Source organism: Leclercia sp. UBA5076 (genome assembly GCF_002416465.1).
Taxonomy (GTDB): domain Bacteria; phylum Pseudomonadota; class Gammaproteobacteria; order Enterobacterales; family Enterobacteriaceae; genus Enterobacter.
The window spans coordinates 114,565-170,551 of record NZ_DIAO01000020.1; the positions used below are offsets into that span (position 1 = coordinate 114,565).

The following is a 55,987-nucleotide window of genomic DNA, read 5'->3' on the forward strand; positions in this document are numbered from 1 at the left end:
TAAAGCCGCACGCGTTCCATGCCGCAGCTGGGGGATTTGGCACAGACGATAAAGCCAGCAAGATCGCCGATTTTTGGCAGATAACCCGCCGCAAAATCGGCCATCTTCTGCGTAACGTCTTCGTGAGGCGCTTTGCTGAACCGCATCTGCGTCTCACCGCTGTCGGTCAGGACCAGGCGCAGCGCCGGACGAGGCGTCGGCAGACCAATAGCCATTTCCGGACAGACGGGCCTGAAGTTGACCCACTGGGCCAGCTCATCCATGACAAAGCCCATACGCTTATGACCGCCGTCGAAGCGAACGGCGGAACCGGTTAAACATCCGCTAATACCCAGTACAGGTTTCGTTGTCATGGTGTGTACCTCCAGAGCCTATATCTAAAAGTTACACAACTTGACTATTTTGTCCAAGTATTGGCGAAAATATTTTTTAATGTGTATAAATATCAACGATTTTTAGCTGCCCTTATAGGTCGAGTAACCGTACTGGCTGAGCAGCAGAGGGATGTGCAGCTTCTCGTTGGTGCGGGTCACGGTAAACAGCACCGGGATCTCGGGGAAGAATGACTGCAGCTTATTCGCCTGGAAGTACTCTGCGGTTTTAAACGTCACTTTATAGACGCCAGGTTGCATGTCCTGATCGTCTGGATAGAGCGACTTGATGCGGCCATCCTGGTCGGTTTTGCCGCTGGCAACAGGGGTCCATTTGTCCTGCTGCTGTTTTTCCAGCGTGACGCTGACGCCCGGCGGCGGCGTACCGGTTTGCTGGTCAAGAATATGCACGCTCAGCGTACCGACAGGGGCGCTAAAGGCGACAGGAGCAAAGGCCATAGAGGCCAGGATCAGCAGAGGGGCACTTTTTTTCATTGGGTTTTCCTGTGGAGTAGTAAGTCACAGGAAAACGTTAGCATTTGCCGCGCGGGAAAATATTCAACTTTTCGTGACAATTCCCGCAGGAGAAAATCATCGGAGGATAATCACCTCAAGGGAAACCTGCTGCTGCCACTGCTCAACCTGCCTTTTGCGCGCGGCATTGAGCTTACCGCTGGTGACCAACAGCCACTTGCGGTCCGGGAAGATCTCCGGTGCCAGTGCGGCAGGGGGAATGGGCAGGAGGGTGATTCGATGGCCCTGGCCGGTGCGCGCCAGAGCTTCAAGCCAGATTTCACACGGGTCGTTCAGGTGCCAGCCGCTGAGCAGAAGGTTGTCGCCCGGCGCTTTCTTATCGCCCTCAAGGCAAAACGAGGTATAGGCGATGATAATGCCGTCGAGGATCTCGCGCAGGGTCATGGCGGCGGGAACGTTCGCCGAGACCTGGCTGCGCAGGGGGCGTAACACCTTCGCGACCAGCTCTGGCCGGGGGTATTCGCGGCCGGCATCGTAAATCATCTGGCGCAGGGATTCGATTTTGCCCGCCTGCAGACGGTCCAGCATGTTCTGTTGCAGCGTTTGCCAGTTATTGGTACGGCTCGGAGCAGGGCGCTCCAGCAGCGGCTTCACCTGGCCAATCGGGACGCCTTTTTTCACCCAGTCGAGGATTTTCAGCGCCTGTTGGACATCCTCCTCGCTGTACTGGCGATGGCCGCCCTCCGTGCGCTGCGGCTTGAGTAAACCGTAGCGGCGCTGCCACGCCCGCAGGGTGGTGGCGGTGATCCCGCTGAGTCTGGCGAATTCGCCGATGGAGTAGGCCATGTCTGCGTCCGAAGGAAAGGATTAATCTCAATATACTACGAATATTTGCCTGCGGGATGAAGCACCAGAGCGGTGCACTACACTTTACATCCAGACGCGCAAATGAAAGGAGCTCTCATGAAACTATGGCCTGTTGTGACCGGTGTCGCCATTGCGCTGACCCTGGTTGCCTGTAAATCCCCTACGCCGCCGAAAGGCGTGCAGCCGATAACCAACTTTGACGCCAGCCGCTATCTCGGCAAGTGGTACGAAGTTGCCCGCCTGGAAAACCGCTTCGAACGTGGTCTGGAGCAGGTTACCGCCACCTACGGCAAGCGCAGCGACGGGCAGATCAGCGTTATCAACCGCGGATACGATCCGGTGAAACGCAAGTGGAACGAGAGCGAGGGGAGAGCCTCTTTCACCGGCGCGCCTACTACCGCCGCGCTGAAGGTCTCTTTCTTCGGCCCGTTCTACGGCGGGTATAACGTCATCAAGCTGGACGATAATTACCAGTACGCGCTGGTCAGCGGCCCGAACCGCGACTACCTGTGGCTGCTGTCGCGCACCCCGACCATTCCCGATGCGGTGAAAGAGGATTACCTCAATACCGCACGCAGCCTGGGCTTCCGGGTCGATCAGCTGGTATGGGTGAAGCAGTAAATATCGTGCTTACCGGGGCGGTAAAAGCGGACCCGCTGATGCCGCCCTCTCCTGTGGGGAGAGGGATAAAAAGGGCTGGCTCGCCAGGAATTGACTAAATGTGAAACGCCACGCGCTTTCCGGTCGGGAGTTCAACATCCAGGCTTAGTTTACCGCCCATCGCCTCGATATAGCGTTTTAGCGTGGTGATTTTTAGTTCATTGCCACGCTGCTCAAGTTGGGTGATAGCGGGCTGGCTGATGCCCATCACTTCCGCAACGTGTTTTTGCGATAGTTTCAGTTCCTCGCGCATCATTTGCAGGCCCGTTTCCAGAATCATTTCGTCGGCCATTTCTTTGATGCGTTTTTGGCTTTCAGGGGAACGCGAAGCGATCGCTTCATTCAAGGTTTTCAATTTCTTGTCTCCATTGCTGCCAGGTGAGCCGAAAATTCATCATCTGCAATACGAATGAGTCGTTCATAGAATTTTTTGTCATGACTTTTATCGCCTGCGCAAAGCACAATAGCCTGACGCACGTGATCGAAAGCAAAAAATGCACGAATCGGACGGCCATAATATTGAATACGTAATTCTTTCATATTGTTATGTCGCGAGCCTCTGACTGTATCGGCATAGGGACGTGGAAGGCGGGGTCCATAGGTTTGCAGGTTTATGAGAGCTGCAAATACCTTTTCCTGAACGCCTTGTTCTTGATCTTCCAGCCACGCTTCAAACACTTCTCCTAAGATTACCGTCCACATGATGTCATCCTTGATAAGTTGTAGCTTATACCAGGGAATGTATAAGCTACAACTTATAAATGCACGTGCTGTTGCTTGATGTAGATTCGTTTTTCGACCATGCTCGCATCATGAAAATCGAATCCGCATTCCCCTCACAATTTGACCGTCTTGTCGCGATCTGGGAGTCTTCCGTTCGCGCCACTCACCACTTTTTGCAGGAGAGCGATATTGCGGCATTACGCCCGTTATTGCTCAACGCCTATTTACCGAATTTAAACGTCGTCATTGCCCGGGATGAAAACGGCGTTATTCATGGCTTTTTGGGCGTGGATGAGAACCGCATTGAAATGCTGTTTGTGGATGATGGGGGCCGGGGAAAAGGCGTCGGCACGCTGCTGCTGAGGCACGCCATTGAACACTTTGGCGCCAATGAAGTGGATGTGAATGAGCAGAACCCGCAGGGCGTAGGGTTTTATCGCCACAGAGGGTTTGAGCAGGTTGGCCGATCGGAGCGGGACGGGCAAGGGAATGCGTTTCCGTTGTTGCATATGCGGTACAAGGGTTAATCGTCGCACAATCTACTCCCTCGCCCCTTTGGGGAGAGGGTTGGGGTGAGGGGAAATCCGCCCTCTCCCTTTCCAGAAAAAGATTAGTTACTCGTAATCTGCCCAACGATTACGCCACGCACTTTCTCGCCATTGAAGTAATAAGAGAGGGTATTGCTTTGAGTGAATTCGCCCTGAGCGGGTGTCTCGTGATACAAAAGCAAGGCCTCCTTTTGTATTAACTCATGAGTACCGAGCGACTGAGCGATATCCTGACGAGTAGTATCAAGCAATGATATTGTTGCTATGGAAACGCGAATTGACTCTGGCGATGCCACGCACTCTTTATGATTGCCATCTTTAGCCATCGCGATAGCAGTGAGTAATCCCCTCCCCATTTCATTGCCGGAAATAAACCAATAATTTATGCCTTCTTGTGAATGCAGGCAGATCCAGCTAGCGGAGTCGTCTTTGTGAACAGCGGTATTCACAATATCCGTCAGGTAAGACGTTTCCATAGAGATTGCTTTGTTGCCGATAGTGACAACAGGGAAAAGCGGAAGCGCTGATTCAATTTGCGGTAAGGAGGTATCCTCCTGATAATATTGCGTTGCAAAGCCAGTCATTTGCTCTGCGTAAACGTAGTGGCTGGTCGAAAGCAGGGCAAGGAATAGAATCGTTAAGCGTTTCATTTGACTATTAGCTCCCTATCTTCACTTTTCCAGATGCTCCTTCTGGCACTTAAGGGCGCAATAATACATCCTTCAGATGAGTCTTCCGGATGCTGACTACTTTTCCCATGAATTTTAAACGCATCTCTGCCACACATATCATTTGTTGAATAAGGCGTCAGACTGAGCGTGTATTTCCCTGTATGGGCGGAATTATAAGGGGTTCCAATAGTGTACTTCCCTCGTGGCAGAGGTCCGCTGTTCTTAACGCACTCCTGGGTTGGATCGTTCTTATAGCCACTTGCCCCTGCGTAATCAGCATCAAACTGGTAAACTCCATCGAGATAGAACTTGTGTTCTTTCACATCATACCCCCACGACATATCTCCTCCTTAACCTCTATCTTTCCATGTGTCCGAGTGAATAATGTTTCCATCAAGGTAATGCCACGTGATTTTTTCATATGTCAGGTCGATATATTCCTGATGTGTATTGCGCGCATTTTGAGGATTTTTTATATCAAACATAACAGGCTCGATTTGAACGACCTTTGCGTTCTCTAAAGTTGTCTTGAAGTACGCCTCCTCAAGCCCGTTATAATTTATTCTGTAGAAGATAAACTCTGCTTTCTTTAGCGTTTGACCCGTGCTGAGAGCCTTGTATAACCAAGGGGATGATGAATCAATCTCTTTCATGAATGCATAAGAACTATATATGCGCTTGGATGTTATTTTTCCAGAAAGTTTATCGATGGGTTGTTCGGCTGAATGCATTAATTCAATAACCTCAATTGAACCCTCGCGATTTTTAATGTCAACAGAGCCTTTAATAGATCGGCCAGAATCATCTTCAAGCCACAAGTAAACGGGTATGGCCATTTTCACCTCCTTATGTAGATTCAAAATAAAATACATTCAGTTAAAGGATTAGAATGTGATATGTACCTGAAAAGGGACGTTTAAATATTTTGATTTATAGAGGTGATAAAGAAATTTTATTATTTATATTTATGGGGATTATCTTTCGGATGTCAGGCAGTATTGTTAAATAACGCCGGGTGGCGGCTTCGCCTTACCCGGCCTACAAAACCAAAACGGTAGGCCCGGTAAGCGTAGCGCCACCGGGCATCAAGCCGATCCGCGTATTCATTCTGATTTGTTTCGTCCTCAGTATACCGGGGCGCTAAAGGGCGGCTTGCCAGCCTTTGTTTATAGAGATCCCAACTTTTGCTCGGGGTGAAGTTTAGGGTGGAGTTGTGAGGGAGTTACAGGAGTGGGCAGTTGTTCGGTTTTATCGAATAACTGAATATCTGCCGAACCTGTAAGCCATGTTTACAGGTTGCGGAATGACTACTTGAAACTAACTGCTTAGGATACAGCCAGCGCGCTTTCAATGCCTTTCAGCTTATGCTGCGCCTGCTTTAATTCGTCCAGCAGCTTTTTCTCATGCGGGTTGTGCGCCATTACGACCATGCAGCCATTCATGACTTTTACCGTGACTTTATCCCCGGTATCAAACCCCGCCGCACGCAGCCATTTGCCGGAAAGGATCAGGTTTGGCGTACTGCGATCGCGACCTTGCGGGCGATATCCCACAATTAATGTACGCTCAGTTCCGGTTGCGGTGGTGTCTGGGGTAGAATGCGAATCAGCCATAATCAACTCCTTGATAGTTGGTGAGGTTAGCTCTCGTCGGGTATTGCGAGTACCGGGCGAGGGCGTTTCGACTCAGGTTATCCTGTGATAAGGTACGTACCTGAATGGTTAGATTCTGCTCTTGTAGGTACGTACATGTCAACAGCTAAACGCGATCCAAATCAGTCAAAATCCGGTAAAGCACCGACTTTTCAGATTCGAATTACGCCGGAGTTGAAGGCGCAGTTTGAGGCTGCAGCTAAGGCTGAGGGGATGAGTTTGGGGAATTGGCTGAAGTCTTTAGGAAGAAAAGAAATTGAAAGAAAGTTTCATGAACTGAAAAAATAAGGATAATGTCTTATATAAATTCAATTTTTATAGCTCTATCTCCTTTCTTTGTTTTAGCAACTTCGAACGCAACTTTTAAACCAACTGCAAGACTAACAGTGTGCGGGTTATCAACAATGTCTGAATAACTAAAAATTAAATCTCTTCCTTTTTGTCTCCTTATAAAACCGAATCCTTTCATATTGTCGCAAGCATTTATATATCCACTTTCCATATCATTCACTCTCCACTTTGCAATCTTTAAATATGGTATGCAAAACACTTCTGTGTTTATCAGCAAGTTTTTTATTGCTCCTACTTACTATATCTAATTTATGAATGATTTTTCTATATCTTTCCACCTTGGCGAAAGTTATTTCTTCTTTTTTTGTTTTAGATAAAATATCAGCAAGGTAAATTACTTTCTTAATTTTGAAATCATCATAAATTGGCAATATTTTAGTTAGTTGCTCACGTAATTGATTGGCTTGGGTATGACCAATTCTTTGCATTTGAGCAACTTTTCCAGATACTTTGTTCCACAAAGCATGATATTCATTTGAAGTACGTTCGTATTCAGCTTGTTTAGAGCATATAAAAACTAAATACCTAATATGCCTGCGTTGAGGCTTTCTAAGTTTAGGGTTTTTATGTTTAGTCCAAAGACCTGTCACTTCAAAAGAAGAGCGTAGATCGGTGTGGCTTTCTACTTTTGTTTTTTCATCATTTATCTTTAAGCGATGTTTTTCAACCATTGCCCTCATTTGATTAATAATAAAAGTTTTCTCTTTTTTATCCAGTTCCTTATCAGAGGAAATAGTAATGTCATCTAGTAAACGAGTGTAGTGATAGCCTTTGTTTTTTAATTGATTTACATAATTATATTCTGTATTGAAAAAAACAAGGTTCGCTATATAACTAGAGCAACAAGAGCCTTGTGGTACATGGCCATCAAGAGTTACTAATTCGGTAAGTACTTTAGAAACATCCTCTGGAAAGCGCATCATATATTTAAATATTTCAAGAACATTTTTTTTGCTAATGCTTGGATAAAAGTTCTCAATATCTAAAGAGATAAGATGTTTTTTATTGGTATGAACCTTTGCGTTTGATAGGTAATCTTTACCTTTTAATCCGCCATGAAGATAATCTGGAAATGAAACGTTTTCAAAGATCTCTTGGTTGATTCTTTTTTGCAGCTTCTTTAAACCCTTTTTCGGCTCCGAAAGAGATCTTTCTTTTTTGTTTCTTCCAGTAACTTTCGTGAAAGTTTTATAAGAATTATGGATGTTGTCCACAATGACTGCAAGTCTTTCAGGTGTAACGTTGAGCGTAAGCGATAATTTTTCAACTGATGCAATAGGTGATTTTTTATAATATGGCTTATTCATCAATGTTATTATTTAAGTTTGAGTTAAAAGTCAATTATCCGATAAAGAAGCTTGCAAACATCCAAACGACCTTACAGATAATCAAGTAGGGATACACTTTCATACAAAAGTTTTTCACCACTTCCATCAAGCCAATCTCTTTTTTCTTACTCTTTCTGTCTCCAGAAAATGAGTAATAGCTCTTAGTCACGTTGATATTCAAGTTGATTGAAATCATTTTTTCTTCTCCATGGTTAGATAAATTTTGCCTGACCAGTGAAAGAAGACAAGGAACACATCTATTGGCTAATGGGACTTTTAACTCGCTTTGCCTGACAAGTGTCGCCATATTTAAGGGTTATTTTTCGCGTTTTCGGTGCGAATCATTACCCCTCATGGGGATGCCGGTCATGATCTCTTGCGAGATCGCCTGTTAGGGCTTCGATTTCCTTGTACTGTTTGTGACTTTTTAAAGAGCAGAGCCGGGCGAAGTTCGCCCGCTTCGGAAAAGAAGTATAATGTTTAGAATCGGCTTGTCACTAATTGTTTCTTGATTTGATTCACAAAAAATAGCTTTTATTGATATAAGCTAATCTTTTGCCTGCCAAGACTATTATTTGAGTCGTATAGGTGTGAAAGAGATAAAAATATTCATGGTGCATTTTGGCGGAAGATCACAGGAGTCGAACCTGCCCAGGACCGCTGGCGGCCCCAACTGGATTTGAAGTCCAGCCACCTCACCGGAGATGACGATCTTCCGCGCCTCGATTGCTACATGGAGGCGGGGCGCATTATAGCTACTTTCAATCATTTACCCCATCATTTCCCTCACTTATTTCACCCCTTTTTTGACCTGCGTTATGCCCCCAGCGTAAACCCTAAGAAAATCCTCAGCTTACATTTTCCGCCCCCGCACTTTTACCGCGATCACAAAAAACAAGAAACGTAAAAAAGTAACCAGAAAACGCAATACCTGCCCGTGGGTGAATGGTTTACAAAAAATGTAACCGGTCTCAGCGCCCTACGCGTGAAGGAAAAACAATGAAAAGCGAAGTCTTATCCGTCAAAGAGAAAATTGGTTACGGCATGGGTGACGCCGCAAGTCACATCATTTTCGACAACGTTATGCTCTACATGATGTTTTTCTATACCGATATCTTCGGTATCCCCGCCGGGTTTGTCGGCACCATGTTCCTGCTGGCGCGTGCGCTGGATGCTGTCTCCGACCCCTGCATGGGGCTGATAGCCGACCGCACCCGCAGCCGTTGGGGTAAGTTCCGCCCGTGGATACTATTCGGGGCGATCCCGTTTGGCCTGGTCTGCGTGCTGGCCTACACCACACCGGACCTCAGCCTGAACGGCAAAATGATCTACGCTGCTGTCACTTACACCCTGCTGACCGTGCTCTATACCGTGGTCAACATCCCGTACTGCGCCCTGGGTGGGGTGATCACCAACGACCCGACGCAGCGTATCTCCCTCCAGTCCTGGCGCTTTGTGCTGGCGACGGCGGGCGGCATGCTCTCCACGGTACTGATGATGCCGCTGGTGAATATGATTGGTGGCGAGAATAAAGCGCTCGGCTTCCAGGGCGGTATCGCGGTGCTGTCGGTGGTAGCGTTCCTGATGCTGGCGTTCTGCTTCTTCACCACCAAAGAGCGCATCCAGGTGCCACCGAGCACCACCTCCATGCGCGAAGATCTGCGCGACATCTGGAAGAACGACCAGTGGCGCATCGTCGGGCTGCTTACCATCCTCAACATTCTGGCGGTCTGCGTGCGCGGCGGGGCGATGATGTATTACGTCACCTGGATCATGGGCTCGCCAGAACTGTTCGTCGCCTTCCTTACCACCTACTGCGTCGGCAATCTCATTGGCTCCGCGCTGGCGAAACCGCTCACCGACTGGAAATGCAAAGTCAGCGTCTTCTGGTGGACCAATGCCCTGCTGGCGGTGGCGAGCGTGGCGATGTTCTTCGTGCCGATGCAGGCCAGCATCACTATGTTCGGCTTTATCTTCGTGATTGGCGTGCTGCACCAGTTGGTGACGCCGATCCAGTGGGTAATGATGTCCGACACCGTCGATTACGGCGAGTGGACCAACGGCAAACGCCTCACCGGCATCAGCTTTGCGGGCACGCTGTTCGTGCTCAAGCTGGGCCTCGCGCTGGGCGGGGCGTTAATCGGCTGGATGCTGGCTGGCGGCGGCTACGATGCCGCAGCAAAAACCCAGAACAGCGCCACCATCAGCATCATCATCGCCCTGTTTACCCTGGTACCCGCCGCTTGCTACCTGCTGAGCGCGGTGATTGCCAAACGCTACTACAGCCTGAAGACGCCATTCCTGGTCAAAATCATGAACGATCTGGCGCAGGGCGCGCGACGTAACGAGCAGGAATTTAACACCCTGCCGGTCAGCAAAGAATTGCAGAACTAAGAGGACGAAAGCATGAAAATCAGTGATGGAAACTGGCTAATTCAACCGGGTCTGAACGTGACCTATCCGGTTCAGGTATTCGATGTGGAGCAGCAGGGCAACGACCTGGTGGTCTATGTGGCGCCACGCGACGTGCGCGAGCGCACCTGGCAGCTCGACACCCTGATGTTCACCGTGCGCCTGTTTGCGCCGCAGGAGGGGATTGTCGGGGTGCGTATCGAGCACTTCCAGGGGGCGCTGAATAACGGCCCACACTATCCGCTCAACGTGCTGAAAGACGTTAATATGCAGATTGAAAACGACGCGGAGTTTGCTGAGCTGAAAAGCGGCAACATCAGCGTGCGCGTCACCAAAGGCGAGTTCTGGTCGCTGGATTTCTTCCGCAACGGACAACGCATCACCGGCAGCCAGTTGAAAAATAACGGCTACGTGCAGGACGGCAATACCGATCGCAACTACATGTTTGAGCGTCTGGATCTGGGCGTGGGTGAAACCGTCTATGGCCTGGGCGAGCGCTTTACCGCCCTGGTGCGCAACGGCCAGACGGTCGAAACCTGGAACCGCGACGGCGGCACCAGCACCGAGCAGTCATACAAGAATATCCCGTTCTACCTCACCAACCGCGGCTACGGCGTGCTGGTGAACCACCCGGAAAACGTCTCCTTTGAAATCGGCTCCGAGAAGGTGTCGAAGGTGCAGTTCAGCGTCGAGGGTGAATATCTGGAGTACTTCGTCATCGACGGCCCGACGCCGAAAGAGGTGCTCAATCGCTATACGCAGTTCACCGGGCGTCCGGCGCTGCCGCCAGCGTGGTCGTTCGGGCTGTGGCTCACCACCTCGTTCACCACCAACTACGACGAAGCGACGGTGAACAGCTTTATCGACGGCATGGCGGAGCGCGACCTGCCCCTGCACGTCTTCCACTTCGACTGCTTCTGGATGAAGGCCTTCCAGTGGTGCGACTTTGAGTGGGACCCGGTTACCTTCCCGGACCCGGAAGGGATGATCCGCCGCCTGAAGGAGAAAGGGCTCAAGGTCTGCGTGTGGATCAACCCCTACATCGGGCAGAAATCACCCGTATTTAAAGAGCTGAAAGAGAAGGGCTATCTGCTGAAACGTCCGGATGGCTCCCTGTGGCAGTGGGATAAATGGCAACCGGGGTTGGCGATCTACGACTTCACCAATCCGGAGGCTTGTGCCTGGTACGCCGACAAGCTGAAAGGCCTGGTGGATATCGGCGTCGACTGCTTTAAAACCGACTTTGGCGAGCGCATTCCGACCGACGTGCAGTGGTTCGACGGTTCCGATCCGCAGAAAATGCACAACCATTACGCCTACATCTATAACGAACTGGTGTGGAACGTGCTGAAAGAGACGGTGGGCGAGGAAGAGGCGGTGCTGTTTGCTCGCTCGGCCTCGGTGGGGGCGCAACAGTTCCCGGTTCACTGGGGCGGCGACTGCTACGCCAACTATGAATCGATGGCCGAAAGCCTGCGCGGCGGGCTGTCGATCGGGCTCTCCGGATTCGGGTTCTGGAGCCACGATATCGGCGGGTTCGAAAACACCGCCCCGGCGCACGTCTACAAACGCTGGTGCGCGTTCGGGCTGCTCTCCAGCCACAGCCGCCTGCATGGCAGCAAATCCTACCGGGTGCCGTGGGCGTATGATGACGAGTCCTGTGATGTGGTGCGCCACTTTACCCAGCTGAAATGCCGGATGATGCCGTACCTCTATCGCCAGGCGGCGCTGGCCCGCGAGTTCGGCACGCCAATGCTGCGGGCGATGATGCTCGAGTTCCCGGACGATCCGGCCTGCGACTATCTCGACCGCCAGTATATGCTGGGCGATGCGGTGATGGTGGCGCCGGTATTCAGCGAGGCGGGCGACGTGCAGTTTTACCTGCCGGAAGGGCGCTGGACGCACCTGTGGCATAACGACGAATTGCAGGGCAGCCGCTGGCACAAACAGCAGCACGATTTCAAGAGCCTGCCGGTCTACGTGCGCGACAACACCCTGCTGGCGCTGGGTAACAACGACCAGAAACCGGACTACGCCTGGAACGAAGGCACCGCCTTCCAGCTGTTTAACCTGGCCGATGGCGCCACGGCGGTAAGCGAAGTTCCTGCGGCGAACGGTGCCGTGGCCTTTACCCTGACCGCGACGCGCAGCGGCGATGCCGTCACCCTGAAAGGGAGCGGCGAGGCGCGGAACTGGACGGTCTGCCTGCGCAATGTGCCGCAGATTAGCGGCGTGAAAGGCGCATCTCACATCGGTAGCGAGTGGGGCGTGGTGGTGAAAGCCGAAGGGGATGAGGTGGTGGTTCACCTCTGAGTTGTCTGGAAAAGCCCGGCGGCGCGTTGCTTGCCGGGCCTACGGATCGCGCAGGCTGTGGGTTGTGTAGGCCGGGTAAGGCGAAGCCGCCACCCGGCAATGCAGTGCGGTCTGATGCCCGGCGGCGCGTTGCTTGCCGGGCCTACGGATCGCGCAGGCTGTAGGTTGTGTAGGCCGGGTAAGGCGAAGCCGCCATCCGGCAATGCAGCGTGGTCTGATGCCCGGTGGCGCTGCGCTTACCAAGCCTACGGATCGTGCAGGCTGTGGGTTTTGTAGGCCGGGTAAGGCGAAGCCGCCACCCGGCAATGCAGTGCGGTCTGATGCCCGGCGGCGCTGCGCTTACCGGGCCCACATTATGGTGCGGGTGGTGGTGCCACCGTATTTACCGCCCCGCCCGTCATCGTCTGGGTCACCTGTTGCTTATCCATATTTACCGCATTCAGCCTGCCGTTGACCGTCGGTTTCAGCGGGGAATCTTTCTGCACATTGCCGCTGGCGGTGAGCTGAAGATTGCCGTCGCCGGACACCGGCAGCGCTGGCCAGCCCCACTGCTGGATGATGTTCAACGGCACGCCGCGCCCGGTCAGATTGACGGTGGTCTGGCGCACCGGGGTCTGCGATACGCTGGCCTTCGCTTCCAGGATCCCTTTCTCGGTAAAGGCGCTCAGTTCATTGATGGCAATCGTCGAGGCGTTGGCGGTAAGCGACAGCGACGGACGGCGCACGTCCACGCGATTAAAGGTGGCGGCCGCGCCGTTCAGGGTGGCGGTGCCTGACCAGACCCCCCACTCGCGATCTTTCGCCAGTTGCAGGTTGGTGCCATAGCCATCGAGAGCGGTGATCTGCCACGGGAAGGTGGAGTCGACATCGATCACCAGGTTGCGGCTCAGGCCAAATTTGCGCAGCGTGACGCTGTTCAGCCACTCCGGCAGGGTCGTCATCCACTGTGTTTTCCAGTTTTCCGGCAGGGTGTATTCCAGCCCGGCGACGGCGACATCATCCAGCACCAGGGCTTTACCGCTGCGCAACCAGTTGCCGGAGGTGCGTACCATCCCGCCTTCCCAGCGTGAGGTAAACTGGCGCAGGGCGATCCCCTGCGGGGAGAATTCAGCGTTCAGGATGGGATCGAACAGATGCAGTGAACCGTAGATAAACTCACTGGCGTTCATCGACAGGCGGCCATCCTCGCTTTGCCAGTCGCCCTGGCTCAGGGTCAGGTTGCGCAGGTTTAAATCGAGATCGGTCACCGCCCAGTCCGGCCCCTGCAGACGGGCGTCGGTCACGTCGAGGCGGCCAATCTGCAACGATGGCAGGGTAGTAATCGGGGCAAAAAAGTCGGACAGGGATTTATCGCTCTGCAGGCGGATCTCATTCAGGCGCATGTTGTCCACCTTCCAGCCGCCGTTGGCGTCGCGACGCGCGGTGCCGGTGAGCGAGCCCCGGGCCATATCTGCGCCGATGGTGGTCAGCACCACCTCTTTACCGTTCAGTTCACCTTCAATCAGCACGTTGCTGGCCGGGACGCCGTTCAGCGTCAGCGACCCGGCGCTGATCTGGATCTGCGCTTTTTTCCCCAGCACGTTGCCCGCTTCGGGGTCCCAGGGGCGCACGCCGCCGGTCACCTTCTGGGCGCTGAGATCCCATTCAGTGTTCGGGCTGTTAAACGCCATGTTGTTCAGCAGCAGGCGATCGGCCTGGAAGGGGAGCGGGGCAGTCTGGGGCGAGAGGTTCAGCGTGCCGTCAAACAGGGTGATGGTATCCATGTGCAGCGGATCGGTGAGCTGACGGCTGCTCACGCCGATATCCACCATTTTGGCGACCAGCGTCGCGGGTTGGCCGTCGCGCCCGAATGTGACGTTTTTCAGCACCAGGTGCGTGGGCGACGAGAAACGGTGATCCATCAGGTCGAAATTGAGTTCGTAATCGGTGTTTACCGTGATCCAGCTGCTGACGTGCGCTGCGCCCCAGCGCGTTTGTACAAGGATATAGAGCGCGAGGATCGCAATAAGCAGAACGGCCAGAATACCGACGAGAAGCTTTCCAATAAATTTCATGGTCTTCCATCACGTAAAACGAACATAAAGGAGTTATGCACGATTTATACGCAATGCTCAAGGCGGGAATGGTGTAATTACGTGTCACGGCAGCAGTTGCCTGCTGCCGTAAAGGGAGATCAGTTCTTTTCTGGCGGGAAAATCAGGTTCAGGACGATAGCGGTGATCCCACCGGCGGCGATGCCGGAAGAGAGCAGATTCTTCACCCAGTCCGGGGCAAACTGCAGGATCAGCGGCTGCTGAGAAACACCCAGACCCACCGCCAGCGACAGGGCGATGATCATGATAGCGCGGCGGTTCAGCGGCTCGCGGGAGACGATACGCACCCCCGATGCCGCGATGGTGCCAAACATCACCAGCGTTGCGCCGCCCAGGACCGGCTCAGGAATGTGCTGCACAAAGCCGCTCACCGCAGGGAACAGGCCCAGTAAAACCAGCATCAGCGCCACGACAAAGCCCACGTAGCGGCTGGCAACGCCGGTCAGCTGGATCACGCCGTTGTTCTGGCCGAAGCAGGAGTTCGGGAAGGTGTTGAACACGGCGGAGACAAACGAGTTCAGACCGTTTGCCAGCACGCCGCCTTTCAGGCGCTTCATATACAGCGGGCCAGAGACCGGCTGCTCAGAGACGTCAGAGGTCGCGGTAATGTCGCCTATGGTTTCCAGCGAGGTGATCATAAACACCAGCATCAGCGGCAGCAGCAGGCTCCAGTCAATGCCCAGGCCGTAGTAGAGCGGCGTCGGCACCATGATCAGCGGGCTGTCGGTCGGCGCAACAGACTGCGGCAGCATGCCCATCGCCCAGGCGGCCAGGTAGCCTGCCGCCATGGCGATCACCAGCGAGGCGACGCGCAGGTACGGGTTACGCTGACGGTTAAGCAGAATAATGATCGCCAGCACGATGCCCGCCAGCAGCAGGTTTTTCGGGGCGCCGAAGGTGTGGTCGTTCATCGCCGCGTAGCCGCCGCCGATGGAGGTCAGACCCACCTGAATCAGCGACAGGCCGATAATCATCACCACTACGCCGGAGACCAGCGGGGTAATAATGCGGCGCGCCAGGTGCAGAACGCGGGAGATCACCATCTCGGTGCAGCTTGCCAGCATCAGGGTGCCGAACAGCGCCGCCATCATGGTAGGCACATCCGCGCCGCCGGTTTTCAGCGCTGTACCGCCCATGATCAGCGGGGCAACAAAGTTAAAGCTGGTACCCTGAATCGACAGCAGACCGGAGCCCACCGGCCCCCAGGCTTTAATCTGAATGATGGAGGCCACGCCCGAGGCAAACAGTGACATGCTGATAATGTGCTGGGTGTCCTGCGCCGGTAAACCGAGAGCCTGGCAGATCAGCAGAGCGGGGGTAATAACGGCAACAAACATCGCCAGCAGATGCTGACAGGCGGCAAACAAGGTCTGCGCCAGCGGCGGACGGTCTTCAAGACGGTAAATCAGTTCACTGTTTTGCGTCTGCGCAATCGGTTGCGCATCCTGCTGTTCAATGGCGTTAACGGACATCTGCTGCAAACCCCTGGAGGAAAAGCGGGCATTTTAGCCGAGTGGATGAGAAAAGCAAACGATTGCTAACAAAAAACGTTGATAAATTCACCCGTCCAGGACGGCTTTTTCTGTCCTGATGCGGCAAAGTTCATTACACTCCTGCTCCCGATTGCGCTTATAACACGCAAACGTTACAGGAAAACGCGCATGTTGATGGAGCACGTGCCTTAAAAGGAGCCCACTATGATTCATCTCGATACGTTGTCGACCCTCGTTGCGGCAACTCTCGTTTTACTGCTTGGCCGTAAACTGGTTCACAGCGTTCCCTTCCTCAGAAAATACACCATCCCGGAGCCCGTTGCGGGCGGATTGCTGGCCGCCATCGCGCTGCTGGTGCTGAAAAAAAGCATGGGCTGGGAAATCAACTTTGATATGACCTTAAAAGACCCGCTGATGCTGGCCTTTTTCGCCACTATCGGCCTGAACGCCAACCTCTCCAGCCTGCGGGCAGGCGGGAAGGTGCTTGGGGTGTTCTTAATTGTGGTGGTCGGTCTGCTGGTGATGCAGAACGCCATCGGCATCGGCATGGCGTCGCTGCTGGGGCTGGACCCACTGATGGGCCTGCTGGCCGGTTCGATTACCCTGTCGGGCGGTCACGGTACCGGCGCGGCCTGGAGCAAGCTGTTTGTTGAACGCTATGGCTTCCAGAATGCCACCGAAGTGGCAATGGCCTGCGCCACCTTCGGGCTGGTGTTGGGCGGCCTGATCGGCGGACCGGTCGCGCGCTTTCTGGTGAAGCGCTCCACCAACCCGAATGGCTGCCCGGACGATGAGTTGACGCCATCGGCATTTGAAAAGCCGGACGTCGGACGCATGATCACCTCCCTGGTGCTGATTGAAACCATCGCCCTGATCGCCATCTGCCTGACGGTGGGCAAGGTGATTGCGCAATTGCTGGCTGGCACCGTGCTGGAGCTGCCGGTCTTTGTCTGCGTATTGTTTGTGGGGGTGATCCTCAGCAACGGCCTGGCCCTGATGGGCTTTTATCGCGTCTTTGAGCGGGCGGTGTCGGTGTTGGGCAACGTCTGCCTGTCGCTGTTCCTGGCGATGGCGCTGATGAGCCTGAAGCTGTGGGAGCTGGCCTCGCTTGCGCTGCCAATGCTGGCGATCCTGATCGTGCAGGCCCTGTTTATGGCGCTGTACGCCATGTTCGTTACCTGGCGGATGATGGGTAAAAACTACGATGCGGCGGTGCTGGCGGCCGGCCATTGCGGCTTTGGTCTGGGGGCCACGCCGACGGCGATCGCCAACATGCAGGCCATTACCGAGCGTTTCGGTCCGTCGCATATGGCGTTTCTGGTGGTGCCGATGGTGGGGGCGTTCTTTATTGATATCGTCAACGCGATCGTGATTAAGCTCTATCTGATGCTGCCTATCTTCGGCTGATCAGGCGTTCGAGTAACGCCCGGTCTCTGGCATCCAGCGATCGATTAACGCTGCCGCCTGTTCGGGGTAGCGTTCATGAATATGGCGTGCCAGACGCTGAACTTCGGGGATCATGCCCTGATCGCGCATCAAATCTGCTACTTTAAACTCGGCGTTACCGGTCTGACGGGTGCCGAGCAACTCTCCCGGCCCACGGATCTCCAGATCCTGTTGCGCAATCACAAAGCCGTCATTGCTGTCGCGTAACACCTGCAAACGTTTTTGCGCTGTTTTCGACAGCGGGGCTTTATAGAGCAATACGCAGTGCGAGGCCACCGCGCCACGTCCGACGCGGCCACGCAGCTGGTGCAGCTGCGCCAGACCCAGACGTTCCGGGTTTTCGATGATCATCAGGCTGGCGTTAGGCACGTCCACCCCCACTTCAATCACCGTGGTGGCAATCAGCAGATGCAGTTCGCCCTGCTTGAAGGCCTGCATCACCGCCTGTTTTTCCGCAGGTTTCATCCGGCCATGCACCAGCCCGACGTTCAGCTCCGGCAGGGCCAGCTTTAACTCTTCCCACGTGGCTTCTGCCGCCTGCGCTTCCAGCAGATCGGACTCTTCAATCAGGGTACAGACCCAGTAGGCCTGACGCCCTTCCTGCAGGCAGGCGTTGCGCACCCGATCGATGATGTCGCTGCGGCGCGTATCCGGGATGGCGACGGTGGTCACCGGCGTGCGGCCCGGGGGCAGCTCGTCGATAACGGAGGTATCGAGATCGGCATAGGCGGTCATCGCCAGGGTGCGGGGAATGGGCGTGGCGGTCATGATCAGCTGGTGCGGATGATAACCCTGCTGGAGACCTTTCTCCCACAGCGCCAGACGCTGATGCACACCAAAACGGTGCTGCTCGTCGATAATCACCAGCGCCAGACCGTGGAACTGCACCTGTTCCTGGAAGATGGCATGGGTGCCGACAATCATCTGCACCTGACCGCTGGCAATCGCCTCCTGCTGTGCCTGTCGCGCTTTACCTTTTTGTTTACCGGCAAGCCAGCCCACCTCCACGCCGAGCGGTGCAAACCAGGCGCGGAAATTGTTGGCGTGCTGTTCGGCCAGCAGTTCGGTAGGCGCCATCAGGGCGACCTGTCTGCCGTGGGCAATGGCGCGTAATGCGGCCAGGGCGGCCACCAGCGTTTTGCCCGAGCCTACGTCGCCCTGCACCAGGCGCATCATCGGTACGTCCAGCGCCATATCATGCTCGATCTCGGCGGTGACGCGGGCCTGCGCCCCGGTGGGTTTAAACGGCAGCGAGGCCAGAAGCCTCTCTTTTAAATCGTTACGGGCCGGGAGCGGCAGGGCGTGAAAACGCTGTGCCCCGGCGCGCAGCGCCAGCATGCTCAGGTTGTGCGCCAGTAGCTCTTCGAGAATAAGACGTCGCTGCGCCGGGTGTTGCCCGCTCTCTAAATCGCTCAACAGCAGTGAGGGCGGCGGGCGATGGAGAGTACGCAACGCATCCGGCAGGCTCATCATCCCCTGCGCCAGCTCCGGCGGCAGAAGTTCGGCAATGGCACAGGTGTCCAGCAGCTCCAGCGCCTGATCGGTCAGCTTGCGCAGCGTCGCCTGCTTAACGCCTTCGGTGGTCGGATAGACCGGCGTCAGCGTCTCCTGCATCTCCGGCGTGCTGAGATCGCCCTGCACGCGGTACTCCGGGTGGATCATCTCCGCGCCATATTTCCCGCGTTTGGCTTCGCCATAGGCCAGCACCCGTCGTCCAGTGGCGAGGCTGTTTTTCATTGCCGCATTGAAGTTAAAAAAGCGCATCGTCAGGATGCCGGAGCCGTCGCTGATCTGGCAGGTCATCATCCGGCGACCGCCGAAGGTGATGTTGCAGTTCAGGACTTCGCCTTCAACGGTGGCGTAAATGCCAGGCAGGAGTTCACCAATCTGGTAAAGCTGAGTGCGGTCTTCGTAACGCAGGGGGAGGTGCAGGAGGAGATCCTGCACGGTATGCAGGCCAATTTTCGCCAGTTTGCTGCTCTGGGCTGCGCCAACACCCGTCAGGGAATTGAGCGGCACAGCATCCAGCAGACGGCCCTGCATAATTTACTTCGCCGCCTGCATCGTCGCCCACCACGTCGCATCGGCTTCAATCTCGCCCTGCAGATTCACGTGGGGGTACGGTAATTTTTTCTGCTTCGCCACTCTGGCCAGCACCGGATAACCGCCTTCAAACAGCAGGCGCTGCTGCTCATCGTCCGGCAGCATACTGTTCTCGCGTTTGTACATCCCGGCATTTTGCCGCTGACGCTGGGCTTCATACAGAATGAGGGCGGAGGCCACGGAGACGTTCAGCGACTGCACCATGCCGATCATCGGAATGATGATGTCCTGATCCGCCAGATCTAAGGCTTCCTGGGTGATCCCCGTCTTCTCCTGACCCATCAGAATGCAGGTCGGGCGGGTGTAATCAATTTCACGGAAATCGACGGCTTTGTCGGAAAGGTGGGTCGCCAGAATCTGCATGCCGCGCCCTTTCAGATGCGAAATGGCTTCGCCAATAGTGTCGTGGGCTTTGACCTGTACCCAGCTGTTGCTGCCTGCGGCAGCCGAGGCCATAGGACGCATCCGCGTCCCCTTCCAGACGGCGTGCACTTCATGCACGCCGACGGCATCAGCGGTACGAACGATAGCAGCAACGTTATGAGGTTTATGCACCTGCTCCATGCACACCGTCAGATCGGGCTGACGCCTGGCGAGCATTTCGCAGATCCGGGCATAACGCGTTGAGTTCATAAAACTAGTTTCGGTTACGGGTGACTTTAATGACGTCAGCCATCACGCGGATTTTACGCATGATATTCGCCAGATGCACACGGTCACGCGCGGTCAGACGAATAAAGGCGCTGTAGACCCGGCCATCCTTCTCTTCGGTATTCAGGCTATGAATATTCGAAGAGGCGGTATTGATCGCCGCGGTCAGGTTCGCCAGCGCGCCCTGGTGGTTGAACATATCTACCTTGATCTCGGTGATAAATTCCTGCTCGGTCTCTTTATCCCACTCGACCGCCATAAACTTCTCTGGCTCTTTCTGATAGCCGCGGATGTTACGACAGGATTCGTGATGGATAACCAGACCTTTACCCGGGCTGACGTGGGCGATAATCGGATCGCCAGGGATAGGGCGGCAGCACTTGGCAAAGGTGATCAGTACGCCGTCGGCGCCCTTGATCGGCAGATGACCGTGGCTGGTTGATGACGGCTGCGGCACCGAGGTTTCACCCTGCTGCAGGTTCTTCGCCACCACCACGCTCATCGCGTTGCCAAGACCGATCTCTGCCAGCAGGTCATCAAGCGAGGCGAGCTTCATACGCTCCAGCTCGTGCTGAATGCTCTCTTTCGGGATCTCAGCCAGCTTGCGGCTACCCCCCAACGCATGGTTGAGCAGACGACGACCCAGGCTGACGGAGTCATCGCGTTTGAGGTTCTTCAGCAGCTGACGGATCTTGGCGCGCGCTTTCGAGCTCACGACGAAGTTGAGCCACGCCGCGTTCGGACGCGCGCCTGGGGCGGTAATGATTTCTACCGTCTGGCCACTGGTCAACGGCTGTGACAGCGGATACGGCTGCCTGTCGACGCGTGCCCCCACGCAGGCATGACCGATATCGGTATGCACGGCGTAGGCGAAGTCGACCGGCGTGGCACCAGCAGGCAGCTCGACAATGCGCCCTTCTGGTGTGAAAACGTAAATCTCATCCGGGAAGAGATCGGATTTAACGCTCTCGATGAATTCAAACGAGCTACCGGCGCTCTGTTGCAGCTCCAGCAGGCTCTGCATCCAGCGCTGGGCGCGGATTTGCGCGGTAGTGCTGGTTTCGCCGTGCTCTTTGTAGGCCCAGTGCGCGGCAACACCCATCTCCGCCATCTGATCCATATCTTCGGTACGAATTTGCACCTCAACCGGCACGCCGTGCGGGCCAATCATCGAGGTGTGCAGAGACTGATATCCGTTCGCTTTTGGAATGGCGATATAGTCTTTCATTCGGCCCGGACGCGGCTTATAGAGGCTGTGCATCTGACCGAGCACGCGATAACAGGTGTCGGCGTCATGAACGATCACGCGGAAGGCGTAGATATCCATGATCGAGTGAAAACGCTGCTCTTTAAGCACCATTTTGCAGTAGATAGAGTACAAATGCTTTTCGCGACCGCTGACGCGACAGGGAATACCGGCTTCCTGCAAACGCCCTTCGATTTCCGAGAGGATCTTCTGAATCATCTCTTTACGGTTGCCACGCGCGGCTTTCACCACCTCTTTGATCACACGGAAGCGGTTCGGGTACAACGCTTCAAAACCCAGCTCTTCCAGCTCGGTTTTAATGTGATGAATACCTAAACGGTGCGCCAGTGGGCTGTAGATTTCGAGGGTTTCACGGGCAATACGGCGACGTTTGTCCGGGCGAAGCGAGCCCAGCGTGCGCATATTGTGGGTACGGTCGGCAAGTTTGATCAGAATGACGCGGATATCCTGCACCATCGCCATGATCATCTTGCGAAAGTTTTCGGCCTGCGCCTCTTTCTTGTCGCGGAAATTCAGCTTGTCAAGCTTAGAGACCCCTTCCACTAGTTCGGCAACGCTTTTGCCAAACAGCTGTTCCATATCCTGGTAGGTGGCAGGGGTGTCTTCGATCACGTCATGCAGCAGGGCGGCCATCAGTGTTTCATAGTCGAGTTTCATCTCGGCCAGAATACAGGCCACCGCTACCGGGTGCGTGATATAGGGTTCACCGCTTGAACGTGTCTGACCCTCGTGAGCGTCACGTGCAACGAGATACGCCTGCTGGAGACGTTTAATCTGATCTACCGGCAGGTAGGTTTGAATCAGTTGATTCAGGCTTTCAAACAGATACAAGGGCGACCCGCAGGTTTAATTAACGACGACCTTCAGCAATGGCGGTAACGGCCTGCAGTTCTGCGGCTTCCTGCTCTTGCTGCTCCTGGCGCTCACGAACATCGAGGATCTGGCTGTTGATCAGGCCTTCTTCGATTTCGCGCAGTGCGATAACGGTAGTTTTATCGTTTTCTTCCGGTACCAGTGGATCTTTACCGCCTGACTGCATCTGACGAGCGCGACGCGCGGCGACCAGCACCAGGTCAAAACGGTTACCAATTTTCTCTACAGCGTCCTGAACAGTTACGCGTGCCATACTTAAAATGCTCCACAGATGAAGAAATGACTGGGCATGATACTGAATGTGGGTTCAGTCTGCCAACAGTTTGGTGATTAATGCGTCATGTCGCTGCTTCTGGCGGCTCATACGCAGACGTTCGGCGCGAAGGATAGTTTTGAGATCGCTCAGGGCGGCGTCAAAATCATCATTCACAATCAGGTAATCATATTCGGCGTAATGGCTCATTTCCGCAACTGCCTGGGCCATACGTTTTGCGATAACCTCTTCGCTATCCTGGCCGCGGCCACGGAGACGGCGATCCAGCTCATCTTTCGATGGCGGCAAAATAAAAATGCTGCGTGAATCGGGCATTTTCTGGCGAATCTGCTGCGCGCCCTGCCAGTCGATATCCAGGAATACGTTTACGCCGGTCGACAGCACTTGCTCGATGGTTTCACGCGAGGTGCCGTAATAGTTACCGAAGACCTCAGCGTGTTCAAGAAACGCATCTCTGCCAATCATCGTTCTGAATTCATCGTGATCGACAAAGAAATAGTGTTCACCGTGTACTTCACCCGGACGCGGCGCGCGCGTGGTGTGAGAAACAGAAACCTGCGTATCGTACAACGGTTGGGTTTTTAACAGCGCCTGAATCAGGCTGGATTTACCCGCGCCACTTGGGGCAGAAACAATATAAAGCGTGCCTTGAGCCATGAGAGTCTTTGTATGTTGATAGCGTTGAAGTCCTACATACGGGCTTATTATACACGTCGCCGCTTCGTGACGTAGCCTTTGTCACACTTTTTCCGCATTCCGGTTGATTTTTGCGTACCTTTTTCCGGTTTTATGGGGCGTTTGCTGCAACAAAGATTTAATTCTGAGATTGCCTCGTAAAGTCGTTTTTTGCCTCTCGCCTGCGGCTGTGCTTCGCGTTATACCCCCTGCAAAACAGGGAGGAGTGACGATGTGGCGATATTTTAGCGTGCTGTTAGCAATCTGGAGCAGTGCCGGTCAGGCGATATGCCCGGTCTGGTCGCCTACCCAGGCAGAGCAGGAGATAGCCAGGCTCAGCGCGCAAATAGCACGCTGGGATAAGGCGTACTGGCAACAGGGCACCAGCGACGTCAACGACGAAGTCTATGACCAGCTGGCGGCAAGGCTTAAACAGTGGCGGCACTGCTTTGGCGACGAACAGGCGGCAGACGTACCGGTGGCTGCGGGTGGTTCGGTCAGGCACCCGGTCGGCCACACTGGAGTCGCGAAGATAGCCGATAAAACAGCGCTCCGCCAGTGGATGCAGTCGCGTCGCGATCTCTGGATCCAGCCAAAAGTGGATGGTGTGGCGGTCACGCTGGTCTACCGCCAGGGTCAACTGGTGCAGGCCACCAGCCGTGGCGACGGACTTAAAGGCGAAGACTGGACGGAGAAAGTAAAACGCATCGCCTCGGTTCCCGGGCAGGTAAAAGGCCCGCTTGCCAACAGCGTGTTGCAGGGGGAGCTCTTTTTACTGCGCGATAACCATATCCAGAAGCAGATGGGTGGGATGAATGCGCGGGCAAAAGTCGCCGGGACGATGATGCGACACGATACCGGCGCAGGGCTGGATAAGATCGGTATTTTCATCTGGGCATGGCCGGACGGCCCCGCCTCGATGCCTGAACGGCTACAGGCATTAACCCAGGCAGGGTTCACCCTTACCGGGTTATGGACGCATAAAGTCAGTTCGCTGGAGTCAGCAGAAAAAATACGCGAACGCTGGTTTACATCGCCCCTGCCGTTTGTGACCGATGGGGTCATCATCCGCTCGGCGCAGGAGCCTCCGGGTCACCGCTGGCTTCCCGGCGAGGGCAGTTGGGTCGTGGCGTGGAAATATGCGCCGGTCGCCCGGGTTGCCGAAGTTCGGGCCATCAATTTCACCGTGGGGCGTACCGGCAGGATCGCGGTGGTTGCCATCCTGGAGCCCGTACAGCTTGATGATAAGCAGGTGCAGCGCGTAAACCTCGGGTCAGTGGGACGCTGGCAGGCGCTGGATATTGCGCCGGGGGATCAGATCCAAATTAGTCTGGCCGGGCAGGGGATCCCGCGCGTGGATAACGTCGTCTGGCGGGGGAGCGATCGCCGCAAACCCGTGCCGCCAGAAAGGCGTTTTACCCCGCTCACCTGTTTTTATGCCGCGCCGGAGTGCCACGGGCAGTTTATGGCCCGGCTGAAGTGGCTGAGTTCGTCGTCGGTGTTAAATATCGCCGGGCTGGGTGAGGCTGGCTGGCAGTCGCTGCATCAGGCGCACCACTTTGAACATCTCTTTTCCTGGCTGGCGCTCAGTCAGGAGCAGTTGCAACACACACCCGGCATAACGTCAGAGCGGGGCCTGCGGCTCTGGCATCAATTCAATCTGGTTCGCCGTCAGCCTTTTACCCGCTGGCTGGATGCGCTTGGCGTTCCCCTGCCGCGAAGGGCCCTGCGCGCGCTTAGCGATCGGCAGTGGCAGCAGTTACTGGAGAGAGATGCGTTACGCTGGCATCAGGTGCCGGGCATCGGCCCGGAAAAGGCGCACAGGCTGGTGGATTTTGTTCATCATCCCACCGTTAACGCCCTGGCTTCCTGGCTGGGTGAACAGGGCGTAGAGGGCTTTTAGTGACTATCGTGGGTGTAATAAAAAACGGGTAATCCCAGTTTCAGACGCAGCGCCAGCATGCGGGCGGTAAAGCCAAATAAGAGCGTGGAGATGATCACCACATCCTGATTGCTCACGTAATGCTGCAAAGCGACATAGAGCACGGCGGAGGCGAAAGAGACGCCAGCGTAGAGTTCTTTCTGAAAGACCAGCGGGATGCGTTTACAGAACATATCGCGCAGCACGCCGCCAAAGACGCCGGTGATCACCGCCGCGATAGTGGCGATCACCGGGCCCTGGCCCATATCCAGCGCGACCTGGGCGCCAATAATGGAGAAGACGATCAGGCCGAGGGCATCCAGCACCAGAAACAGACGGCGCAGATGGGGCATAACCGGGGCGGCAATGGTGGTCAACACGGCGGCGACGGCCACAATAATCACATACTCAGGATGTTGGACCCAGCCGAGCGGATAGTGGCCCAGCAGGATATCCCGAACGGAGCCGCCACCCAGCGCCGTGGCAGTGGCAATAATAATGACGCCGAAGGTGTCCATACGACGACGTCCGGCGGCGAGGGCGCCGGTCATGGCTTCAGCGGTGATACCGATCAGATACAGGATATGCAGCAGCATGTTACCCCCAGAAATAAGAGCGTCAGGGTAACGTTTTGTGCTCTGGCTCACGATTTAGATTTTTTTGTGCGATCGAATATGCATTAGATTATCTAATGCAACTTTGGCTTAAAGAGGTCTATTACCTGTTTTTAACATAGATATTGCATTAGATTAATTTGGCCTTTAACGCTGCTGGGGGCTAAAAATCTGCCGGAACATCGGCACCAGCATCTTATTCCCGGTTTCGCTGAGGTGGTTATCGTCGAAATACCATGGTTGTAAATTCTTACTGCCCATGCAGCGGCCCGCCGTACAGAGCCAGGCGGTGGGATCGAGCACCTGAACGCCACACTGTTTTGCCGCCCGCGCCTGCGCCTGCAAAATAACGGCGTTTTGTTTGGCGTAAGTCGCGACGGGTATGGATAAGTCGTGCGTGGTTTTGCCGGTCATCAGGCGATGAGATAACGTGCGGGGAACGTTTTGCGCCATCTCGGGGATCGGATTCACCAGATAAACAGGACGCGTACTGTTGAGCGAGCATGCCATATCAACGATGGCATCAGAGTACTGACGCAGGTAGTCCTGCTTGTTTTGCTGCCCGGCCCCGAAGGTGACAAGCTGCTTTTCGGCATAGTGCGTCAGGCGGTTCACAATCACCACCGGTACGTCCGGCGCGTAATCCTTCAGCCTTGAAGGGAGAGAGCGGTTAAATTCCCCGCATCGATTGCGCGCCCCCAGTTCGCCCCTTGCCAGCGTCGGACAGCCAGAGTAGGTGATCCCGATAACAGAGCCCCTACCTTGCGCCGCTTCTGCCAGCGCGGTTGCGGTGGCTTCCGCATGGCTGTCGCCAATGATGATGGCGACGGGCTTCCCTGTGCCATAGGCGCTCAGGTGCGTTTTAGGATTGGCAGCGTAGTTTTTGTTGGTGGCTTCCAGCGCGATTTTATTGACGAGCGGGTCGGGCTGGCTGACCACGATCTGGTTTTTCACCAGATAGCTGAACAGCCAGGCGACACCTACGCAGGCAAAGAGGATCAACCAGAAAGCGCGGCTTGAACGCTGGCTAAGGTAATTTTTGCCGGGTTGCTCAATCAGCACCCACGACAGCCAGCCGATGGCGAAGGAGAGCGCAATCGCGCTCATGACCCACAGCCCGTTGTGCAGCTTTCCGCTGTAGAGCAGAACCACCGCCACAGGCCAGTGCCATAAATAGACGGAGTACGAGCTCAGCCCCGCCCAGCGAAAATTACGGTCGAACAGGCTCACCAGCGGCTGGTAGTCGCTGTAGATCACCAGCATCGCGCCCGCGACGGGCAGTAAGGTCAGCGGTCCTGGCCAGGCATGCTCAGCGGTGATGAAAAAGAGTGACAGCAGGATCAGCGTGTAACCCGCGATTGCCGCAACCGGGCGAAGCATCAACGGCATCACAAAGCGCTGCGAGGCATACCACACCAGCCCACCGCATAACATCTCCCAGGCGCGATAAGGCATCAGGTAGAAGCTGGTGGCCGCAGCGTTGGGCGTGTGGGTGACACTCACGATAAACGACGCAACGGTGAGTATGGCCAGGCATAAACCGGTGTTCAGTTTTTTTCTGAGGGGATAGAGCCCCATCATAATGAAGGGTAACACCAGATAAAATTGCCATTCGACGGACAATGACCAGGTATGTAAAAACCAGTTCTCATGGGAGTCGGGAGCAAAATAGTCCCCGGACTCTTTGTTAAGTTTCAGATTGGATATAAATAAGGCAGCATAGCCAATATAATTTCCGAGTTTCTGGTACTCATTTGTTGGCAACCAGAAAAAGGTCGTCGCGGCGACGATCAGACACATCGCCAGCAGCGCGGGAATTATTCTTTTACAGCGCGCGGCATAAAACTGAATAAGGTTGAAGCTATTTCGCTCAAGGCCTGTGGCGATGATTTTGGTCATCAAGAAGCCGGAGATAACGAAAAACACATCCACACCAGCGAAACCGCCGGGCAGCAGGGTGGCGATAAAGTGATAAAACACTACAGAAAGAATGGCTATTCCGCGCAGCAGGTTAATGTCCTGCCGGAAATCGCGGTCAACTGAGAGGCTGGAGGCTTCCTCTAAGGATAAGTTGATGTTTGCCATTATGTTTCCTGAGAGGAAAGATAAGAATATTGAGTGCGGCGTGCATTCTAACAAAAATAGAAAAGGAGTTCTTATATTCTGATGCGCAGGTGGGATTCAGGACATACTTAAAGTCATTAATTGACAATGGTCCCTTAGCGGGACCATTAATAGCGAAAAACGCGCGCTAATGTTTATTCGATATTCTGAATCTGTTCGCGCATCTGCTCAATAAGCACCTTCAGTTCAATCGCAGAGTTAGTGACTTCGGCGTTGATAGACTTGGACGCCAGCGTGTTCGACTCGCGGTTGAATTCCTGCATCATAAAGTCGAGACGACGGCCCACGGCCTCTTTCTTCTTCAGGATGTTGTAGGTCTCTTTGACGTGCGCTTCCAGACGATCCAGCTCTTCCGCCACATCGATACGCTGGGCCATCAGCACCAGCTCCTGTTCGAGACGGTTGTTTTCCAGCTGGACTTCGGCATCTTCCAGTTTGGCGACCAGACGCTCACGCTGCCACTGCAGAATCTCCGGCATATGGGCGCGGACTTTCGCCACTTCACCGCTAACGCCTTCCAGGCGTTGCTCGATCAGCGCTTTCAACGCCTGACCTTCGGTTTCACGGGCTAAAATGAAATCGTCCAGCGTGCTGTCCAGCGCGGTAAGGATCTCAGCGGTAATGGCGTCCAGATCCTGTTCGCCTGCCGCCATCACGCCAGGCCAGCGCAGAATATCCACCGGGTTAATTTCGCCTTCGTCGCTCTGCATTTTGACCCAATTAGCGGCGTTCACCAGCTGTTTAGCCAGTTTCTCGTTCAGGATCAGCTCACCTTGCGCGCTCGCATCGGGCTCAAAACGCAGGTTGCATTCAATCTTTCCGCGGGTCAGGCGAGCGCGGATACGCTCACGCACGACAGGCTCAAGGCTGCGGAACTGTTCTGGCATACGGAAATAGGTTTCAAGATAGCGTTGGTTTACCGAGCGCATTTCCCAGGTAGCGCTGCCCCAGCTACCCTTGATTTCACGGCGGGCGTAGGCGGTCATACTGCGGATCATAGACTTTTCCGTTTTCAGAGGAGAGATGGGGGGATTATAGCTTTCGGGGCTTTCTCAGGATAGGAATAAGCGCGTTTAATCCGTATAATGCGCAGCCACATTCGTTTCAAGCCGGAGATATCATCATGCGTCCATCAGGTCGTAGCGCCAACCAGGTGCGCCCCGTCACCCTGACCCGTAACTATACAAAACACGCTGAAGGTTCCGTGCTTGTTGAATTTGGTGACACCAAAGTCCTGTGCACCGCCTCCATTGAAGAAGGCGTACCGCGCTTTCTGAAAGGCCAGGGGCAGGGCTGGATCACTGCCGAATATGGCATGCTGCCACGCTCCACCCACACCCGTAACGCCCGCGAAGCGGCGAAGGGCAAGCAGGGCGGTCGCACCATGGAGATCCAGCGTCTGATCGCGCGTGCGCTGCGCGCCGCTGTTGATCTGAAAACCCTGGGCGAGTTCACCATCACCCTGGACTGCGACGTGATCCAGGCGGACGGCGGCACCCGTACTGCCTCTATTACCGGAGCCTGTGTGGCGCTGGCCGATGCCCTGAACAAACTGGTTGCGACCGGTAAACTGAAAGCGAACCCGCTGAAAGGCATGGTGGCGGCGGTATCAGTAGGTATCGTCAATGGCGAAGCGCTGTGCGATCTGGAGTACGTTGAAGACTCCGCGGCAGAGACCGACATGAACGTGGTGATGACCGAAGATGGTCGCATCATCGAGGTACAGGGCACGGCAGAAGGCGAGCCGTTTACCCACGAAGAGCTGCTCTCTCTGCTGGCGTTGGCCCGAGAGGGGATCGAATCTATCGTAACGACGCAGAAGGCGGCGTTAGAAAATTGATTTTAAAGGCGACTGATGAGTCGCCTTTTTTTTGCCTGTAAGAGAGAAAAGAGAAAGGAGCGAATCCATGAAACCGTATCAGCGCCAGTTTATTGAGTTTGCGCTTAGCAAGCAGGTACTTAAGTTTGGCGAATTTACGCTGAAATCCGGGCGCAAGAGCCCCTATTTCTTTAACGCCGGGCTGTTTAATACCGGGCGCGATCTGGCACTGTTAGGCCGCTTCTATGCCGAAGCGCTGGTGGATTCCGGGATCGAATTCGACCTGCTGTTTGGCCCGGCGTACAAAGGTATTCCGATTGCGACCACCACCGCCGTGGCACTGGCGGAGCATCACGATCGCGATGTGCCGTACTGCTTTAACCGCAAAGAGGCCAAAACCCACGGCGAAGGCGGTAATCTGGTCGGTAGCGCGTTGCAAGGTCGGGTGATGCTGGTAGACGATGTGATCACCGCAGGCACCGCCATCCGTGAATCGATGGAGATTATCCAGGCGAATAACGCCACGCTGGCGGGCGTGCTGATCTCGCTGGACCGCCAGGAGCGCGGACGTGGCGATATCTCCGCCATTCAGGAAGTGGAGCGTGACTACAACTGCAAAGTGACCTCAATCATCACCCTGAAAGATCTGATTGCCTGGATGGAAGAGAAGCCGGAGATGGCAGAGAGCCTGGCGGCAGTGCGCGCCTATCGCGAAGCGTACGGCGTATAAGTCAATGGCCCGGTGGCGCGACGCTTACCGGGCCTACGAAAACCGTAGGCCGGATAAGGCGGATACAGGGTTACTGCAACTGCGCGGCCACGAGCGGCCAGCGGGCATCAAAATCGTCCGTCGGACGATATTTGAATTCACTGCGCACAAAGCGGGAGAGCATCCCTTCACAGAAGGCCAGAACTTGCCCGGCAAGCAGTGATTCATCCGTGGTGAAGCCTTCCCCTTCGCGCATTTTCTTTTCGCGTAATACCTGGCGCAGCTGCGCCTCAATACGTTCGAAAAGCTGGTTAATACGCCCCTGCAATCTGTCCTGTTCAAACATCAGCGCGTGGCCGGTCAGGATACGGGTTAACCCCGGATTGCGCTCGCCGAAACCGAGGATCAGCAGGACAATCAGACGCAGCCGTGCGGTGGTGTCTTTTTCATCCTTCAGAATCAGGTTGATACGCGTGATCAGGCTATCTTCGATAAACTCGATCAGGCTGTCGAACATCCGCGTTTTGCTGGGAAAATGACGGTACAGCGCCGCTTCCGACACGCCCACAGAGGCGGCCAGTTTTGCGGTGGTGATGCGTTGACTGCCATCGCTGGATTCAAGCATCAGAGCCAGAGATTGAAGTATTTCTTCGCGACGATTCCTTTTCGCTGTTTGTTTTTCTGCCATGTTACAAAATACCCCTGAAAATAATCACTAGTCAGGCTGACGTCCACACAACGACCGCAAACGGCTGTTTGCGGTTTGTTATTACGTTATACGTTGTGGGATGCGTATAGCCGGGTTTATTTACGCCCGGAATGGCCGAAGCCGCCTTCGCCGCGATCGGTCGCGTCGAAATCTTCTACCAGATTAAATTCAGCCTGTACCACCGGGACGAACACCATCTGGGCGACACGCTCGCCGGGTTGAATGGTGAAGCTCTCCTGGCCACGGTTCCAGACAGAAACCATCAGTTGACCCTGATAGTCAGAATCGATAAGACCCACCAGGTTGCCCAGCACGATACCATGCTTATGACCCAGGCCGGAACGCGGCAGGATCACCGCCGCCAGAGAGGCGTCGGCAATGTGGATCGCAAGGCCGGTCGGCAGCAGCGTGGTAGCGCCGGGTGCCAGTTCTACGGCGTCGTCGAGGCAGGCACGCAGGTCAAGACCGGCAGAGCCGGAAGTGGCATAGGTCGGCAGTGGAAATTGCTGACCAACACGCGGGTCCAGAATCTTAACGTCGATTTTTTTCATCATAACGGGTAACGATCTCGTCCAGTAATTGTTGGCCCAGGAGTTCCTTGCGCTCAAGCGGTAAGACTTTATCTCCATCCTGCCAGAAAAGGTGCAATGCGTTGCTGTCGCTGTTGAATCCTTGTGAGGCCAGCGATACGTCGTTCGCGCAAATCAAATCGAGGTTTTTGCGGGTACGTTTTTGCCGGGCATATTCTTCCACATTATTCGTTTCAGCGGCAAACCCAACGACGTAAGGGCGGCGATCTTTTAATGCCGCGACCCCGGCTACGATATCGGGGTTTTTCACCATTTTTATCGTGATTTCATCGCCTTGCTTTTTGATTTTCTCATCGGCTATGGCGGCAGCACGATAGTCCGCCACGGCAGCACAGCCGATAAAAATCTGCTGCTGCTGCGCATGGGCCTGAACCGCGGCGTCCATTTCCAGCGCGGTAGTGACGTCGATGCGCTGCACCCCTGGAGGCGTTGGCAGCGAAACCGGGCCGCTCACCAGCGTCACCTTTGCCCCGCGCGACGCGGCGGCGGCGGCAATCGCAAAGCCCATCTTGCCGGAGCTTTGGTTGGTGATATAGCGCACCGGATCCAGCGGTTCACGCGTCGGACCCGCGGTAATCATGATGTTGAGATGTTGCAGATCGTTGACAGGTGAAAAATGACTCGCGGCCAGATCCACAATCGCCAGCGGATCCAGCATGCGGCCCGGACCCACATCGCCACAGGCCTGGCTACCGCTATCCGGCCCCCAGATTAACAGCCCGCGAGAGGCGAGGGTCGCCAGGTTATGCTGCGTTGCCGCGTTGCGGTACATCTGCTGGTTCATGGCCGGGACCACGGCAACGGGCGCCGGAGTGGCCAGGCAAATAGTGGTAACCAGGTCGTTAGCCATGCCGGCGGCAACGCGGGCGATGAGATCGGCGGTGGCGGGGGCGAGGATGACTAAATCGGCCCATTTACCCAGCTCAATATGGCCCATTGCGGCTTCTGCCGCCGGATCGAGCAGGCTGTCCGACACCGGGTAGCCTGAAACGGCCTGCAGGCTCAGCGGCGTAATGAACGCTTTGCCCCCTTCGGTTATTGCCACCCGCACGTCCGCCCCGCGCTCGCGTAAACGGCGCACCAGTTCCGGCGTTTTATAGGCTGCAATGCCGCCGCTCACGCCAAGAACGATTTTTTTACCGGCCAGGCTCATCATGATTCTTTCCTGTTGGGTTCAGCTGAGAGGCGGGCATTTTATCACAATCCGAAAAGCATCGTGCTGTTGTCCATCCGCCACTTTGCGAGGCGCTACGCAATACGAAAAACAGAGCCTCGTGAGGCGACAGGTGCTGTGGCAGCATAGCGTGGTGATGGAGAAGGAGAGGGTATGGAGACACTATCCCCGCTGCTGCCGCGGGAGAAAATGCTACGGGATGGCGCGACACGGCTGACGGACGAAGAGCTGCTGGCGCTCTTCCTGCGTACCGGGACGCGGAGTAAAAACGTGTTTGCGCTTGCCAGAGATCTGTTGCAGCATTTCGGCTCGCTGCACGGTTTGTTATCCGCAGAGCTGAAGGATTTCAGGCGGGTCGAGGGAATTGGCCTGGCGACATTCGCCCAGCTGAAAGGGATTGCGGAGCTTGCCCGCCGTTATTACTGCTCGGGGATTCGGAGCATCAATCCGCTAAAAGACCCGCAGATGACCCGGGAGTTTGTGCGCAGCCAACTGGCGGAAGAGGAGCGCGAGATCTTTATGGTTATCTTCCTCGATAACCAAAACCGGGTGCTGAGCCACAGCCGGTTATTTTCGGGAACCCTGCGCCACGTTGAGGTGCATCCCCGGGAAATTGTGCGCGAAGCGATAAAAGTGAATGCCGCGGGCGTGATCCTCGCGCATAATCACCCCTCAGGGCGCGCCGAACCGAGCAAAGCCGACAGAGACGTGACCGCACGCATCATTAAATGCTGTCAATTCATGGACATTTGTGTTCTTGATCATCTGGTCATTGGCCGCGGAGAGTACGTTTCGTTTGCCGAACGTGGGTGGATTTAAGCCATTTCTCGCGATCCATCGGGATCTTTGTCTGTTCGGGACTTGAGCACATCCGCGAGTCAGCGTATACTACGCCACCTTTGAGAATCTCGGGTTTGGCAATTGGGCCTGGCAATCGATGGTTCACTAAGAACTACGCGATGACCGGGCTGTAAAGCCTGACGAGGCGCCGATACCCCATACGAAGCTCGAGCTAATTTGATTTTTGGAGAATAGACATGTCCCGAGTCTGCCAAGTTACTGGCAAGCGTCCGGTGACCGGTAACAACCGTTCCCACGCACTGAACGCGACTAAACGCCGTTTCCTGCCGAACCTGCACTCTCACCGTTTCTGGGTTGAGAGCGAGAAGCGTTTTGTCACCCTGCGCGTATCTGCTAAAGGTATGCGTGTAATTGATAAGAAAGGCATCGATACAGTTCTGTCTGAACTGCGTGCCCGTGGCGAAAAGTACTAAGTACTTAAAGAGGAAATAAATCATGGCTAAAGGTATTCGCGAGAAAATCAAGCTGGTTTCTTCTGCTGGTACAGGTCACTTCTACACCACCACGAAGAACAAACGTACTAAGCCGGAAAAACTGGAACTGAAAAAGTTCGATCCAGTTGTACGCCAGCACGTTATGTACAAAGAAGCTAAAATCAAATAATTTTAGATTCCTTGTATTGAAAAACCCCGCATCTGCGGGGTTTTTTGCATTCTGCATCTCAACGGAGGAACCATGCCTGAATTACCTGAGGTAGAGACCAGCCGCCGTGGCATTGAGCCTCATCTGGTCGGTGCGACCATTCTTCACGCTGTTGTCCGTAACGGTCGTCTTCGCTGGCCGGTCTCTGACGAGATCCATGCGCTAAGCGATAAACCGGTTCTCAGCGTACAGCGCCGCGCAAAGTACCTGCTGCTTGAGTTGCCTGACGGTTGGATCATCATCCATCTGGGCATGTCCGGGAGCCTGCGCATCCTCAGCGAAGAGTTGCCCGCAGAAAAACATGACCATGTCGATCTGGTGATGAGCAACGGCAAAGTGCTGCGCTATACCGATCCGCGTCGTTTTGGCGCCTGGCTGTGGACCAAAGAGCTGGAAGGGCATAATGTGCTGGCGCACCTCGGGCCGGAGCCGCTCTCTGACGCGTTTAACGCGGAGTACCTGAAGGCGAAGTGCGCGAAGAAGAAAACCGCCATTAAACCCTGGCTGATGGATAACAAGCTGGTGGTCGGCGTGGGCAATATCTACGCCAGCGAATCGCTGTTTGCCGCCGGGATCCATCCCGATCGGTTAGCCTCATCTCTGTCGTCGCAGGAGTGCGAGCTGCTGGTGCGGGTGATCAAAGCCGTACTGCTGCGTTCGATTGAGCAGGGCGGAACTACCCTGAAAGACTTCCTGCAAAGCGACGGCAAGCCGGGCTACTTTGCTCAGGAGCTACAGGTCTATGGCCGTAAAGATGAGCCGTGTCGGGTCTGTGGCACACCGATTGTGGCAACGAAGCATGCCCAACGGGCAACGTTCTATTGCCGTCAGTGCCAGAAATGATGCGGAGGCCCGGTAAGCGCAGCGCCACCGGGCAAAACCCTTATTTCAGCTTGTCCATCAGCGCCTGATGCACGCTGGCGGGTAAGAAATGGGTGACGTCACCTGCGTGGCGCGCCACCTCTTTGACCAGCGAAGAGGAGATAAACGACCACTCTTTGGACGGCATCAGAAAGACACTTTCCAGCTCGGGCATCAGATGGCGGTTCATGTGCGCCAGCTGCATCTCATATTCAAAATCGGCCACCGCGCGCAGTCCGCGAATCAGGATATTGGCCTGCTGAGCGCGGGCAAAGTTCGCCATCAGATCGCTAAAGCCCACCACGTCAACATTGGTCAGATGTGCCGTTGCGGCTTTCGCCAGCGCAACCCGCTCATCGAGATCGAACAGGGGCTTTTTGCTGGGGCTGGCGGCAATCGCCAGAATCACCGTATCAAACATGTTTGCGGCACGCGTGACGATATCGATATGGCCGTTGGTGACAGGATCAAAGGTACCCGGATAAATCGCTTTTGTGCTCATGGCTCACGCTTTCTCAGAGTAGCCGCGGCTCAGCGCCCACAGCTCGGTGTATTTATTAAAAGTATACTGGGCATTAACCACCGCCAGTAACCAGCCCTGCTTACCGTCCAGCACGCCGCCACGTAGCACCAGCGTCTTCAGAAACGCGCCGACGGTGTGGCTGAAAATCCCAGCCAGCGAGGTTTTCTTGCCGCGCTGATGGCGCTCCTGGGCCCACGCCGTGGCGTAATTAAGCTGTTTACGCTGAAAGCTGGCGAAATCACGGCAGGTCAGATGCAGGAGGTCGCCATCGAGGGCAGTCACTGGCGCACCGTCGCAGGCCAGCGACTCATGAACCAGGTTATCGTTGTACTGATAGCGCGTCCGCGGATAAAGACGCATAACGCGATCGGGATACCAGCCGCTGTGACGCATAAAGCGGCCAAGGAAATAGTTTCGCCGGGCGATGCTGTAGACAACATCAGGCTGAGGGGCCGCCAGTACGCGCTGGATGGCCTGTTTAAGCTCTGGGGTCACGCGTTCGTCGGTGTCGAGCATCAGGACATAATCGCCGGTGGCGAACTGCTGCGCCCGCTGGCGCTGAATACCATAACCCTGCCAGTCGGCATCGATATGGACCTGTACGCCGGCTGCGCGGGCGATGTTAACCGTGTCGTCGCTACTGCCGGAGTCGAGCAGGATCAGCTCATCGGCCCATGCCACAGAGGCGAGGCAATCCGGCAGCAGGTCGGCGGCGTTTTTGGCGATCATCACCACCGACAGACGCGCAGACATCAGTGGCTCCGCAGGGGCAGGTAAGGTTGCAGCAGTTGCAGCAGGCGGGTCAGCGCCCCCTGGTTCTGATGCAGCACTTCGACAGCGTGACGGCCATACCACAGACGATAATCTTCGTCGGTCAGCAGGTTTGAAACCTCTTTTTCGATGGCGTTCGCATCGGTGACGGTAATCAGCCCGTCCGCCTGCTGCAGTTTGGCGCAGATATCTTTGAAGTTGAAGGTATGCGGCCCCATCAGCACCGGGATGGCGTGCGCTGCGGGCTCCAGCGGGTTATGCCCGCCACGCTCCACGAGGCTGCCACCCACAAAGGCCAGATCGGCAATACCGTAAAGCAGCATCAGCTCACCCATGGTATCGCCAATCACTACCTGGGTGCTGGCGGACGGGATCTCACCGCTGCTGCGCATCGTGAAGCTGAATCCGCCCTTTTGCACCATCTCGCGGGCATCTTTAAACCGTTCAGGATGACGAGGCACGAGGATCAGCAGCAGGTCCGGGAAGCGTTCAAGAAGCTGGCGGTGCGCCTGCAGGATAATCTCTTCTTCACCGTCGTGGGTACTGGTGGCGATCCACACTTTGCGGCGCGGCGCCCACTGGCGACGCAATGTGACTGCCCGGGCAGCCAGCTCCGGGGTAACAGAAATATCAAACTTCAGGCTGCCGGTGACCGCCAGCTGGTTGCGCTTCAGGCCCAGCGACAGGAATCGCGCGCCATCTTCTTCGTTTTGTGCCGCAATCAGGGTGATCTTGCTCAGCAGGCGGCGCATAAAGTTGCCCAGCTTGCCGTAGCCCTTCGCGGAGCGTTCTGACAGGCGAGCGTTAGCCACCACCAGGGGAATTTTGCGGGCGTGCAGGGCAGAAATCATGTTCGGCCACAGTTCGGTTTCCATTACGATCACCAGCTTAGGGCGCACGGTGTTAAGGAAACGGTTCATGGCACAGGGTAAATCATACGGCAGATAGACGTGATGCACATCTTTGCCAAAAGCGGACATGGCGCGTTCGGAACCGGTAGGCGTCATGGTGGTGACGGTGATCGGCAGCGACGGATAGCGGTGGCGCAGGGCGCGGACCAGCGGAATGGCGGCCAGCGTTTCACCCACCGAAACGGAATGGAGCAGGATACCGTCCGGCGCAACTTTGTTGCGGCAATAACCATAGCGTTCAGCCCAGCGTTTACGGTAGGCAGGCGCTTTACGGCTACGCAGCAGCAGTCGTAGCCACACCAGTGGCTGAATAATATAGAGCAGAGCGGTATACAACAATTCCAAGCGATTATCCGTTTTTTCAGTTTCGGCGGGCAAATTCTAAGCATTTAGGCCGTTTAAAGCTATCCCTTTGGCGCGTTTGCTCAGCCATTTGCCTGCGTTACGTGCGTTCACAGATAAAAAAACGGGCATTCGCTGCCCGTTTTTTTGTTTCTGCTTAACGTTCCGCTTCCGGCAACGCGTTCAGGTGGTAGGTGACACGCTCCGACAGTCCCCGAATATCACCCCCGGTGATAAAGTAGCTGTCGTCTTTCTGGTTCGGATTACTGACCGTATACCCCAGCATTTTGTTGATCAGCGTCGCCATCTGGTAATGGTTGAGCGGCATCTGCGGGCTGATGGCGCTCATCGCATACGCCGGATCGTTACTGAAGTAGAGGAACGGCACCTGGGCAATCGGCATCTCGACGATAGAGTGACCAAACAGACCGCCATCACCCACGCGCTCCCCGTGATCCGAGGTGATAAAGACCAGCACCGGCAGCTTTGATTTCGCCATGGCGGTACGGATCGCCGAAGCCAGCTCTCTGTCGTACAGGCGAACGGCATCATCGTACTCGTTTTTCTTCTGCGCCACGTCGTCATCGAGACGTGGGGTAGAGAATTTGGCGAAGCCTTGCGGGATGTTGCGCTCGTAAGGGATGTGCGGCGCACGGCTGTTCAGCACCATCAGGAACGGTTTGTTCCAGTCCAGCTTAGCCTGCTCAACCGAAGGGGTCAGCACCACATCGGCACCCACGTCCGGCGCCGGGCGGATCTGCGTATCTTCCCACAGGTCAATGTCGTGAATACCGATCCAGTTGCTCAGCCCTTCCAGGCCCTGGGCGGAGATAAACGCCGTCTGGTAGCCCTGTTTTTTGGCATTAGTGAAGATATTGGTCGACTTCGACTTATAGGCGCCGTAGTTATCCGGCTCACGCAGGTTGTTCACCAGCATCGGGATTGCCACGCGGGTCGAGACCGCGTTAGAGACGATCAGACGCCCGGTCCCCTGATACTGCTGCATCAGCGCTTTCAGCTCCGGGGTGGTGTCACGTTCATAGCCCAGGGCGCTGACGTGGTGCGGGTTCAGGCTCTCACCAATCGCCAGGATGATGGAGTATTTCCCGGCCTGACTACCCTCAACCGGCGTGACCTTATAGGGCGCATAATGCGTGAGGCTCTGGTTTTCGCCGGAAATGGCTTCCGGGATCAGGCGAATGGCACTGAAGCTCATGGCGGACAGACCGTTACGCAGTAAGGAGTGGCGCAGATCCGGGTTGAATTTATACATCTGCCCGTCGATGGCTTTATAGAACTGGCCGACAAACATCACCATGATAGCCAGCAGGCAAGGCATGGCGACCCACTTATGCCACTGCGGCGCGAGGCGGCGGGTAAAGACCAGCGCAAAGAGCACCGCGACGGCCATGATGACAAAGTAAATCCCAAGCGATCCGAGGCTGTCCGTAATGCCGCTGGCGATATCTTTGGTTTCGACAAAGGCCAGCCATACTTCGCTCGGGCCGTAAAACTGACCGTAGAACTGGTAATAGACCGCTTCCGATATCTGGACGATAAAGGTGACGGCCAGCAGTAGCCGGGTCAGGAAGAAGCGGGCGCTAATGGCCGCCAGCAGGGAGATAATCAGGTACAGCGACATGTCGCTGGATTTCGGCTGATAAACATGGTCTTTCAGCAGGATGATGATTTCACAGAGTGAAAACAGCACCAGGAAAACCAGGGTTAACACCACGGTGCGCAGGATATTGCGGCGCGGCGTGAGGGGCGAGAGTAAGGATGCTTTAAACATGAACGGACTCAATGTAACTCAAAACTTTTTAGTGAGCGGGCGAATGGCTTTACCAAAACCAAAACGCAGGGCGCGGATCAGAGTAGGGCGTTTATGCAGTCCTTTACGCCAGATATCCTCAAACAGATTAAACCAACGCGCGGCGACCGCTTCGCGGGAATAAACCTGCAGACGTTTATCGCCCTGTTCACGCATCTGACGATAGAGTTCAGGGGTATTCTTCAGGCGCATAATGGCCTCGAAGGCTTCATCAGGCGTTTTGGCGATCAGGTAATCAAGCTCACTTTCGCGGATAGCACGGTACGAGGGTTCGTCATCGCAGATCATTACCGTTTTGCCGAGCCAGTTGTTAATCAGCTTGCTGGCAGGTTTACGCGTCAGCTTATGGTCATGGGATTTACGGAAGCTGATACAGACGTCGACGTCCTGATAGTTGGTCCAGTTATCGAAGGAGATGCGCAGGTCGATGCCCTGTTCAGCAAGGCGCTGCTTAAATTCGTCGCTACGGAAGGCCTCCGGGAAGCTGTCCACGCGGCCAAAAAAGGCCACGGTTTTGACAGTTTCATCGGTACGTTCGCGCGGTTTCACGCCGGGTTGCGGCCAGTAGGGTACAAAGACGCCATTGCTGCGGTTGCCCGCTTCCGGATTCTGATCCACCACCACGTCGGCGCCAATCACCGGTGGACGATCGGCACGGGCGACGACGGTGACGCCACGCCAGGGTTTAACGCGCGATCCAAAATCATCGTTATGCATCAGGTTGATGGCATCCGGGCGACACTCTGAGCCAAAAGAACACTCAATATCGTCGCCGTAATAGTGCTTCAGCGCCAGGGTGGTCTGGAACGTCCAGCCGCCGCGCCCGCCGCAGTAAAAGCGCTCCGGGATGGTGTCCGGGTTCACGCGGTTATCCAGCAGCGTCTGGAAATCTGCGTAGTTTTTAGCGATGAAATCAGCGCGGGAGACTGCGTGTAATTTAAGTTTGCTCATAATATCCGTTAGCCGATGATTTTCTTAAGGCGGAAGTAACGACGTCCCAGACGCCAGCGCTGGCGTAAGCCGCGCGCGTTTTGCCAGATCATCGACCAGATGCCGCGATCGAACAGTTCCTGAGTAATTTCGCGTTTCTTCGCGCTGTCTTCGATATTGTTAATGCTATGCAAAATACCCAAACCCTCTTTGGCGATTTGCCACTGACAGGCCGGGACACGCTTTACCTGCTCCGGGTAGCGCTTATTGATGGCGTCCAGCATTTCGAGGATCTTCATATAGTGACGTGACGAACGCATGCGGGTGTCGTCGGTACCTGGCGTATGGGAGACCGATGCAGAGTGGATCAGATAGTCGTAATAGACTTCGTCAATGTATTGCACCCGTTTCGCGGTCAGCAGTACTTCCGTGGTCCAGGGGATATCCTGATGGCGCAGGCCATGTTCGAAGGTAAAACCCTGTGCCTTGATAAAGGCGTGGCGATAAATATTCAGCCAGGTGACATGCAGGAATTTGCGCGAGGCCAGCGCCATCTGCAACCATTCGGGGCCATCCAGTACGCCAGTGGAGGCCAGCTTATCGGACGGGAAAATTTTTTTCGACGGACGGCCATCGTCATAAATATAGGTGCCGTTGCAGGTCGCGACATCCAGCTGGCCCGCAAAGGCGATCTCCAGCAGGCGCGGGTACATGCCAGGGTAAATAACGTCATCAATATCCGGGAAGGCAACGTATTCGCCGGCCGCCGCGGCCAGACCGGTGTTGCGCGCGGCTGATACGCCGCCATTAGCCTGGTCGATAACCTTAAAATGGGTAAATTCGTTGGCGTAGCGGGAAATAATTTCAGCTGAGCGATCCGTCGATCCGTCATTAACAATAATCAATTCCAGACTGGATAAATTCTGCTGTTTAATGCTGTCAAAAAAAGCGCTCAGGAATTTTTCGCCGTTATAAACGGCAACGATGAGACTTAATTGAGGCGTTTCAGACATGCTTTCTCCGTAAAAATACGCAACAATAAAAGGGTATAACCATCACATGCAACGGCATTTCGACAGCCGGCAGGCTAAAGCGTTCCACGCCAGGGTGTTAAACACCGCTGGCGTGACGTCTTCATCAGGATGTTAACTTCTCGGTCGGTGCAGGGCGTAGGGCGCACATACCAACCAGCAGGCCGGTCAGCAGCATATACTGCTCAAGGTAGTGATCTTTAAGGTTGTGATCGACCATGGTCCGGCAGAAGAAGCCGACGGTAAAGAGCAGCAGGAACATCCCCACCATCATGTTGCCGCGACGAAACTCCCGCCAGCCGATATACCAGCAGCCCACCAGCAGGATCAGCCAGCCGGCGATACCTATCACACCATTCTGAATACCAAATTCGATCAGGCCGTAGTGGCTATGGGGGATATTAATACGGTTATCCTGGGTATCCCGGCGTAATACATAACGGAAGGCCTCTTTTCTGGCCCCCATGCCTGCCGGATGTTCGGCAATCAGTTTCCAGCCCTGATGGAAAAAGCTGGCCCGACAACCATTGGAATGGTTCATAGGTACACCGAGACTGTTAACCGGTACCGTTCCGTCTGTTTTATTGTAACAAAAGCTAGTAAAGGGAGCGTTCCAGCCCGCTATGGCATCACTTTCCAGATTTTGCCAGCGTGGGTCTGTTTTCCAGGAAGCGTAACCGAGTAACACCGAGGCAATAGTAATGCCCACAAGAATGCCACCTGTAACGATAACCCGGCTGCGCCGCATGTTGTGCATGCTCAGCAGGATAAAGGTAGAGAAAATGCTGCCGACCAGACCGATGGTGCCCCAGCGGGTGTCCACCAGTGCGGTACACACCAGATTACTTAACAGCATTAACGCCAGTACTGAGGTTTTCAGGCGCAGGAAGCGTTGATGCAACAGACCACGCGCCAGCAGCTCGGCCATCAAAAAGCCGGTGATCATGTTGACCTGGAAGCTCATGCGGGTGCGGTTATAAACAATCCGTGTTTCACCCCAGTGTATATAGCCGTCGCGCCAGTAGAGCCAGAGTGAATCCAGCAAATGAACGCAGACCACGCCCCAGAAAAAGAGGATCACCAGCGTAAAGAAGCGGGCGGCGGTGATGGAGGGATAGGTTCGTTGGATCGCCGGTAATAATACCAGCCCTGCACAGAACAGTAATACCGGGCGTAGCCACTGACCGCTCCAGGCAGAAACCATCTCTTTAATATCTGGTGCGACAAAAAAACCATTAATCACAATAAAGAAAGTTAACGCCCATACCACGATAAGAACGAACTTAATTTTGCTTAAATTCAGCCGTTGTCTGGTTGCGTTATTGCTAAAAAAGAGACCAAGAGCGACCGCGACAATGGGATAAATCAAACCATTACGGTGAAACGGCAGCTGATCGTTAGGAATAGGCCAGACAAAACATAAGGCCAGTACAGCAAGGACTAACAGGCCTGTCAGAATGTTACGAGTATTTGTCATATTTTTTGGGCTGGTTAAGGATTTTTCGGTTCTTGACCGGCTGGTTAACAAGGCAGTGAGTGATTTCCACGGTTTTTCAGTGGGAAATAAAAAGCCAGAGAAAATTATCACAAATACCTGACCTACAGAAGGACAATGTTTGTAAGCAAGAATAATCCATATCACGCTTTCCAGTGCCTGGGCTTTATGTATTACCGGGGCTGTAACGTATATAATTTGTTGTTATGCCAGCTAATGCACAATAACCAGGAAAAGTATGCATATTGTTCACACTGAAGCCGACGGGGGTAAGGGCGGCCAGCCGTTACGCATTATTAATGAGTCCCTTGGGATGATTCAGCGTGGCCATCAGGTGACCATACTTTGCCCGGAGAGTGCGCCGCTGCATGGCCTGGCGCGCGATGCCGGGTTAACGGTGGTCACCATGCCGCTTCGGCGCAAGAACCTTCAGAACCTGCAGCAGCTGCGCGGCTGGCTGAAAGAGAACCGTTCATCCATTGATGTCATAAATAGTCATAATTCCGCCGATACCTGGCTGGTGGCGCTGGCCAATCTTACCCTCTCAAACCCGGTGCCGCTGGTGCGTACCCGCCATGCTTCCGGCGTGCCGCGCAACAACTGGACTACCCGCTGGCTGTTTCGTAAAGCCTGTTCGCATATCGTCACTACCGGGGAGGCGCTACGCCAGCAGATGGCCGATATCGGCGTGCCGATGAACCAAAGTACATCTGTACCGAGTGGCGTGGATACGCAGCGTTTTCATCCGGCGGATAAGCAACAGGCCCGCGCATACTGCGGCCTGTCGCAGGGGGATTTCTGGCTGGGGGTGGTGTCACATCTGCGGCCTAATAAAGGCCATAGCGTACTGCTACGCGCCCTGGCCGCCATTGATCATCCGCAGATCAAACTGGCGATAGTGGGAGAGGGGCCGCATAAAGCGACGCTGGAGCAGGAGATTATCGACCTGGGATTACAGGCGCGCGTAGTGATGGCGGGGCACCGGAGCGATCCTGAGCGCTGGTTCCCGGCGTTTGATGTTGCGCTTAGCCCGTCGCACGATATGGAAGGCGTCCCGCAGGGGGTGCTGCAGTCGCTGGCCTCGCGGATCGCCACCATCGCCACCGATGCGGGCGGCACGGCAGATGCCGTGATCGACGGCAAAACCGGTATTTTGATCGCCCAGCGCGATGAAACGGCGCTGCGCGAGGCGATTGTGAAACTGTATGAGGATGCTTTGCTGCGCCAAACGCTGGCGCAGCAGGGCTATGATTACCTGTGCCGCCATTTCACTCGTGAATGTATGCTTGCCTCAATGGAAAAGGTCTTTTCCAACGCGGCTCAACGCAGCAGTTCGCGATAGAGCGCCTGCAGCGCTTTCGCCATCCGCTCCAGGGTATAAGGCTCAGCAGTAGCGCGTGCTGCTGCTGAATAATCCACACCCTGGTCACGGCCCTGAAGCCAGAGGCTTATCGCCTGCTGATATCCGTCACTGTCGAGCGCGTCGCGCACCCAGCCGTTCACCCCTTCTTCAATCCACTCTGCCGCGCCGCAGCCATGGCTGGTGAGCAGCGGCAGGCCGCAGGCCAGCGCTTCGACACAGACATTCGGGAAGGGATCGTAGAGCGTCGGCAGGATCAGCGCGTCGGCGGTGCCGTAGACCTGGCGCACATCGGCGACCGGCCCCAGAAAACGCACCCGGGAAGCGACGCCGAGCGTCTGCGCCAGCTTTTCGAATTTGTGGGCGTGCTTGTCCCGCCCGGCAACCAGCAGCCAGACCTCAGGGTGAGGCACAATGGCGCGCAGCGCCGTCGCCACCCCTTTACGGCTGAAGCCGGAGCCGACATAGGCCAGAACCGGCGCATGCTGCGGAATACCCAGGACGTCCCGCTGGGAGAGCGTGCGCACATCCGGGCTGAAGTGGGTCGTATCCACACCGTTGTAGATCACCGTCAGCTTGTCATCGGCCAGGCCAAAACGGCGGGCGATATCGTCCCGCACCATTTTCGAGTTGCAGATCACTTTGCGCAGCGCAGGATGGGTAAACATCTGCGCTTCCGCCCGCAAAATATAGCGATGGTAGCGGCTCAGGGACTGCGCCCAGCGCGCCAGCGGCGACTGGATGCGGTTGTACTGCTCAAGCCAGGTTGCGTGTACGCCATCCCCGGCGCGGAAGATGGTCGCCCCGGGAATACGTTCGTGGCTCTGCACGATATCGAACTGCGTAAACTGCGCCGCCGCGGCGTCGGCAAAACCCGACTCGCGATCGAGACGGTTACGGAATGATGGATTAACCGTCAGCGTTTTCCAGCCGGCGGCATCCTCCCACTGGCGGGCGATCAGCGTGACGTCGAGAGCCGTATCCTGCGCCAGCACGTTCAGCGCGCGGGAGACGAAGCGCTCCGCGCCGCCGTTGGGGTTATAGGTCTGTCGGACGATAGCGAGCTTCATGCCGGGTTTTCCAGCAGCAGCGTATCGATGGCGCTCAGCACCATTTGCGGGGTGATCGCCGTAATGCAGTCGGAGACGCCGCTGTCGCCGCAGCCCGCTTTACCGCACGGCTGGCAGGTAAACCCAGCCACAATCACGCGGTAGTTCACTCCCCACGGCGCCCACTTAATCGCTCCGGTCGGGCCGAAGATGGCGACGGTCGGTGTGCCCACCGCGCTGGCGAGGTGCATCGGCATGGAGTCAACGCCGAAGTAGATCCGCGCGTGCTTCATCAGCGCGCCCAGCTCTTTCAGGTTTAGCTGACCGCTTAAATCAAACACCGGCTGGGTGAGCGCAGCCCGCAGCGCATCCATATAGTCGGTCTCTTCTTTTGACGGCGCGGCGGAGAGGATAACCGGCAGGCCGCGGGCCGCCAGGTTATCAATGGTCGCCGCCAGCTTTTGGATATCCCAGGCCTTAAACATCCAGCGCGACGTGGGGTGCACCAGAATGTAAGAGCCGCTGCTCAGCCCAAAGCCGGCCAGTTTTTCGGCAATCGACGCTTCCGCCGCATCGCCCGGTACAAACAGGGTGTGCTTGTCTGCATCGGTCTGGGGATGGATGCCGATCCGCCGCAGCGCATCGAGATTCACCTCCACCATATGGCGGCTGTTATCCTGGATCGCCGGGTAGAGGGTGGTGAAGGATTTCACCCAGCGGCGACGCGCCAGTCCGCCGCGTTTATCGGGCTTAAAGCCGACGGAGACGCGCGGCTTCAGACGGCGCGCCAGACGCGCGCCGTGCCAGTGTTCGGTGAGGTTGATCAGCACGTCATACTGACGCGCTTTCAGGGTCTTCAGCAGCGCACGATACAGACGGAACTGCGCGAACCAGCCCTTTTTACGCCAGTTACGCCCGATGGTATGCACCTGGTCGATAAACGGATGGCTGGTGAGCATCGCCTGGGTGTCGTCATACACCAGGGCATCCACTTCCACATCGGGATAGTTCGTTTTCAGTACCGTAAAGACCGGCGAGGTCAGCAGGACGTCACCGTGGTGACGCAGCTTTACGATCAGCACGCGCTTCGGTGGGCGCTCCGCTGAGAAAAAATCAGACATAGGCTCTCTCTGCTGCCAGCAACGGCTCTAATTGCGCAAAAACCGCAGCGGCGGAAAGGTCGCTCAGCTGCGATGAATGTTCCGGGCGGCAGATATATTGATTTTTGCCATAGCCGCCAATCAGACCCGGGTCCGTCGGGCCGTAAAGCGTAATATTAGGACGATCCAGCGCCGCCGTCAGGTGGCTGAGACCGGTATCCACCGACACCACCGCCGTCGCGCCCGCCAGCTGCTGCGCTACGCCATCCAGCCTCATCCGGGGCAGCACGTCCACGTAATCAAAGCCTTCCGCCAGACGCTTCGCCCGCGCCTCTTCGTGCGGGGCGCCCCACGGCAGCCTGATGCGCAGGCCCGCACTGCTCAGCAGGCCGATAAGATCGCGCCAGTGGGCTTCCGGCCAGTGTTTGTCATCCCGGGTGGTGGCGTGCAGGAAGATAAGATAAGGCGCGTGTGGCTTTGCATCGTGCAGGAAATGCTGCGAAATGGCGTAATCCCCCTGCAGTTGCGGTTTTGCATAGCCAAGGCTCTTTGCGAACAGCTCCCGGGTGCGCTCCACGGCATGCTGCTGCTTCGCGATCGCGTGGCGACGATTGTAGAACAGGCTCGCCAGCGGTTCACGGGCGCTCTGCCAGTCCATACCGTGCTTTATGCCGTGGGCCAACCGGGTGACCAGCGCCGCGCTTTTTACCAGCCCCTGGGCGTCGATGATCGCATCGTAATGGTGGGCCTGCAGCGCGTCGCGAAAGGCCTTACGCTCGGCCTTAATCGGTGCGGAAAACCACGCTTTGCGCCAGCGGCGGATCGCCACCGGTATAACCCGATCTACGGCAGCATGCCAGGTGGGGATCTGGGCGAAACCCTCTTCCACCACCCAGTCGAAACGGATACCCGGAATAGCCTGCATGGCGTCAGTGAGCGAGGGCAGGGTATGCAGCACATCGCCCATTGAGGAGGTTTTAACGATCAATACCCGCATCCGTTATCCTTCTTCGCTCAACAGCAGTTCGTTAAGCTCGTCGAGGACACGCTGCGGAGTGATGTCGATCAGGCTCTGGTGGTAGCCTTCAGCGGCGTCACCTTTACGGACTTTGTGGTAGCCGGTGATCAGGCGGATCACGCGCGCTTTATGCGACAGCGGCGGCGTGAAGTCCGGGCTGCTCGGGCCGTACAGCGCCACCAGCGGGCGGTTCAGCGCTGCGGCAACGTGCATCAGGCCGGAGTCGTTCGTGACCACTGCCTTACAGGCTGCCAGCAGGATCACCGCCTGCTCCAGCTGGGTCTCCCCGGCCAGATTGCGGCACCAGGCCTGCTGCTCGATGCTCAGCGCGGCGAGGATTTCATTGCCCACCTCGTGATCTTTCGTCGAGCCGAACAGCACAATCTGATAGCCTTCGTCGATCAGCTGCTTCGCCAGCTCAGCGTAGTGATAGTGCGGCCAGCGCTTCGCCGGGCCGAACTCCGCGCCCGGGCAGAAGCCGATGATCGGGCGATCGGCCTGCAGGCCAAAAGTATTGCAGATCTGGGATTTCTCACCCTCGTTAACCTGAAGCTGCGGCCACAGCAGCGGCTGCGGCAGGTCTTTCGCGCTGCGCATCACCCCTTTGTCGTAGGCCAGCGCCACGTAGCGCTCTACCATCAGCGGCCAGGCCTCTTTATCCAGTACCCGCGCGTCATTCAGCAGGCCGTAGCGCATCTCGCCGCGCCAGCCGGTGCGGTGCGGAACGCCCGCAAAGAAGGGAACCAGGGCAGATTTAAAGGAATTCGGCAGTACATAAGCGCGATCGTAGCGCTTGTCGCGAAGGCTATGGCCGAGCTTGCGGCGTTCGCCAATTTCCAGCGCCCCGTGGCCGAGCGGCATCGGGATCGCTTCGTTCACTTCCGGCATCCGCGATAACAGCGGACGACACCACGCGGGTGCCATCACGTCAATTATCGCCTGGGGATAGCGCGCCTTGAGCGTGCGATAGAGACTTTGCGACATCATCATGTCGCCCACCCATGACGGGCCTACCACCAAAATTTTCATACTTACGCGTCGCGGTTCAGCCAGGCCATATATTCCGTTACGCCTTCGGCAACGGTCTTGAACGGCTTGTCATAGCCAGCGGCACGCAGGTTGGTCAGATCCGCCTGGGTGAATGCCTGATAGCGGCCTTTCAGCTTGTCCGGGAACGGGATGTACTCAATGGTGCCTTTCTGGTGATACGCCAGCGCGGCGTCAGCCACCGCCTGGAAGGATTCTGCGCGGCCAGTGCCCAGGTTGAAGATCCCGGAGACGCCGTTTTCCCAGAACCACAGGTTCACTGCCGCCACATCGCCCACATAGACGAAGTCACGCTTGAAGCCATCGCTGCCTTCGAACAGTTTCGGACTTTCGCCATTATTCAGCTGGGTGTTGAGGTGGAATGCCACGCTCGCCATGCTGCCTTTGTGACCTTCGCGCGGTCCGTAAACGTTGAAGTAGCGGAAACCGACGATCTGGGAGTTCGCTTCTGGCAGCACCTGGCGCACGTATTCGTCGAACAGGAACTTGGAGTAGCCGTAGACGTTCAGCGGCTGCTCATATTCGCGGGACTCGATAAAGTCTGAGGTGCGCCCGCCGTAGGTCGCCGCGGAAGAGGCGTACAGGAACGGAATTTCGCGCTCCAGGCAGTAGTGCAGGATCTCTTTGGAGTACTGATAGTTGTTGTCCATCATGTACTTGCCATCCCACTCGGTGGTGGAGGAGCAAGCACCTTCATGGAAGATTGCGTCGATATCGCCGAACTCTTCGCCCGCCATAATCTGGATCAGAAAATCTTCTTTATCCATGTAGTCGGCAATGTTCAGATCCACCAGGTTAACGAACTTGGTGCCGTCTTTCAGGTTATCCACCACCAGGATGTCGGTGATGCCTTTGTCATTGAGAGCCTTAACAATATTGCTGCCGATAAAGCCCGCGCCGCCGGTAACGATAATCATAACTGTAACCTTTGAAGTGTGGAGCCCGGGGACAATCCCGGGCACTGATATTCATATCATATCATTAGTATGACCACCCTTCAGCCATTCACCGACTTAGCGCAGGGGTACACGTGATTTATGCTGCAAAAACGATAACTGTTAAAGCGTCATCTCGTATCGGGGTATAGCTTTGGGTAATATGTGCCGAAATTTGCCGAGTCTGGAGAATTGCAATGCGTGGTGATTTTTATAAACAGTTAAACAGTGACCTGGAAACCGCGCGGGCGGAAGGGTTGTTCAAAGAAGAGCGAATCATTACCTCCGCTCAGAAGGCAGATATCACCGTTGCCGACGGCAGCCAGGTGATCAACTTCTGCGCCAACAACTACCTGGGTCTTGCGAATCACCCTGAGCTGATTGCCGCGGCGAAAGCGGGCATGGACACCCACGGTTTTGGCATGGCCTCCGTGCGTTTCATCTGCGGTACCCAGGACAGCCATAAGGCGCTGGAGAGCAAGCTGGCCGCCTTCCTCGGAATGGAAGATGCGATTCTGTACTCCTCCTGCTTCGACGCCAACGGCGGTCTGTTTGAGACCCTGCTCGGCGCGGAAGATGCCATTATCTCCGACGCCCTGAACCACGCTTCCATCATCGACGGCGTGCGTCTGTGTAAAGCGAAGCGTTTCCGCTACGCCAACAACGATATGGTTGAGCTGGAAGCCCGTCTGAAAGAGGCCCGCGAGGCTGGCGCGCGTCATGTGCTGATCGCCACCGACGGCGTCTTCTCGATGGACGGCGTGATCGCTAACCTGAAAGGCGTCTGCGACCTGGCGGACAAATACGATGCGCTGGTGATGGTCGATGACTCCCACGCCGTCGGCTTTGTCGGCGAAAACGGTCGCGGCTCCCACGAATACTGCGACGTCATGGGCCGCGTGGATATCATCACCGGTACGCTGGGTAAAGCGCTGGGTGGTGCCTCCGGCGGCTACACCGCCGCGCGTAAAGAGGTGGTGGAGTGGCTGCGTCAGCGTTCCCGTCCGTACCTGTTCTCCAACTCCCTGGCGCCAGCCATCGTTTCCGCCTCCATTAAAGTGCTGGAGATGGTGGAGTCCGGCGCCGATCTGCGCGACAAACTGTGGGCTAACGCCCGTCTGTTCCGCGAAAAAATGACCGCCGCTGGCTTTACCCTGGCCGGTGCCGATCACGCCATTATCCCGGTGATGTTGGGCGATGCCGTCGTGGCGCAGAACTTTGCCCGTGAGCTGCAGAAAGAGGGGATTTACGTCACCGGTTTCTTCTTCCCGGTGGTGCCAAAAGGTCAGGCGCGTATCCGCACCCAGATGTCTGCGGCGCATTCTCCTGAACAAATTGAGCGTGCGGTGGAAGCCTTTACCCGCATCGGCAAACAACTGGGCGTGATTGCCTGAGGACGCATAATGAAAGCACTATCCAAACTGAAAGCGGAAGAAGGCATCTGGATGACCGACGTTCCAGAGCCGGAAGTCGGTCATAACGATCTGCTGATTAAAATCCGTAAAACCGCCATCTGCGGCACTGACGTGCATATCTACAACTGGGACCAGTGGTCGCAGAAAACTATCCCCGTGCCGATGGTAGTGGGCCACGAATATGTTGGCGAAGTGGTAGGCATTGGCCAGGAAGTAAAAGGCTTCAAAATTGGCGATCGCGTCTCTGGCGAAGGCCATATCACCTGCGGCCACTGCCGTAACTGCCGCGGTGGCCGTACCCACCTGTGCCGCAACACCGTAGGTGTGGGCGTCAACCGTCCGGGCTGCTTCGCAGAATACCTGGTGATCCCGGCGTTCAACGCCTTCAAAATCCCGGACAATATCTCTGACGATCTCGCCTCCATCTTCGACCCGTTCGGTAATGCGGTACACACCGCGCTCTCCTTTGACCTGGTAGGCGAAGATGTGCTGGTGTCTGGTGCAGGCCCAATCGGCATCATGGCAGCAGCCGTGGCGAAGCACGTCGGTGCACGTAACGTGGTGATCACCGACGTGAACGAATACCGTCTGTCGCTGGCGCGTAAAATGGGCGTTACCCGTGCGGTGGATGTCTCTAAAGAGAGCCTGAACGACGTGATGGAAGAGCTGGGCATGACCGAAGGCTTTGACGTCGGTCTGGAGATGTCCGGTGCGCCACCGGCGTTCCGCACTATGCTCGACACCATGAACCACGGTGGCCGTATCGCGATGCTGGGTATTCCGCCGTCGGATATGTCCATCGACTGGAATAAAGTGATCTTCAAGGGGCTGTTCATCAAAGGTATTTACGGCCGTGAGATGTTCGAAACCTGGTACAAGATGGCAGCGCTGATCCAGTCGGGTCTGGATCTCTCTCCGATTATCACCCATCGTTTCTCCATCGATGAGTTCCAGCAGGGCTTTGACGCGATGCGTTCCGGCCAGTCAGGAAAAGTTATTCTGAGCTGGGATTAAGTTAGAAAGCGCCTGCGGGCGCTTTTTTTCGCTGGTCTCACGTTTTTACGTCCACAAACGGATTGATACTAACTTTTCTTCGCTTTTTTCGCCCTGCGCTTATAGAGTTGGCTAAGGTTTACTTAACTTTACAGCGCATATGTTCAAGCTCACCGTTTGTTTGTTGACCTGTAATTCCGCCCGGCTGCTCCGTGAAGTGCTGCCTCCGTTGATCGTCGTCGCCGATGAAATCATTGTTCTCGACTCAGGCAGTCACGACGGCACATTAGCGATTTGCCAGGAGTATGGCATCACCCCTCATCACCACCCCTATGCCATGCATGGCGTACAGATGAATCACGCCATCGATCTGGCGAGCAATGACTGGGTGTTATGCATGGATAGCGATGAAATTCTGGATGCGGAGACCGTGGATTTTATCCTGCGTCTGAAAGCAGGTGATGAACCCCACCCACAGCTGGCATGGCGTATCGCCCGCTACTGGCATGTGCTGGGGGAAGAGGTGCGCACCATTTATCCCATCTCCTCACCTGATTTCCCGGTGCGGCTGTTTAACCGGACTCAGGCGCGTTTTAATCAGCGTCCGGTGGATGACAAAGTGGAAGGGGTGATCCAGTCGGCGAAAATACCGGGCCGCGTTCGGCATGACACCTTCTATTCCCTGCATGAGGTGTTCAACAAGCTCAACAGCTACACCAGCCGTCTGGTGAAGTACCAGACCATAAGGCCATCGATTGCCCGTGGCGTCATCAGCGCCATCGGCGCGTTCTTTAAGTGGTATCTGTTTAGCGGCGCGTGGCGTCAGGGAAGAGTGGGGGTGGTGACCGGTCTCTACGCTACCTTTTATAGCTTCCTGAAATATTTCAAAGCCTGGTATCAACACCAGGAGCAAAAAGCGTCCGCGGACAAAAAAAAGCCCGCGGACTCTCGTGTCATTGAGTAGGCCATCCCGCCTGAGGCGGGATTAGCTTTTCTTACCCCAGCCCTGCCACTGCAACTGAACATATTTCACCAGCGTGCTCTGGCTGATGCTTTCGCTAATCACCGAGAAGTAGCGGGTGACGTAAACCGGCTCTGGCGGCTGTTTAGGCGCACAGAGCGTCACGCCACGGAAAGGGTTACGCGGTTTTGTGCCAGGCGCAGCGCCAGCGGGCGGCGTGCTGACCGGTCGGGAGGTATCCACCTGCGGCTCATTGAGCAGGCTGCTCGCCGGTACCAGGGTAATATCCGCAGGCAGGTTGGGCAGCATCTGCTGCAACACGCGAACGGTGGACGGGTGAGGATGTCCGATGGCGATCGCCGAACCCGATCGGCGGGCCACCTGTACGGCACGGTTAAACTGGAAGCGGATATCGGCTTCGTTTTGCGTGTCATCGAGGAACACTTTGCGCTTAATCACCTTCACGCCGGTGCCCTGCGCGGCGCGCATCGCCTGGCTGTTGCCAATGGTCATGCTGTCCAGGAAATAGAGGTTATAGCGCGCCAGCGACTGCATCACTTTCTGCATGCCAAACAGGCTGGAGGTCATGGCGCTGCCCATATGGTTATTCAGCCCCACGGCATAAGGGACTTTGCCATAGGCTTCGCGGATGATGCGTTCGATCTCGTCGCTGGTCATCTCCGGGCGTAGCGTATCTTTTTCCAGCGGCTGTTTACTGAGCGGCGCCATCGGCAAGTGGATCAGCACTTCATGCCCGCTGTTATGGGCTTTGGTGGCCATTTCATGCGCGTGAGGCGCGTTCGGCAGGACGGCGACAGAGATGGCTGAGGGCATCGCCAGGACCTGATTTTCTGTGTGTGGACGATAACCGAAGTCATCGATAACGATAGCGAGTTTACCTGCGTAAACCGGCATCGCCAGCGCCAGTGCGCTGACGAGGGGAAAAACCATACGACGAAATTGAAGCAAAACTTATCTTCCCAACCACGGCTGTGGATTGACCGCCTGACCCTGGCGACGAATCTCGAAATAGAGTGACGGGCGGCCCTGACCGCCACTGCTGCCCACAAGGGCGATAGCCTGACCGGCCCGCACCTGGGTACCAACGCTGACCAGCGCGCTCTGGTTGTAGCCGTAAAGACTCATGTCGCCTTTACCGTGCTCTACCACCACCACCAGGCCGTAGCCCTGTAGCCAGTCGGCGAGGATCACCCGGCCATCGGCGATAGCTTTGACTTCGCTGCCTTCCGATGCACCGATCACAATCCCCTTCCAACGTAGCTCACCCTGCAGCTGTTCGCCATAGCGATGCAGAATAGAACCGCGTACCGGCCAGTAGGCCTGGCCGCGCGGTGAGCCTAAGCCGCCGGTGCGGGACATCAGCGAACGTTCGTTTTCGGTCGGTTTATAGGTGGTGCCTTTGCGGGAGGCTTCCTGCTGCTTGTCACGCACGGCCTGCGCTTCGCGGGCCTCTCTTTCGGCGCGCGCTTTCGCTGCTGCCTCTGCACGGGCGATGCTGTTGCGCAATTTCGATTCGTTAGCGCGCATTTCGCTCAGCTGGCTCTGACCTTCCTGAATGGAGGATTCGAGACCGGCAAGGGTTTTCTTACGTTCGTTGCGCGCCTGCTCCAGCTTGGCTTGCTGCGCCTGCTGATCGTAGAGCAGGGTCTGCTGCTGGCTCTGTTTCTCTTCCAGCTCCGCTTTTTGCGTGGTGACCTCTTCGCGCGTCTGCTTCAGCTGGGCGATGGTCTCCTGGCGGGACTGGTTGAGGTAACCGAAATAGGCCTGCAGGCGCTGGCCGCGCTGGCTCTCTTCACCGCTGAGGATCAGCTGAACGCCGGTGTGTTCGCCCTGGCGAAAGGCTGCGTCTAACTGCGCCGCAAGGTTGCGCTCCTGAGCCGCGCGCTGGCGCTCAAGTTTGGCGATAGACGCATTCATCTCGTCTATTTGTTTATTGAGCTGGGCGAGGGTGTTCTGGGTTTCACGTAGCTGACGTGCGGCCGCGGAGATGGCCTCTTCCTGCTTTTTGAGTTGCGCAAGCAGCGACGAGCGTTGCTGCTGCTGTTGGCGTACCGCCCGCTCTTTAGCGGCGATATCCGCCTGAATGCTTTTGAGCTGATCGCGCTCGTCCGCCTGGGCGGATGCCGCGCACAACAATACGCCAGCGCTGAGTGCGCTGGCGTACAGTAAAGGCCTGACTGATAACCGTAACGGCTTCACGACCCATGTGAATGAAACAATCGCCTTTCCCCTCATGGGGAGGGATTATTCCACGATGAACAGCGGCTTGCCAGTCATCTCTTGCGGGATTTCCATGCCCATCAGGGTCAGCATGGTCGGGGCGATGTCCGAAAGCTTACCGCCATCAACGGATTTCACGGATTTATCACCGACATAAATCAGTGGTACCGGTAGGTTAGTATGCGCGGTATGCGCCTGGCCGGTGGCCGGATCGCGCATCTGCTCGGCGTTACCGTGGTCAGCGGTGATCAGCATCTGGCCGCCTGCGGCTTCCACCGCTTTGGTAACCTGTTCAATGCACAGATCCAGCGCTTCAATGGCTTTGATTGCCGCTTCCATTACGCCGGTATGGCCCACCATGTCGCCGTTCGGGTAGTTACAGATGATGGCGTCGTATTTGCCGCTTTCGATAGCAGCAACCAGCTTCTCGGTCAGCTCGGCGGAGCTCATCTCTGGCTGCAGATCGTAGGTTGCCACTTTCGGGGAGTTGATCAGGATGCGATCTTCGCCTTTGAAGGACTCTTCTACGCCGCCGTTAAAGAAGAAGGTAACGTGGGCATATTTCTCGGTCTCGGAGATGCGCAGCTGGGTCTTGTCGTGCTTCGCCATCCACTCGCCGAAGGTGTTCGCCAGGGAAGAGGGCGGATAAGCGCATGGCGCTTTAATGTCGGCGGCATATTCGGTCAGCATCACGAAATCGCCGAGCTTAACCTCTTTTTTACGGGCGAAGCCGTCGAAATCGGCATTCACGAAGGCGCGAGTGAT

At 55.8% G+C, this 55,987-nt stretch carries 56 protein-coding genes and 1 tRNA gene (2 of these 57 running past the window's edge); 17 read left to right on the forward strand and 40 right to left on the reverse strand.

Going from position 1 to position 55,987, the window contains the following annotated elements; translation table 11 throughout:
* From B3X29_RS20515 to B3X29_RS20525, 3 genes are all read right to left on the reverse strand, one after another.
* Nucleotides 1-353, reverse strand: the beginning of a protein-coding gene (locus tag B3X29_RS20515; RefSeq protein WP_103177681.1) for a YbgA family protein. It extends 607 nt beyond the left edge of the window; only the first 353 of its 960 coding nucleotides appear in the window; the start codon lies at nt 351-353; its stop codon lies off the left edge, out of view.
* Nucleotides 354-455: 102 nt separating this feature from the next.
* A complete protein-coding gene (gene uraH, locus B3X29_RS20520) occupies nt 456-866 on the reverse strand; it encodes a hydroxyisourate hydrolase (RefSeq protein ID WP_114385495.1) in 411 nt (136 codons plus the stop codon).
* 96 nt (nt 867-962) lie between these two features.
* Nucleotides 963-1,691 carry a MerR family transcriptional regulator gene (locus B3X29_RS20525; RefSeq protein ID WP_156653668.1) on the reverse strand — a complete coding sequence of 243 codons (729 nt, stop codon included), beginning with the start codon at nt 1,689-1,691 and terminating at the stop codon, nt 963-965.
* 117 nt (nt 1,692-1,808) lie between these two features.
* Between B3X29_RS20525 and B3X29_RS20530 the strand changes: the two genes are divergently transcribed.
* Nucleotides 1,809-2,333: a lipocalin family protein gene (locus B3X29_RS20530; protein WP_103177683.1), complete on the forward strand. Its 525-nt coding sequence runs from the start codon at nt 1,809-1,811 to the stop codon at nt 2,331-2,333.
* Nucleotides 2,334-2,427: 94 nt separating this feature from the next.
* Here the strand turns inward: B3X29_RS20530 and B3X29_RS20535 are convergent, their stop codons facing one another.
* Nucleotides 2,428-2,727 carry a helix-turn-helix domain-containing protein gene (locus B3X29_RS20535; protein ID WP_156653669.1) on the reverse strand — a complete coding sequence of 100 codons (300 nt, stop codon included), beginning with the start codon at nt 2,725-2,727 and terminating at the stop codon, nt 2,428-2,430.
* Nucleotides 2,724-3,074, reverse strand: coding sequence for a type II toxin-antitoxin system RelE/ParE family toxin (locus B3X29_RS20540; RefSeq protein WP_159340365.1), 351 nt, complete (start codon nt 3,072-3,074; stop codon nt 2,724-2,726). The genes B3X29_RS20535 and B3X29_RS20540 overlap by 4 nt, the downstream gene beginning before the upstream one ends.
* 110 nt (nt 3,075-3,184) lie before the next feature.
* Here B3X29_RS20540 and B3X29_RS20545 point away from each other — a divergent pair, with 110 nt between their 5' ends.
* Entirely contained in the window at nt 3,185-3,622 is a 438-nt protein-coding gene (locus B3X29_RS20545; protein WP_159340364.1) for an acetyltransferase, read from the forward strand.
* Nucleotides 3,623-3,705: 83 nt separating this feature from the next.
* Here the strand turns inward: B3X29_RS20545 and B3X29_RS20550 are convergent, their stop codons facing one another.
* The 4 genes from B3X29_RS20550 to B3X29_RS20565 form a co-directional block, all read right to left on the reverse strand.
* The gene (locus B3X29_RS20550) at nt 3,706-4,293 is read right to left on the reverse strand and encodes a hypothetical protein (RefSeq protein ID WP_236560493.1); all 588 of its coding nucleotides are present in this window, start codon (nt 4,291-4,293) and stop codon (nt 3,706-3,708) included.
* Complete coding sequence (locus B3X29_RS20555) at nt 4,290-4,655, reverse strand: tlde1 domain-containing protein (RefSeq protein ID WP_159340363.1); 366 nt, start codon at nt 4,653-4,655, stop codon at nt 4,290-4,292. The genes B3X29_RS20550 and B3X29_RS20555 overlap by 4 nt, the downstream gene beginning before the upstream one ends.
* A gap of 9 nt (nt 4,656-4,664) precedes the next feature.
* The gene (gene tssD / locus B3X29_RS20560; protein ID WP_159340362.1) at nt 4,665-5,150 is read right to left on the reverse strand and encodes a type VI secretion system tube protein TssD; all 486 of its coding nucleotides are present in this window, start codon (nt 5,148-5,150) and stop codon (nt 4,665-4,667) included.
* A gap of 489 nt (nt 5,151-5,639) precedes the next feature.
* A complete protein-coding gene (locus tag B3X29_RS20565; protein ID WP_159340361.1) occupies nt 5,640-5,927 on the reverse strand; it encodes a SymE family type I addiction module toxin in 288 nt (95 codons plus the stop codon).
* Nucleotides 5,928-6,062: 135 nt separating this feature from the next.
* On the opposite strand from B3X29_RS20565, the gene B3X29_RS20570 reads away from it, so the two are divergent.
* A complete protein-coding gene (locus tag B3X29_RS20570) occupies nt 6,063-6,254 on the forward strand; it encodes a toxin-antitoxin system HicB family antitoxin (protein WP_159340360.1) in 192 nt (63 codons plus the stop codon).
* A 10-nt stretch (nt 6,255-6,264) separates the two neighbouring features.
* On the opposite strand, the gene B3X29_RS20575 is transcribed toward B3X29_RS20570, so the two are convergent.
* The 3 genes from B3X29_RS20575 to B3X29_RS20585 all read right to left on the reverse strand — a co-directional run bounded on the left by B3X29_RS20575 (nt 6,265) and on the right by B3X29_RS20585 (nt 8,362).
* Nucleotides 6,265-6,468: a cold shock domain-containing protein gene (locus B3X29_RS20575; RefSeq protein ID WP_159340359.1), complete on the reverse strand. Its 204-nt coding sequence runs from the start codon at nt 6,466-6,468 to the stop codon at nt 6,265-6,267.
* Between the two features lies 1 nt (nt 6,469).
* Nucleotides 6,470-7,624 carry a reverse transcriptase family protein gene (locus B3X29_RS20580; RefSeq protein WP_159340358.1) on the reverse strand — a complete coding sequence of 385 codons (1,155 nt, stop codon included), beginning with the start codon at nt 7,622-7,624 and terminating at the stop codon, nt 6,470-6,472.
* A gap of 643 nt (nt 7,625-8,267) precedes the next feature.
* Nucleotides 8,268-8,362 (reverse strand) — tRNA-Sec (locus tag B3X29_RS20585).
* Nucleotides 8,363-8,644: 282 nt separating this feature from the next.
* Between B3X29_RS20585 and B3X29_RS20590 the strand changes: the two genes are divergently transcribed.
* Both B3X29_RS20590 and yicI read left to right on the forward strand, forming a co-directional pair.
* A complete protein-coding gene (locus tag B3X29_RS20590; protein WP_159340357.1) occupies nt 8,645-10,039 on the forward strand; it encodes a glycoside-pentoside-hexuronide family transporter in 1,395 nt (464 codons plus the stop codon).
* 12 nt (nt 10,040-10,051) lie between these two features.
* Entirely contained in the window at nt 10,052-12,370 is a 2,319-nt protein-coding gene (gene yicI, locus B3X29_RS20595; RefSeq protein WP_159340356.1) for an alpha-xylosidase, read from the forward strand.
* 353 nt (nt 12,371-12,723) lie between these two features.
* Here yicI and B3X29_RS20600 read toward each other — a convergent pair whose 3' ends face one another.
* Both B3X29_RS20600 and B3X29_RS20605 read right to left on the reverse strand, forming a co-directional pair.
* The gene (locus B3X29_RS20600) at nt 12,724-14,424 is read right to left on the reverse strand and encodes an AsmA family protein (protein WP_159340419.1); all 1,701 of its coding nucleotides are present in this window, start codon (nt 14,422-14,424) and stop codon (nt 12,724-12,726) included.
* Nucleotides 14,425-14,543: 119 nt separating this feature from the next.
* Nucleotides 14,544-15,935, reverse strand: a complete 1,392-nt coding sequence (locus tag B3X29_RS20605) for a nucleobase:cation symporter-2 family protein (RefSeq protein WP_159340418.1) — start codon at nt 15,933-15,935, stop codon at nt 14,544-14,546.
* A 225-nt stretch (nt 15,936-16,160) separates the two neighbouring features.
* Between B3X29_RS20605 and gltS the strand changes: the two genes are divergently transcribed.
* Complete coding sequence (gene gltS / locus B3X29_RS20610; RefSeq protein WP_156653678.1) at nt 16,161-17,363, forward strand: sodium/glutamate symporter; 1,203 nt, start codon at nt 16,161-16,163, stop codon at nt 17,361-17,363.
* On the opposite strand, the gene recG is transcribed toward gltS, so the two are convergent.
* Genes recG through gmk form a run of 5 tightly spaced genes read right to left on the reverse strand, consistent with a single transcriptional unit; the run spans nt 17,364 to nt 23,227 of the window.
* Nucleotides 17,364-19,445 (reverse strand): ATP-dependent DNA helicase RecG, encoded by a 2,082-nt coding sequence (recG, locus tag B3X29_RS20615; RefSeq protein WP_159340417.1) that lies wholly within the window; start codon nt 19,443-19,445, stop codon nt 17,364-17,366. It lies immediately after the preceding gene.
* 3 nt (nt 19,446-19,448) lie between these two features.
* Nucleotides 19,449-20,138, reverse strand: coding sequence for a tRNA (guanosine(18)-2'-O)-methyltransferase TrmH (gene trmH, locus B3X29_RS20620; protein WP_159340416.1), 690 nt, complete (start codon nt 20,136-20,138; stop codon nt 19,449-19,451).
* A 4-nt stretch (nt 20,139-20,142) separates the two neighbouring features.
* The gene (gene spoT / locus B3X29_RS20625; RefSeq protein WP_103177696.1) at nt 20,143-22,254 is read right to left on the reverse strand and encodes a bifunctional GTP diphosphokinase/guanosine-3',5'-bis pyrophosphate 3'-pyrophosphohydrolase; all 2,112 of its coding nucleotides are present in this window, start codon (nt 22,252-22,254) and stop codon (nt 20,143-20,145) included.
* 19 nt (nt 22,255-22,273) lie between these two features.
* Nucleotides 22,274-22,549, reverse strand: a complete 276-nt coding sequence (gene rpoZ / locus B3X29_RS20630; protein ID WP_039030179.1) for a DNA-directed RNA polymerase subunit omega — start codon at nt 22,547-22,549, stop codon at nt 22,274-22,276.
* Nucleotides 22,550-22,603: 54 nt separating this feature from the next.
* Nucleotides 22,604-23,227 carry a guanylate kinase gene (gene gmk / locus B3X29_RS20635; RefSeq protein ID WP_103177697.1) on the reverse strand — a complete coding sequence of 208 codons (624 nt, stop codon included), beginning with the start codon at nt 23,225-23,227 and terminating at the stop codon, nt 22,604-22,606.
* 250 nt (nt 23,228-23,477) lie between these two features.
* Between gmk and ligB the strand changes: the two genes are divergently transcribed.
* Nucleotides 23,478-25,148 (forward strand): NAD-dependent DNA ligase LigB, encoded by a 1,671-nt coding sequence (gene ligB, locus B3X29_RS20640; protein ID WP_290567180.1) that lies wholly within the window; start codon nt 23,478-23,480, stop codon nt 25,146-25,148.
* On the opposite strand, the gene B3X29_RS20645 is transcribed toward ligB, so the two are convergent.
* From B3X29_RS20645 to B3X29_RS20655, 3 genes are all read right to left on the reverse strand, one after another.
* A complete protein-coding gene (locus B3X29_RS20645; RefSeq protein ID WP_103177699.1) occupies nt 25,145-25,762 on the reverse strand; it encodes a trimeric intracellular cation channel family protein in 618 nt (205 codons plus the stop codon). The genes ligB and B3X29_RS20645 overlap by 4 nt on opposite strands.
* A gap of 165 nt (nt 25,763-25,927) precedes the next feature.
* Nucleotides 25,928-27,865 carry an acyltransferase family protein gene (locus tag B3X29_RS20650; RefSeq protein ID WP_159340414.1) on the reverse strand — a complete coding sequence of 646 codons (1,938 nt, stop codon included), beginning with the start codon at nt 27,863-27,865 and terminating at the stop codon, nt 25,928-25,930.
* Between the two features lie 173 nt (nt 27,866-28,038).
* Complete coding sequence (locus tag B3X29_RS20655; RefSeq protein ID WP_103177713.1) at nt 28,039-28,902, reverse strand: YicC/YloC family endoribonuclease; 864 nt, start codon at nt 28,900-28,902, stop codon at nt 28,039-28,041.
* A 125-nt stretch (nt 28,903-29,027) separates the two neighbouring features.
* On the opposite strand from B3X29_RS20655, the gene rph reads away from it, so the two are divergent.
* Together rph and pyrE are read left to right on the forward strand one after the other, a co-directional pair.
* Nucleotides 29,028-29,744 (forward strand): ribonuclease PH, encoded by a 717-nt coding sequence (gene rph / locus B3X29_RS20660; protein WP_159340413.1) that lies wholly within the window; start codon nt 29,028-29,030, stop codon nt 29,742-29,744.
* A 67-nt stretch (nt 29,745-29,811) separates the two neighbouring features.
* Complete coding sequence (gene pyrE, locus B3X29_RS20665; RefSeq protein ID WP_103177715.1) at nt 29,812-30,453, forward strand: orotate phosphoribosyltransferase; 642 nt, start codon at nt 29,812-29,814, stop codon at nt 30,451-30,453.
* A gap of 70 nt (nt 30,454-30,523) precedes the next feature.
* Here pyrE and slmA read toward each other — a convergent pair whose 3' ends face one another.
* From slmA to coaBC, 3 genes are all read right to left on the reverse strand, one after another.
* Nucleotides 30,524-31,120 carry a nucleoid occlusion factor SlmA gene (slmA, locus tag B3X29_RS20670; RefSeq protein ID WP_103177716.1) on the reverse strand — a complete coding sequence of 199 codons (597 nt, stop codon included), beginning with the start codon at nt 31,118-31,120 and terminating at the stop codon, nt 30,524-30,526.
* A 116-nt stretch (nt 31,121-31,236) separates the two neighbouring features.
* The gene (gene dut / locus B3X29_RS20675) at nt 31,237-31,695 is read right to left on the reverse strand and encodes a dUTP diphosphatase (RefSeq protein ID WP_168191994.1); all 459 of its coding nucleotides are present in this window, start codon (nt 31,693-31,695) and stop codon (nt 31,237-31,239) included.
* Nucleotides 31,673-32,884: a bifunctional phosphopantothenoylcysteine decarboxylase/phosphopantothenate--cysteine ligase CoaBC gene (gene coaBC, locus B3X29_RS20680; protein ID WP_156655424.1), complete on the reverse strand. Its 1,212-nt coding sequence runs from the start codon at nt 32,882-32,884 to the stop codon at nt 31,673-31,675. Before coaBC ends, dut begins: the two co-directional genes overlap by 23 nt.
* 174 nt (nt 32,885-33,058) lie before the next feature.
* Here coaBC and radC point away from each other — a divergent pair, with 174 nt between their 5' ends.
* From radC to mutM, 4 genes are all read left to right on the forward strand, one after another.
* Entirely contained in the window at nt 33,059-33,724 is a 666-nt protein-coding gene (gene radC, locus B3X29_RS20685; protein WP_156653683.1) for a RadC family protein, read from the forward strand.
* Between the two features lie 218 nt (nt 33,725-33,942).
* Complete coding sequence (gene rpmB / locus B3X29_RS20690) at nt 33,943-34,179, forward strand: 50S ribosomal protein L28 (RefSeq protein WP_002436699.1); 237 nt, start codon at nt 33,943-33,945, stop codon at nt 34,177-34,179.
* Between the two features lie 22 nt (nt 34,180-34,201).
* The gene (rpmG, locus tag B3X29_RS20695; protein ID WP_013094893.1) at nt 34,202-34,369 is read left to right on the forward strand and encodes a 50S ribosomal protein L33; all 168 of its coding nucleotides are present in this window, start codon (nt 34,202-34,204) and stop codon (nt 34,367-34,369) included.
* 72 nt (nt 34,370-34,441) lie between these two features.
* Nucleotides 34,442-35,251, forward strand: coding sequence for a bifunctional DNA-formamidopyrimidine glycosylase/DNA-(apurinic or apyrimidinic site) lyase (mutM, locus tag B3X29_RS20700; protein WP_103177718.1), 810 nt, complete (start codon nt 34,442-34,444; stop codon nt 35,249-35,251).
* 40 nt (nt 35,252-35,291) lie between these two features.
* On the opposite strand, the gene coaD is transcribed toward mutM, so the two are convergent.
* The 7 genes from coaD to B3X29_RS20735 form a co-directional block, all read right to left on the reverse strand.
* Nucleotides 35,292-35,771, reverse strand: a complete 480-nt coding sequence (gene coaD, locus B3X29_RS20705) for a pantetheine-phosphate adenylyltransferase (protein WP_159340412.1) — start codon at nt 35,769-35,771, stop codon at nt 35,292-35,294.
* A gap of 3 nt (nt 35,772-35,774) precedes the next feature.
* Nucleotides 35,775-36,545, reverse strand: a complete 771-nt coding sequence (locus B3X29_RS20710; protein ID WP_159340411.1) for a glycosyltransferase family 2 protein — start codon at nt 36,543-36,545, stop codon at nt 35,775-35,777.
* Nucleotides 36,545-37,819, reverse strand: a complete 1,275-nt coding sequence (gene waaA / locus B3X29_RS20715; protein ID WP_103181012.1) for a lipid IV(A) 3-deoxy-D-manno-octulosonic acid transferase — start codon at nt 37,817-37,819, stop codon at nt 36,545-36,547. Before waaA ends, B3X29_RS20710 begins: the two co-directional genes overlap by 1 nt.
* A gap of 154 nt (nt 37,820-37,973) precedes the next feature.
* Nucleotides 37,974-39,608, reverse strand: a complete 1,635-nt coding sequence (locus B3X29_RS20720; RefSeq protein WP_159340410.1) for a sulfatase-like hydrolase/transferase — start codon at nt 39,606-39,608, stop codon at nt 37,974-37,976.
* 18 nt (nt 39,609-39,626) lie between these two features.
* Entirely contained in the window at nt 39,627-40,598 is a 972-nt protein-coding gene (locus B3X29_RS20725) for a glycosyltransferase (protein ID WP_103177722.1), read from the reverse strand.
* Between the two features lie 8 nt (nt 40,599-40,606).
* On the reverse strand, nt 40,607-41,590 hold the full coding sequence (locus B3X29_RS20730; protein WP_103177723.1) for a glycosyltransferase: 984 nt from the start codon (nt 41,588-41,590) through the stop codon (nt 40,607-40,609).
* Nucleotides 41,591-41,714: 124 nt separating this feature from the next.
* Complete coding sequence (locus B3X29_RS20735; protein ID WP_159340409.1) at nt 41,715-43,085, reverse strand: O-antigen ligase family protein; 1,371 nt, start codon at nt 43,083-43,085, stop codon at nt 41,715-41,717.
* Nucleotides 43,086-43,341: 256 nt separating this feature from the next.
* Between B3X29_RS20735 and B3X29_RS20740 the strand changes: the two genes are divergently transcribed.
* On the forward strand, nt 43,342-44,445 hold the full coding sequence (locus B3X29_RS20740) for a glycosyltransferase family 4 protein (protein ID WP_103177725.1): 1,104 nt from the start codon (nt 43,342-43,344) through the stop codon (nt 44,443-44,445).
* Here B3X29_RS20740 and B3X29_RS20745 read toward each other — a convergent pair.
* From B3X29_RS20745 to rfaD, 5 genes are read right to left on the reverse strand one after another with little or no spacing between them, the layout of a single operon-like run.
* A complete protein-coding gene (locus B3X29_RS20745; RefSeq protein ID WP_103177726.1) occupies nt 44,424-45,533 on the reverse strand; it encodes a glycosyltransferase family 4 protein in 1,110 nt (369 codons plus the stop codon). The two genes, B3X29_RS20740 and B3X29_RS20745, sit on opposite strands and share 22 nt — an antisense overlap.
* Entirely contained in the window at nt 45,530-46,633 is a 1,104-nt protein-coding gene (rfaQ, locus tag B3X29_RS20750) for a putative lipopolysaccharide heptosyltransferase III (protein WP_103177727.1), read from the reverse strand. Before rfaQ ends, B3X29_RS20745 begins: the two co-directional genes overlap by 4 nt.
* Nucleotides 46,626-47,609, reverse strand: coding sequence for a lipopolysaccharide heptosyltransferase RfaC (gene rfaC, locus B3X29_RS20755; protein ID WP_103177728.1), 984 nt, complete (start codon nt 47,607-47,609; stop codon nt 46,626-46,628). The genes rfaQ and rfaC overlap by 8 nt, the downstream gene beginning before the upstream one ends.
* 3 nt (nt 47,610-47,612) lie before the next feature.
* Complete coding sequence (gene rfaF, locus B3X29_RS20760) at nt 47,613-48,659, reverse strand: ADP-heptose--LPS heptosyltransferase RfaF (RefSeq protein WP_290567310.1); 1,047 nt, start codon at nt 48,657-48,659, stop codon at nt 47,613-47,615.
* Nucleotides 48,660-48,661: 2 nt separating this feature from the next.
* Nucleotides 48,662-49,594, reverse strand: a complete 933-nt coding sequence (rfaD, locus tag B3X29_RS20765) for an ADP-glyceromanno-heptose 6-epimerase (protein ID WP_103177730.1) — start codon at nt 49,592-49,594, stop codon at nt 48,662-48,664.
* Nucleotides 49,595-49,809: 215 nt separating this feature from the next.
* On the opposite strand from rfaD, the gene kbl reads away from it, so the two are divergent.
* From kbl to B3X29_RS20780, 3 genes are all read left to right on the forward strand, one after another.
* Complete coding sequence (kbl, locus tag B3X29_RS20770; protein WP_159340408.1) at nt 49,810-51,006, forward strand: glycine C-acetyltransferase; 1,197 nt, start codon at nt 49,810-49,812, stop codon at nt 51,004-51,006.
* Between the two features lie 9 nt (nt 51,007-51,015).
* On the forward strand, nt 51,016-52,041 hold the full coding sequence (gene tdh, locus B3X29_RS20775) for an L-threonine 3-dehydrogenase (protein WP_103177732.1): 1,026 nt from the start codon (nt 51,016-51,018) through the stop codon (nt 52,039-52,041).
* Nucleotides 52,042-52,180: 139 nt separating this feature from the next.
* Nucleotides 52,181-52,984, forward strand: coding sequence for a glycosyltransferase family 2 protein (locus tag B3X29_RS20780; RefSeq protein ID WP_103177733.1), 804 nt, complete (start codon nt 52,181-52,183; stop codon nt 52,982-52,984).
* 21 nt (nt 52,985-53,005) lie between these two features.
* On the opposite strand, the gene B3X29_RS20785 is transcribed toward B3X29_RS20780, so the two are convergent.
* The 3 genes in view from B3X29_RS20785 to gpmM are tightly spaced (at most 9 nt apart) and all read right to left on the reverse strand, a layout consistent with a single transcriptional unit that may run on beyond the window.
* On the reverse strand, nt 53,006-53,950 hold the full coding sequence (locus B3X29_RS20785) for a divergent polysaccharide deacetylase family protein (protein WP_103177734.1): 945 nt from the start codon (nt 53,948-53,950) through the stop codon (nt 53,006-53,008).
* Nucleotides 53,951-53,953: 3 nt separating this feature from the next.
* The gene (gene envC / locus B3X29_RS20790) at nt 53,954-55,237 is read right to left on the reverse strand and encodes a murein hydrolase activator EnvC (protein WP_103177735.1); all 1,284 of its coding nucleotides are present in this window, start codon (nt 55,235-55,237) and stop codon (nt 53,954-53,956) included.
* 9 nt (nt 55,238-55,246) lie between these two features.
* Nucleotides 55,247-55,987, reverse strand: partial view of a 2,3-bisphosphoglycerate-independent phosphoglycerate mutase gene (gene gpmM, locus B3X29_RS20795; protein WP_156653693.1) — the 3' portion only. It continues 807 nt past the right edge of the window; only the last 741 of its 1,548 coding nucleotides appear in the window; its start codon lies beyond the right edge, outside the window; it ends in the stop codon at nt 55,247-55,249.

Excerpts from the sequence above, each read along its gene's own strand:
- uraH (WP_114385495.1), bottom strand. The coding sequence starts at position 866 with ATGAAAAAAAGTGCCCCTCTGCTGATCCTGGCCTCTATGGCCTTTGCT.
- B3X29_RS20525 (WP_156653668.1), bottom strand. The coding sequence starts at position 1,691 with ATGGCCTACTCCATCGGCGAATTCGCCAGACTCAGCGGGATCACCGCC.
- B3X29_RS20530 (WP_103177683.1), top strand. The coding sequence starts at position 1,809 with ATGAAACTATGGCCTGTTGTGACCGGTGTCGCCATTGCGCTGACCCTG.
- B3X29_RS20540 (WP_159340365.1), bottom strand. The coding sequence starts at position 3,074 with ATGTGGACGGTAATCTTAGGAGAAGTGTTTGAAGCGTGGCTGGAAGAT.
- B3X29_RS20545 (WP_159340364.1), top strand. The coding sequence starts at position 3,185 with ATGAAAATCGAATCCGCATTCCCCTCACAATTTGACCGTCTTGTCGCG.
- B3X29_RS20550 (WP_236560493.1), bottom strand. The coding sequence starts at position 4,293 with ATGAAACGCTTAACGATTCTATTCCTTGCCCTGCTTTCGACCAGCCAC.
- B3X29_RS20555 (WP_159340363.1), bottom strand. The coding sequence starts at position 4,655 with ATGTCGTGGGGGTATGATGTGAAAGAACACAAGTTCTATCTCGATGGA.
- tssD (WP_159340362.1), bottom strand. The coding sequence starts at position 5,150 with ATGGCCATACCCGTTTACTTGTGGCTTGAAGATGATTCTGGCCGATCT.
- B3X29_RS20565 (WP_159340361.1), bottom strand. The coding sequence starts at position 5,927 with ATGGCTGATTCGCATTCTACCCCAGACACCACCGCAACCGGAACTGAG.
- B3X29_RS20570 (WP_159340360.1), top strand. The coding sequence starts at position 6,063 with ATGTCAACAGCTAAACGCGATCCAAATCAGTCAAAATCCGGTAAAGCA.
- B3X29_RS20575 (WP_159340359.1), bottom strand. The coding sequence starts at position 6,468 with ATGGAAAGTGGATATATAAATGCTTGCGACAATATGAAAGGATTCGGT.
- B3X29_RS20580 (WP_159340358.1), bottom strand. The coding sequence starts at position 7,624 with ATGAATAAGCCATATTATAAAAAATCACCTATTGCATCAGTTGAAAAA.
- B3X29_RS20590 (WP_159340357.1), top strand. The coding sequence starts at position 8,645 with ATGAAAAGCGAAGTCTTATCCGTCAAAGAGAAAATTGGTTACGGCATG.
- yicI (WP_159340356.1), top strand. The coding sequence starts at position 10,052 with ATGAAAATCAGTGATGGAAACTGGCTAATTCAACCGGGTCTGAACGTG.
- B3X29_RS20600 (WP_159340419.1), bottom strand. The coding sequence starts at position 14,424 with ATGAAATTTATTGGAAAGCTTCTCGTCGGTATTCTGGCCGTTCTGCTT.
- B3X29_RS20605 (WP_159340418.1), bottom strand. The coding sequence starts at position 15,935 with ATGTCCGTTAACGCCATTGAACAGCAGGATGCGCAACCGATTGCGCAG.
- gltS (WP_156653678.1), top strand. The coding sequence starts at position 16,161 with ATGATTCATCTCGATACGTTGTCGACCCTCGTTGCGGCAACTCTCGTT.
- recG (WP_159340417.1), bottom strand. The coding sequence starts at position 19,445 with ATGCAGGGCCGTCTGCTGGATGCTGTGCCGCTCAATTCCCTGACGGGT.
- trmH (WP_159340416.1), bottom strand. The coding sequence starts at position 20,138 with ATGAACTCAACGCGTTATGCCCGGATCTGCGAAATGCTCGCCAGGCGT.
- rpoZ (WP_039030179.1), bottom strand. The coding sequence starts at position 22,549 with ATGGCACGCGTAACTGTTCAGGACGCTGTAGAGAAAATTGGTAACCGT.
- gmk (WP_103177697.1), bottom strand. The coding sequence starts at position 23,227 with ATGGCTCAAGGCACGCTTTATATTGTTTCTGCCCCAAGTGGCGCGGGT.
- ligB (WP_290567180.1), top strand. The coding sequence starts at position 23,478 with ATGTGGCGATATTTTAGCGTGCTGTTAGCAATCTGGAGCAGTGCCGGT.
- B3X29_RS20645 (WP_103177699.1), bottom strand. The coding sequence starts at position 25,762 with ATGCTGCTGCATATCCTGTATCTGATCGGTATCACCGCTGAAGCCATG.
- B3X29_RS20650 (WP_159340414.1), bottom strand. The coding sequence starts at position 27,865 with ATGGCAAACATCAACTTATCCTTAGAGGAAGCCTCCAGCCTCTCAGTT.
- B3X29_RS20655 (WP_103177713.1), bottom strand. The coding sequence starts at position 28,902 with ATGATCCGCAGTATGACCGCCTACGCCCGCCGTGAAATCAAGGGTAGC.
- rph (WP_159340413.1), top strand. The coding sequence starts at position 29,028 with ATGCGTCCATCAGGTCGTAGCGCCAACCAGGTGCGCCCCGTCACCCTG.
- pyrE (WP_103177715.1), top strand. The coding sequence starts at position 29,812 with ATGAAACCGTATCAGCGCCAGTTTATTGAGTTTGCGCTTAGCAAGCAG.
- slmA (WP_103177716.1), bottom strand. The coding sequence starts at position 31,120 with ATGGCAGAAAAACAAACAGCGAAAAGGAATCGTCGCGAAGAAATACTT.
- dut (WP_168191994.1), bottom strand. The coding sequence starts at position 31,695 with ATGATGAAAAAAATCGACGTTAAGATTCTGGACCCGCGTGTTGGTCAG.
- coaBC (WP_156655424.1), bottom strand. The coding sequence starts at position 32,884 with ATGAGCCTGGCCGGTAAAAAAATCGTTCTTGGCGTGAGCGGCGGCATT.
- radC (WP_156653683.1), top strand. The coding sequence starts at position 33,059 with ATGGAGACACTATCCCCGCTGCTGCCGCGGGAGAAAATGCTACGGGAT.
- rpmB (WP_002436699.1), top strand. The coding sequence starts at position 33,943 with ATGTCCCGAGTCTGCCAAGTTACTGGCAAGCGTCCGGTGACCGGTAAC.
- rpmG (WP_013094893.1), top strand. The coding sequence starts at position 34,202 with ATGGCTAAAGGTATTCGCGAGAAAATCAAGCTGGTTTCTTCTGCTGGT.
- mutM (WP_103177718.1), top strand. The coding sequence starts at position 34,442 with ATGCCTGAATTACCTGAGGTAGAGACCAGCCGCCGTGGCATTGAGCCT.
- coaD (WP_159340412.1), bottom strand. The coding sequence starts at position 35,771 with ATGAGCACAAAAGCGATTTATCCGGGTACCTTTGATCCTGTCACCAAC.
- B3X29_RS20710 (WP_159340411.1), bottom strand. The coding sequence starts at position 36,545 with ATGTCTGCGCGTCTGTCGGTGGTGATGATCGCCAAAAACGCCGCCGAC.
- B3X29_RS20720 (WP_159340410.1), bottom strand. The coding sequence starts at position 39,608 with ATGTTTAAAGCATCCTTACTCTCGCCCCTCACGCCGCGCCGCAATATC.
- B3X29_RS20725 (WP_103177722.1), bottom strand. The coding sequence starts at position 40,598 with ATGAGCAAACTTAAATTACACGCAGTCTCCCGCGCTGATTTCATCGCT.
- B3X29_RS20730 (WP_103177723.1), bottom strand. The coding sequence starts at position 41,590 with ATGTCTGAAACGCCTCAATTAAGTCTCATCGTTGCCGTTTATAACGGC.
- B3X29_RS20735 (WP_159340409.1), bottom strand. The coding sequence starts at position 43,085 with ATGACAAATACTCGTAACATTCTGACAGGCCTGTTAGTCCTTGCTGTA.
- B3X29_RS20740 (WP_103177725.1), top strand. The coding sequence starts at position 43,342 with ATGCATATTGTTCACACTGAAGCCGACGGGGGTAAGGGCGGCCAGCCG.
- B3X29_RS20745 (WP_103177726.1), bottom strand. The coding sequence starts at position 45,533 with ATGAAGCTCGCTATCGTCCGACAGACCTATAACCCCAACGGCGGCGCG.
- rfaQ (WP_103177727.1), bottom strand. The coding sequence starts at position 46,633 with ATGTCTGATTTTTTCTCAGCGGAGCGCCCACCGAAGCGCGTGCTGATC.
- rfaC (WP_103177728.1), bottom strand. The coding sequence starts at position 47,609 with ATGCGGGTATTGATCGTTAAAACCTCCTCAATGGGCGATGTGCTGCAT.
- rfaF (WP_290567310.1), bottom strand. The coding sequence starts at position 48,659 with ATGAAAATTTTGGTGGTAGGCCCGTCATGGGTGGGCGACATGATGATG.
- rfaD (WP_103177730.1), bottom strand. The coding sequence starts at position 49,594 with ATGATTATCGTTACCGGCGGCGCGGGCTTTATCGGCAGCAATATTGTT.
- kbl (WP_159340408.1), top strand. The coding sequence starts at position 49,810 with ATGCGTGGTGATTTTTATAAACAGTTAAACAGTGACCTGGAAACCGCG.
- tdh (WP_103177732.1), top strand. The coding sequence starts at position 51,016 with ATGAAAGCACTATCCAAACTGAAAGCGGAAGAAGGCATCTGGATGACC.
- B3X29_RS20780 (WP_103177733.1), top strand. The coding sequence starts at position 52,181 with ATGTTCAAGCTCACCGTTTGTTTGTTGACCTGTAATTCCGCCCGGCTG.
- envC (WP_103177735.1), bottom strand. The coding sequence starts at position 55,237 with ATGAGGGGAAAGGCGATTGTTTCATTCACATGGGTCGTGAAGCCGTTA.